This is a genomic window from Croceicoccus gelatinilyticus (assembly GCF_018398395.1).
Taxonomy (GTDB): domain Bacteria; phylum Pseudomonadota; class Alphaproteobacteria; order Sphingomonadales; family Sphingomonadaceae; genus Croceicoccus; species Croceicoccus gelatinilyticus.
Window position 1 is genome coordinate 282,296 of the sequence record NZ_JAHCBF010000003.1, and the last position, 55,481, is coordinate 337,776.

Genomic DNA, 55,481 nt, shown 5'->3' on the forward strand with positions numbered 1-55,481 from the left:
CATAGGCGGCGAGCTTTTCGCCAGCACCCTTGGGGAATCCGATCACCGGAACGTCGGGGCACTGCTGCTTGAATCGCGCCGTGATCGAAGCATTGGGCGCAATGACCCAACGTTCGAATTCGTCAGGCGCAAGGCTGCCCGACCAGGAATCGAACAACTGCACCGCCTCGGCCCCTGCCCTTGCCTGTCCAACGAGGTATTCGACCGTGACGTCGGCAATCGCGTCGATGATCGCCTTGAACGCCGCCGGATCGCCATAGGCCATTTCGCGTGCGGCATGCTGGTCACGGCTACCCTCGCCGTTCACCATGTAGGTCGCGACCGTCCACGGAGAGCCTGCAAAACCCAGCATCGTTTTCGTGTCGTCCAGCCGTTCGACGCAAAGCTCGACCGTCCGATAGATCGGGGACAACCGTTCCGGCACCATTTCCAGCGAGGCGAGCGCGGCATCTGCCAGCCGCGGCGACAAATGCGGACCTTCGCCGGCAAGGAACTGCAGGTCCTGTCCCATCGCATAAGGGACGATCAGGATATCTGAGAACAGGATCGCGCCGTCGAAACCGAACCTGTCGATCGGTTGCAGTGTGACTTCGGCCGCCGCCTCACAGTCATAGACGAGCGCAAGGAACCCGCCCTTTTCCGCACGAAGCGCGCGATATTCGGGTAGATAGCGACCCGCCTGGCGCATGAGCCATAGCGGGCGGCGGGAACCGTTCGTTCCCTTCAACGTGTCGAGCAAAAGACCGGGCATGCCCCTTAGAAACTCCAAATAATTTAATTTTAAAAGGTTTGATGGAATCTGTTGGCCCTGTGGAAATCGGGGATTGCGGGGCCCTGCCCGAATTATCCGGCAAAGGCCATGCCCATTTCGGCCACCCGAATCCCGCTTGGTCCGTGGTCAAACGAAACTTGTTCGCCTTACCCACAGGCTGTGGGTGATCGCTGTCCCTGTCCAGAAATACCCAGAACGGAATCGAGGACAGTGGGTGCAGTTTCGGCCCTTTCGCTTGTCCGCAGTTCTCTCCCGTGGTTTATCCGGGCACCTGTCCACAGGCATCCGGGGCCGCATGACCAAGCTTCACCTCCATCTCCTGTCCGATTCGACCGGAGAGACTCTCGAAATGATTGCCAAGGCGGCACTGTCGCAGTTCGACGCGGTCGAGGTCGAGCGGCATTTCTGGCCGATGGTGCGTTCGCAGCAGCATCTTGACCGGATCATGCAGGAAATCATCAATTTTCCCGGCCTTGTCGTCTTCACACTGGTGAATCCGGATATTCGTCGCAGTCTCGAGACGTCGTGCGCAGAAGCGAACATGCCGACCGTCTCGGCGCTTGATGCCGTGACGGAAAGCCTTTCGCGGGTGCTGGGACAGGAGCAGCTCCACCGTCCCGGTCGCCAGCACCAGATGGACGAGGCCTATTTCAAGCGCGTGGAAGCGATCCAGTTCACTATCGCTCATGACGATGGACTGATGTGGGAAGAGTGGGAAGAAGCCGACATCGTGCTTGCCGGCGTGTCCCGCACATCGAAAACGCCGACATCGATCTATCTCGCCAACCGCGGTTATCGCGTTGCCAATATCCCGATCGTGAAGGAATCCCCGCCTCCGCCGAACCTGTTCCGGTTGAAGCGCCCCATGGTCGTGGGATTGACCACATCGCCCGATCGCCTGGTCCAGGTTCGTCGCAACCGCTTGCTGTCGCTGAACCAAGCGCCGGAAACCGCCTATGTCGACAAGGAGCAGGTCGAGGACGAGGTCCGCTTCGCCCGCCGCATGGCGGCCGACAACAACTGGCCGGTGATCGACGTGACCCGCCGCTCGATCGAGGAAACTGCTGCGGCTGTCATCAATCTCTATAACGAGCGCCGCACCCAGATGTCGCCGCGCAATGCCGGGACTAATCCCGTATGATCGTGCTGGCCTCCAAAAGTGCATCGCGGCAGGCGATGTTGACGTCTGCCGGCGTGGAGTTCGAGGCGGTCCCCGCCGATCTCGACGAACGTGCACTGGAGGCGGAACTCGTTGGCGCGTCACCAGCACAAGTGGCTATTGCGCTTTCAGAGGCGAAGGCGCTGGCCGTCTCGGCAAAACAGCCGGGCCGGCTCGTGCTGGGAAGCGATTCATTGGTCGAAGTCGAAGGTCGCCGCTTCGACAAGCCCGCCAGCCGCGAAGATGCGGCGGAACATTTGCGCCACTTTTCGGGGCGGACGATGAAATTGCACAGCGCAGCGGCGCTGTCTCGCGATGGTGACGTGGTATTTCGCCACGGCGCGCTGGCCCGCTTGCAGGTCCGCCATTTATCAGAGACGTTCATCACACAATATCTCGACACCGAATGGCCCGAGGTCAGCTATTGTGTCGGCGTCTTTCGAATTGAAGCATTGGGTCCGCAGCTGTTCGAGCGTATTACCGGTGACCAGTTCACCGTTCTCGGAATGCCGCTGCTCGAAGTGCTCGGCGCGCTACGGTTCGAAGGCGAGTTGCCGACATGAGCCAGCCCTTTGCCGAAGTGATCGGCGACCCGATCGCACAGTCGAAATCGCCGACAATTCACCGGTTCTGGCTGGAAAAAGCCGGAATCGACGCCGATTACCGTCACTGCCACGTCACGGCGGAAGGTCTGGCCGACTACATCGCGCAGCGCCGCGCAGATCTCGACTGGCGCGGGTGTAATGTCACGATGCCGCACAAGCAGGCGATTATCCCGCTGCTTGACCGGATCGACCCTCTTGCAGTGCGGATCGGGGCTGTGAACACTGTCGTGCCCGAGGATGGCGAACTTGTCGGCTACAACACCGATGCCGCCGGTTTCCTCGAACCCTTGCAGCAAGATCTGGCAGGCCAGCACCTTTTCCGCATGGCGCGGATCATCGGAACGGGTGGTGCGGCGCGTGCGATCATCGCGGCGCTGGCTGACACGGGGCATGTCCTCGTCGTCGCGGGCCGCAATGTCGACAAGGCCCGTGCGCTTCTCGACGAACTCGACCCTGAGGGCGAACACCACGTCGCCCCCCTCGCCCATTTCGGGTCCGAGACCGATTTCACTTTCGACGATCGCGAGGGTTGCTTCGACGTTGTCGTGAACGCCAGCGCGCTGGGCATGGTTGGGCAGCCGCCATTATCCTTTGATTTCAGCCATGTTCCGCCGGGTAGCGTCTGTTACGACATCGTCACCGCGCCGTTGGAGACGCCTTTCCTGAAAGAGGCGAAAGTGCACGGGTTCCGCACGGTCGACGGGCTTTCGATGCTAATCGGACAGGCCGCCGCGGCGTTCGAGAAGTTCTTTGCCGCCCCTGCCCCGCGTGATGACGACGCGTCTTTGCGCGCCAAACTGACGGCATGAGCCGCGTCTATCCCGATCGCGATGGGCCCAGGCCTTTCATTCTCGGTCTCACCGGCTCGATCGGCATGGGCAAGTCGACCGTTGCGGGAATGCTCCGCGAACTGGGCGTGCCGGTCTTCGACGCAGACGCCGAAGTACACCGGTTGCAGGGCCCGGGCGGTGCGCTTTTGCCTGCGATCGAAGCCGAATTTCCCGGTTCGACTGGTTCTGAAGGCGTCAAACGCGCGGAACTGGGGGCAATCGTCTTTGGCGATAGCGAAGCCCTCGCCCGACTTGAGGCTATCGTCCATCCTGCCGTCGCGGCAGAGCGGTTCGACTTCATGGACGAGCACTGGCACGCGCCCGTCGTCTGTTTCGACATTCCGTTGCTTTACGAAAGGACGGGTTCTGCAGGACTCGACGCGGTCGCGGTCGTCTCCGCTCCGGCAGAGGAGCAGCGCCGCCGCGTTCTTGCGCGACCGGGCATGACCGAGAACAAGTTCGAGGACATTCTCGCTCGCCAGATGCCCGATGCGGAAAAGCGCCGCCGGGCCGACTTCGTGATTGATACCGGCACGACGCTGGATGAAACACGCGAACAAGTGCGCGTAATGGTCGAGACCTTGCGCCAGCGCCACGGGTCCTAGAGCAAAGGCCACATAGAGAAAGGGCGGCCCGATGGACCGCCCTTCCCGCTTATCGATCGAGTTAGGTCTTATTCAGCCTTGTCGTCGCCGCCCTGCGGTGCCTCGTCCGAGGAATTCGCCTTGCTGTCAGGCGTCTTGGGAGTTTCGACCTTTTTGGTCTTGCGCTTGCGACGCTTGACGACCTTCGGCGGTGCCGGGGTCAGTTCGAAGGCCAGGACCGGCTTGCCGTCCTCGTCGTCCTTGGTGGAGACGTGGACTTCGCCGCCTTGCGCCAGCTTGCCGAACAGCAGTTCTTCCGCCAGCGGCTGCTTGACCTTCTCCTGAATGAGGCGGCCCATCGGGCGCGCGCCATAGAGCTTGTCGTAACCGCGATCGGCCAGCCAGCTGCGGGCATCGCTGTCGAACTGGATGTGGACGTTCTGGTCGGCCAGCTGCAGTTCGAGCTGCAGGATGAACTTGTCGACCACGCGCGCCACGACCGTCTTGCCGAGGTAGGCGAAAGGCACGATCGCATCGAGACGGTTGCGGAATTCGGGAGTGAAGAGCTTCTTCACTGCCTCGTCACCCGCGTCAGCCTTCGACACGTCGCCGAACCCGATACCGCTGCGCTGCATGTCCGCCGCGCCCGCGTTCGTCGTCATGATGAGGACGACATTGCGGAAATCGACGGTCTTGCCGTGGTGGTCGGTCAGTCGGCCGTTATCCATCACCTGAAGCAGGATGTTGAACAGGTCGGGGTGCGCTTTCTCGATTTCGTCGAGCAGCAGGACGCAGTGCGGCTGCTGGTCGATGGCATCGGTAAGCAGACCACCCTGGTCGAACCCGACATAGCCCGGAGGGGCACCGATCAGGCGCGAGACCGAGTGGCGTTCCATGTATTCCGACATGTCGAAACGCTGCAGCGGGATGCCCATGATGTCGGACAGCTGGCGCGCAACCTCGGTCTTGCCGACGCCGGTGGGGCCGGAGAAGAGGAACGAGCCGATCGGCTTGTCCGCATCGCGAAGTCCGGCACGCGACAGCTTCATCGCGGTCGAAAGGACCTCGATGGCCTTGTCCTGCCCGTAGACGACCTGCTTCAGATCGCGTTCGAGGTGTTCCAGCGCCTTCTTGTCGTCCTTCGACACCGACTTGGGAGGGATGCGGGCCATCGTGGAGATGACCTTTTCGATCTCGCGCGCGGTGATGGTCTTGCGACGCTTGCTGGGCGGAACCAGCATCTGCATCGCGCCGACCTCGTCGATGACGTCGATCGCCTTGTCGGGCAGCTTGCGGTCGTTGATGTAACGGGCCGAAAGCTCCACCGCCGTCTTGATCGCGTCGGGCGTGTACTTGACCTGGTGGTGATCTTCGAACGCGGAACGCAGGCCCTTGAGGATCTTGATCGTATCCTCGACCGTGGGTTCGTTCACGTCGATCTTCTGGAACCGGCGCAGCAGGGCGCGGTCCTTTTCGAAGTGGTTGCGGAATTCCTTGTAGGTCGTCGACCCGACGCAGCGGATCGCACCGCTGGAAAGCGCGGGCTTCAACAGGTTCGAGGCATCCATCGCACCGCCGCTGGTCGCGCCGGCACCGATCACGGTGTGGATTTCATCGATGAACAGGATCGCCTCGGGCATCTTTTCGAGCTCGTTGACGACCTGCTTCAGGCGTTCCTCGAAATCGCCGCGATAGCGAGTGCCTGCAAGCAGCGCGCCCATGTCGAGCGAGTAGATGATCGCGTCCTGCAGGACTTCGGGCACGTCGCCTTCGACGATCTTGCGGGCAAGACCTTCGGCTATCGCCGTCTTGCCGACGCCGGGATCACCGACATAGAGCGGGTTGTTCTTCGAACGGCGGCACAGGATCTGGATCGTGCGGTCCACTTCGGGGCCGCGACCGATCAGCGGGTCGACCTTGCCGGCCAGCGCCTTCTCGTTGAGATTGACCGTGAACTGGTCGAGCGCGGAGTCCTTCTTGCCCTTCGCGTTCTCGGTCTTTTCTTCCTGCTTGGCTTCTTCCTCACTCGCACCCTTGGCCGGACGCTGTTCAACCGAACGGCCCGACTTGCCGATGCCGTGGCTGATGTAGCTGACAGCATCAAGGCGGCTCATGTCCTGCTGCTGCAGGAAGTAGACCGCGTAGCTGTCGCGCTCGGAGAAGAGGGCGACGAGCACGTTGGCACCGGTCACCGTGTCCTTGCCCGAGGACTGGACGTGGAGGATCGCCCGCTGGATCACGCGCTGGAACCCTGCCGTGGGCGACGGGTCCGCCTTTTCCGCGGTCTTCAGCGACTGGTATTCCTGGTCGAGATACTGTTTGACCACGTTCGTCAGTTCGGGGAGATCTACCCCGCACGCTTCCATGACTTGCGCCGCATCCGGATCATCCACGAGAGCGAGCAGGAGATGCTCCAGCGTCGCGTATTCGTGGCTGCGTTCCGCCGCATTGGCGAGCGCCGTGTGGAGAGTCTTTTCAAGGCTCTGGGCAAAAGATGGCATGTGTCAGGCCCTTTCTGTGCCTAGGAAGCGAGTCCGTTCCTTGTTGTAACCCATAAGGGCTGAACGAACGGCAAACGACTTGGTTGCTGCAGTGCAGCACAATTGCTGCACCTGCGTAAAGAAAAATGCGACGAATGCAGGCTGAATCGCCCAGACCGGAAGGGAAGGGCGCGCTACGGTCACTCCGGAGGCCTGTCAGGCTTTGGAGAGAACAGGGCGTCTGCGGCAAGTCTGTGTGCCGCTGCCTTTTCCATGTGAGTACGGGTGCGGAGGATCTCCGCTTCAAGCTGCGCGATGCGAATTTCCAGCTCGTCCTGCGAATAGCTGTCCAGGCTTTCGCTGGTGAGGCGGCTGGCAAGGTCGCCGCGTGTCCGGGGGCGATCGTCGTCGTCCATCTTGCTGTGACAATCTTGGGTGCGTCCGGCTTGCTGTCAATGGGTGGGGCGGCTACTCACGCGGCGAAACGATGCGAAATCCACAGGCGGGCAGGGGGTTTGACCGCTTGGAGCTTCGTTTTTGTCGCAACAGGGGGAAATTGATGCTGCCGGACACGATGACTGCCATCGTTTGTGAAGGACACGGAGGGCCCGAGGTTCTCGTGCCGAAAGAGATGCCGGTCCCATCACCCGCAGCCGGTCAGGTCCTGATCAAGGTCGCGCACGCGGGCGTAAACCGCCCCGACGTTATGCAGCGCATGGGCCTCTATCCGCCGCCGCCGGGCGCGCCCGAGATTCCGGGCCTGGAAATCGCTGGCGAAGTTGTCGCGGTGGGTGAGGGCGTCGATGCGGGCATGATTGGTTCTCGCCAGTGCGCGCTTGTCGTCGGTGGCGGCTATGCCGAATATTGCCTCGCGATGGCGAGCCACTGCCTGCCGGTGCCCGATGGCGTGCCGCTGGCCGAAGCGGCGGCCTTGCCCGAAACGGTCTTCACTGTCTGGCACAATGTCTTCGAGCGCGGTTTCGCCGATGAAGGCGACTGGCTGCTGGTCCACGGCGGAACCAGCGGGATCGGGACGACTGCGATTTCGCTAGCAAAGCTGTTCGGCATTCGCACGATCGTCACATGCGGCAGCGCGGACAAGTGCGAGGCTGCGCTACGCCACGGCGCGACTCATGCGATCGACTACAAAACGCAGGATTTCGTCGAGGAAGTGGCCCGTATCACCGGCGGGCGAGGGGTCGATGTCGTGCTCGACATGATCTCGGGCGATTACGTCGCGAAGAACATCGCCTGCATGGCCGACGATGGCCGTCACGTCACGATCGCGGTGATGGGCGGGGTCAAGGCGACGATCCCGATGCACAAGGTCATGACCAAGCGCCTGACGCTGACCGGATCGACACTTCGCCCACGTTCGAACGACTTCAAGACCGCCGTAGCCGACGAGATTCGTGCCAATGCCTGGCCTTTCGTTGCCAGCGGACAGCTGCGCCCGGTGATGGACCAGTCCTTCCCGCTGCGCGAGGCAAGCTCCGCACATGCGCGCATGGATGGCGGCGAGCATATCGGCAAGATCGTGCTCGATGTCTGACCGGCTCGTCCTCCATGAGGATCCGATCAGCGGCAATTGCTACAAGATCAGGCTGACCGCGGCGCTTGTCGGGATACCGATCGAACGGCGGGCCTACGACATCACTAAAGGTGAGACTCGCACACCGGAGTTTCTCGCCGAAGTGAATGCGAACGGGCGCATTCCCGTGCTTCAGGTGGGGGACCGATTCCTGCCCGAAAGCAATGCGGCCTGTTTCTACCTCGCCGAAGGATCCTCCTTCATCCCGAAGGACAGGTTCGCCCGGGCCGACATGCTGCGCTGGATGTTCTTCGAGCAGTACAATCACGAACCCAACGTAGCGACGCTGCGCTTCTGGCTGACGGTCGTGGGCGAGGGGGCTCTCGATCCCGTGCAGACAGCGGCGATTCCCGCCAAGCGGGCAGGGGGCGAGGCGGCGCTCGCGCTGATGGACGGCGAATTGGCGCAGCGGGACTGGCTGGTAAGCGACGGGCCGACGCTCGCCGATCTGATCCTCTATCCCTATACCCACGTCGCGGGCGAGGCGGGGTTCGACCTTTCGCGCTATCCGGCGGTTCAGCGGTGGCTTTCGCGGATAGAGGCGCTGCCCGGATATGTCCCGATGGCGGGCTGAAACCACGTGAATCCGTGGCAGGCCCCTATCCGGCCTTGCCGAAAGCGACGCCTTGGCCTAAATGCGACAGCGCAAGCGGCCGCTCCGGTAAGGGGCGGCCCTTATCGTATTTACCGCCCGGCTCCTTATCCAAACGATCGACCGGGCCCCTTTTTCGAGAGGTTTTTAGCGTGAGCCAGAATCAAGCCACTCCGCTGATGCCGCACGCCACGGCAAGCTGGCTGGTCGACAACACCGGCCTGACTTTCGAGCAGATTGCCGAATTCTGCGGCCTCCACATCCTCGAGGTCCAGGCCATGGCCGACGATCTTGCAGGTGCCAAGTACACTGGCCGCGATCCCGTCCGCTCGGGCGAACTGACGCATGACGAGATCGAGAAGGGCCAGGCCGACTCGACCTACAAGCTGAAGATCCAGAAGGTGCCGGTACAGATCCAGCGCACCAAGGGTCCGCGCTACACCCCGGTGTCGAAGCGCCAGGACAAGCCCGACGGCATCGCGTGGATCCTGCGGAACCACCCCGAGATGTCGGACGCGCAGATCGGCAAGCTGATCGGCACGACCCGCAACACCATCGGTGCGATTCGCGAACGTAGCCACTGGAACATCCAGAACATCAACCCGAAGGACCCGGTTACGCTGGGCCTGTGCTCGCAGCGCGAACTCGATGCTGCAGTTGCCAAGGCCGCGAAGAAGGCCGGTATCGAGGCTGACGCCGTGCCGGATTCGAAGCTGGTCGATGACAAGCAGGCCCTCATCGACGAACTGAAGAAGGAGCGCGAAGACGCCGCCCGCGCAGCCGTCGAAGCCGCTCAGGAAGCCGAAGCAGAGGCGTGGCTTGCCGCTCGCCGCGCCGAAGGCATCCCCGAGGAATAAAAATTTCCGAAGTTCGCCGCAGCGTCTGACGCTACGGCATCTGCGACAAGCCCGGCCCGCCAATTGTGCGGTGCCGGGCTTTTTGCTGCGCTTGCGAGGCTGCTACCTTGCGGAATTCTGCGGAAAAGCGCAAAATAGCTGACATGAATGTCAATAAAAAAGTGGAGAGGACCTTGAACGCAGAATGGCCCGGTATGGACCGCGAAGAGGCCCTTGCTCATTATCGTCACCCGATCGCATGGGACAGCGAGTTCGAACCGCTGACCGTTCCGCAATTGCTGGAACGCGGCGCGCATCTGGCCGGCACGCGCAAGATCGTCGATTTCTATGGTCGGCGCACCAGCTACATCGACATGCTGGCGCAAGCGAAGAAAGTCGCCGCCGCCCTGCAGCGCGCGGGCATAGGCAAGGGCGACCGTGTCGGTCTCTTCCTGCCCAACGTGCCGGTCTATGTCGCGGCCTATTACGGAATCGCGATGGCTGGGGCGACCGTGGTCAACTTCTCGCCGCTCTACACGGTCGAGGAACTGGCCCAACAGGTCGAGGATTCGGGCGCGAAGCTACTCTTCACTATCGATTCCGCCGCTCTCTTGCCCACGGCGCTCAAAGTGCTGGATTGCTCCTCGCTCGAAGGGCTGATCGTCGAGAGCCTTGCCGATATGCTCCCGCGCCTGAAATCGGCGCTGATCCGTATTGTCGGGCGCAAACAGCTTGCCGCAATCCCAACGAACGACAAGCGCGTGCGGACTTACGTGGACTTCATCGCGGGATGCACAGAGCCGAAGCCGGTCGAGATCGATCCGAACGACGTTGTCCTGCTGCAATATACCGGCGGTACGACCGGCACGCCGAAGGGCGCTATGCTGACGCACCAGAACATCACGGTGAACGCGCGCCAGACCTTGCGGGTCGACCGCCACCGGGGCGAGCGCGACATCATGATCGGCGTCCTGCCGATGTTCCATATCTTTGCGAACATTGTGGTCCTGAACCGCACCGTGCTCGATGGCGGCATGATTGTCATGTTGCCGCGCTTCGACGCGCGCCAGACTCTTAAAGCCCAAAACCGGGTGAGGGCGACCTCAATGCCAGGCGTGCCGACGATGTTTCAGGCTTTGCTGGACCATCCCGACGTGGCGAAGACCGACTTCGATTCGCTTCTGGTCTGCATTTCGGGCGGCGCACCGTTGCCCCTGCCGCTGAAGCGCAAGTTCGAGGCGCGGACCGGCGCGCATATCGTCGAAGGCTATGGCCTCACCGAATCTGGCATCGTTTCGACCAATCCCTTCGGCAATCTCGACTTTGAAAAACCGGGCACGATCGGTCAGCCGCTACCGGGTACCGAGATCCGCTTGCTCGACAAGGCTGACCCGACCCGCCTTGCACCTGATGGCGAGCCGGGCGAACTGGCGATCCGAGGTCCGCAGACGATGGTGGGATACTGGAGCCGGTCGAACGACGACGGCGTCTTTGCCGACGGATTCCTGCGCACCGGCGACGTTGCCACGATCGATGAGGACGGCTTCGTCACCATCGTTGACCGCATCAAGGACATGATCAGCGTCGGCGGCTTCAAGGTCTTCCCGAGCCGGATTGAGGAAGTCGTGATGGAGCGTAAGGGCATCCACGAAGCGCTCGTCATCGGTGTGCCCGACGACTACCTCGGCGAACGGCCCAAGCTCTACGTTACACTGGAAGAGGGTAGCGAGGACGATGCGGATTCGCTCTGCACGTGGGTGAACCGCCACGTCGGCAAGCACGAGCGTGTGGTCGCGGTAGAGATCCGCGACGAACTGCCCAAGACGATGATCGGCAAGCTGGACCGCAAGGCCCTGCGCGCCGAGGTCGCGGAACAGGCAAAGGAAAAGGTGGCGGAACCGGCGGCCTGAGCCCCGGTCCGCGCCACCTTTTCAAATAGTCAGATCAGTTTGCGAGGCTGAGGACGGGCTCGTCGCTTTTCGAAGCGGCGGCACCCTTGGCCGGACGCTGTGCGAACTTGCCTTCGACAGCCGCGCCCTGTTCGATCGTCAGCGTGTCGTAGAAAACATCGCCGGTGATCTTCGCGCTGCGCAGGATGACCAGCGTCTTGGCATTGATCGAACCCTCGACCGTCCCGGCCAGACGAGCCGAATCCGCCTCGATCGCGCCGTTGATCACGCTCTGCTCACCCTGGACGAGCGTGCCACACGTGATGTCGCCGTCGATGCTGCCATCGATGTGGAGGTCGTCAGTGGCGTTGATGTCGCCCTTGATCTTGATGTCCGGTCCGAAGACCGAGAAAGTCGAGCTGTTGCTGGCCACGTGATTAACCGTTCTTTGCGGGCGCTGCTCCGCCACCTTGTTTTGCTTCGAGAACACGTTTTGCTCCGGAAAGGCTGGCGCCCTTTTCGAGAATGGGACGCGGATTGACCGCGCGATTGTTGATGCGCACTTCGAAGTGGAGGTGCGGACCCGTCGAACGGCCGGTCGATCCAATACGGCCGATGACGTCGCCCGCCTTTACCGCTTCGCCGACCTTGGCGTCAAACTTGGACATGTGGGCATAGCGGGTCATCATGCCGTTGCCGTGGCGGATTTCCACGACTTTACCGTATCCGCCCTTCCAGCCGACATAGCTGACCTTGCCCTTGGCAGCGGCGTGGATCGGCGTGCCGACCGGACCGCGGAAATCAAGACCCTTATGCATCGCGGCGTGACCGTTGAACGGGTCGCGGCGATAGCCGAACGGCGAGGAGATCATGTCCTTGGCCGCCGGAAGCACGTTGCGAATGCCTTCGAGGCCGCGTTCCAGCGCGCTCATGCGTGCAAGCGACTGGCCCAGCTTTTCAAAGCGCGGGTCGAGGCTGTTGTTGCCGCTGGTGAAGGCTTCGAACGGACCACCAATCGCGGCCGGACGGGCCGTGCGCACGATCGATGCCGGGTCGAGGCCGAGGCGGCGGATTTCGCTGGCGGCCTGTTCTGCACGCTTGTCGGCAAGGCGGGTGAGGCCTTCGACAAAGGCGAGCTGGCGCGCTTCGAGGCGGGCGAGGGCCGAAGCTTCGGGAAGGGCGGCGCTGACCTTTTCGATCGTGGCCTGCGTTTCGTCGGTGCTGTCCTGAACGCCGGCAACGCCGCTGGTGGGAAGCTGGCCGAGGTGGCTTTCGACCATGTCGTCGATGAAGTCCTGACGGCGGACCAGATCGTCGGCAACGGCGTCGATGTCTTCGCGGTAGGCGGCGACGCGGCTTTCCGCGGTGGCAACCTTGGCTTCGCGGCTGGCAAGCTCGACAGCGTTCTGGTGGGTGAGCCACTCGTTCACGAGGGCGGTGGCCATCGTTCCGGTCCAGACGACCGTCAGGGCCGCGATGGCGGCGGCGCACCGTTTCTGGAATTTCCCGCTAATGCGGACGAACCGTACCTGACCTTGCGAACGCATGATGAATTCGCGATCCGGAAACCAGTTCTGCAGGCGGGTGGCAAGCCCGCTGGCAACCTGTGTCACAACAAAGACCCCGTAGTCCCTTGCAGTTCCGCTGGGGGTGCGAAACTTTCCCGTCGACGCAAGGGCTAACAGGGCCAAGGTTAACGTCGAGTTCCCGAATCTGACTTTCAGATGAACCGTTGGACGGACGGGATGAGTTGAGCCGGTATCGTGCATAAAGTCACAAGCACTCGGGAACGCTCTCAAATTTCAGGCGTTTGGTCGCATTGCGCCGGAGGCGCTGACAGGGGTGTCAGTAGAATCATGGCGCGTGCCGGAACGTCCGCAGGCCTTTGCCGTTGCGTTGATGAAGCCGGCAAACCCGCACTCTCCCGTGGGAAAATCCCTGACAGAACGCCCCCAAAGATGATAGGTGCGCCTATATGAACACACAGACCGAACTCGCCCCCGAAAAAACCCAAACCGACGTCGAGACGATGATTGCCGGCCTTGCAGCCGATGCCCGTTCGGCACAGCGCAAGCTTGCGCAGATGAGCGATGCCGAGAAGGCAAAGGCACTTCACCTTGCCGCGCAGGCCCTGCGCGATGCCGCCCCGACGATCCTTGCCGAAAACGCAAAGGATGTTGCCGCAGGTGAGGAGCGGGGGCTTTCGGGTGCGATGCTCGACCGCCTGCGCCTCGACGAAGCGCGCCTTTCGGGCATCGCCGATGCCGTCGACCAGGTGGCCGATCTTTCCGACCCTGTCGGCGAGGTCATCGATTCCAGCGAGCGGCCCAACGGCCTCAAACTTTCGCGCGTGCGCGTTCCGATCGGTGTCATCGGCATCATCTACGAAAGCCGCCCGAATGTGACTGCCGACGCCGCAGTTCTTTGCGTACGCGCCGGCAATGCCGCGATCCTGCGAGGCGGTAGCGAGGCCGTGCATTCCAACCACGCCATCCTGGCTGCCCTGTCGAAAGGCCTCGCTGAAGGCGGGATTCCCGAAAAGGCCGTCCAGCTGGTCCCGACGCAGGACCGTGCCGCTGTCGGCGCCCTGCTGCGCGCAACCGGCGCAGTCGACATGATCGTCCCGCGCGGCGGCAAGTCGCTGGTCGCCCGCGTGCAGGACGAAGCCCGCGTGCCGGTTCTCGCCCACCTCGACGGCATTTGCCACACCTACATCCACTCGGCCGCCGACAAGGACATGGCCGAGGAAGTCGCCGTAAACGCCAAGATGCGCCGCACCGGCATTTGCGGCGCGATGGAAACGCTGCTGGTCGATGCTTCGTATCCCGAGGCTTCGGCGCTTGTCGGCAAGCTGCTCGACGCGGGCTGCGAACTACGCGGCGATGGTCGGGCACAGTCGCTCGACAAGCGGGTTCTGCCCGCGACAGACGAGGACTGGGACACCGAATATCTCGAAGCCGTGGCCTCGGTCGCGGTCGTCGACGGCATCGATGCCGCGCTCTCGCACATTGCCGAGCATTCCTCGGGCCATACCGACGTGATCGTGACCTCTGACGCCGGAGCCGAGGAGACTTTCCTCAATTCGGTCGATTCCGCGATCGTCATGGCCAATGCCTCCAGCCAGTTCGCAGATGGCGGCGAATTCGGGCTCGGTGCGGAAATCGGCATTGCCACGGGCCGCATCCATGCTCGCGGCCCGGTCGCGCTGGAAGGGCTGACGACATACAAGTGGCAGGTGCGCGGAACGGGCCAGACCCGTCCGTAACCTGTCGGGACACCGGGTTTGAGCGCGCCAATCTACACCGGCCTTCTGGGCGGGAGCTTCAATCCAGCCCATGGCGGCCACCGGCGCATCACGCTTTTCGCGAAGGATGCGCTGGCGCTGGACGAGGTCTGGTGGCTGGTGTCGCCGGGCAATCCGCTCAAGCCCAAAAAGGGCATGGCGCCCTTGAACGCGCGGGTCGCATCGGCGCGTAAACAGGCCCGCCGCGCCCCGATCCGCGTCACCGCGATCGAGCGCGAACTGGGCACCGTATTCACTGCCGACACGTTGGAAGCGATCGTAAGGCGTTATCCGCAAAGGCGTTTTATCTGGCTGATGGGGTCCGACAACCTCGCCCAGTTCCACCGCTGGAAGGATTGGCGGAGGATAGCGCGAACCATGCCGATTGCGGTGATCGCGCGTCCGGGATATGATGCCCATGCCGTGACAAGCCCTGCCACGGCCTGGCTAAGGCGCTTCCGGGTGCCTTTGTCCAGATTACGCAACCGGGGAAGTTGGAGCGCACCGGCACTGGTGTTCCTGGCATTCGATCCCGATCCGCGCTCGGCCACGGCCCGGCGCAATGCTATGCCCGACTGGGCAGGGGCCTTTTCTGCTTCAAGACCGCGCGATGCGGTAACGCGGAAGGTTCTGTCGGGGCCGACGCATGGGGACCTGGCTTGATCGCCGCGCACCCTGTGTTCGTTTCATCACAGTCCGGTTGCAATACGCCTGCATGGTGCGGGCACCCGGCGGTTTGCGCCGCAGGGAATTGAAGGCAGAAGACGAGGAGCCTACATAACACCCATGAACCAGGCCCAAGCCATGCCGGAGCAGACCGGCTTCAACACCCCCGGATCGGGCATTGCAGACATCGATGCCGAGCCGGGTTCCCTGCACGAACTGGTCCTCCAGTCGCTTGACGACGATCAGGCGCAGGACATCGTCTCCATCGACCTTGCGGGTAAGAGCTCGATCGCGGACCAGATGGTCATCGCGAGCGGCCGCTCCAGCCGTCAGGTTGCCGCGATCGCGCAGAAACTTGCCGAACGCGTGAAGGCAGGCGGTTTCGGATCGGTACGCATCGAAGGCCTTCCGGCCGCCGACTGGGTGCTGATCGATGCGGGCGACGTGCTCGTCCACATCTTCCGCCCCGAAGTGCGCACGTTCTACAACCTGGAACGCATGTGGGGCTTTGGCGAGGGCGGCAACGCCTGAGCTGAACCGCGGATCCTCGTCCCCGCGATCGGGATAACCGGCCGGGGCGCTGGACGCGAATTGTGCGACCGGTGTAACAGGCCCTCATGCGCCTGCACGTCATCGCTCGCGGAAAGATCGGCCGCTCGGCAGAGGCTGAGCTGGTCCAGCGCTATGCCAAGCGCGTGACCTGGCCGATGAAGTGGACCGAGCTGCCCGATACCGGCGGCACGGTGCCCGCTCCGCTGACGCCTGCAAAACAGGTCCTGCTGGATGAGCGGGGCAAGCAGATGTCGTCCGAAGATTTTGCAAAATTGCTGGAACGCTGGCGCGACGATGGCGTGCGCGAGGCGCGGTTCCTGATCGGTGCTGCCGATGGGCACGGCGATGCCGCGCGCGAGGAAGCCGACGTCCTGCTGGGGTTCGGACCGATGACGTGGCCACACCTGATGGTCCGCGCGATGCTGGCCGAACAGCTATGGCGGGCGACCAGCATCCTTGCCGGTCACCCTTATCACCGGGCCGGATAGATGCGCCTGCGCCTTGCCATCCTTACGCTCGCCCTGTTGCCCGCTGCAGCTGGCGCGGTGACGAGCGCGGAAGACCGGCTGCGCGAAGTCGAGGCGGCAAGGGCGGAGGCGCAGCGCAAGGCGGCGGAGTTTTCGGATCAGGCCCGCCTGATCGAGGATCGCGGGCTGAAGGCCGAAGCGCGGGCGAGGGCGCTTTCCGCCGAAGTGGCAGAGGCGCAGAACCGGCTGGAGGCTGCGCAACTGCGCGCCGAGGCTTCGGAAAACCGGCTTGCCGTGCTGCGCGACGAACTCGCCATCAAGCGCGCGCCGCTTTCGCGCATGATGGCAGGGCTTCAGCGGCTGGCGCAGCGGCCCACGCTTCTGCTGGTGATGCGTCCGTCCTCGACCCGTGATTTTGTACGGATGCGATCGATGGTCGCAGGGATGCAGCCGCAGATTGCGGCGCACACAAAGGAATTGCGCGGCGATCTGGCCGAGGCGCGTGACCTTGCCGCAACCGCGCGGCGCGCTCGCGAAGAAGGCGAACAGGCGAGGGCGGACCTCAGCGAACGTCGCGCAGAGCTTCAGGCGATGGGTATCGAGGACCGGATGACGGCCGAAAAGCTGGCTGATGCCGCGAACGAGGCACGGCGCGAGGCGACCTTGCGCGGCGCGCAGGTCCGGTCGATCGGTGCGCTCGTCGCGCAGGAACAGCAGGGCGAGCGCACGCTTGCCGCGCTATCGGCGCTTCCTGCCCCGACATTGCTCGCCTCCACCACGGCCACCAAGACCGATCCAAACGCGCCGCGTCTACCGGTTCGCGGCGACATTCTTGCAGGTTTCGGCGAACGCGACGCCGCAGGCGGGCGCAGCAGCGGCATGACCATAGCCCCGCGCGGCGGTGCGCCGGTCGTGGCGCCGCTGGCGGGCGAAGTCGCCTTTGCCGGGCCATTTCGCGGCTATGGCACTGTCGTCATCCTGCGCCATGGCGACGGCAAGCTCAGCCTGCTGGCTGGGCTCGACCGCACCGTTGTCGCCATTGGCACCAAGGTCAGGCGCGGCGAGACGGTGGGAAGCGCCCCTGACGAAGAGCCGCGCATCCTTTACGAACTGCGGCAGGGAAGGCGGACGATCCATCCCTTGCTGGCACGCTGAAACGCGCTGAAAACCTGCCATCTGGCGTTAAGCCTTCATGCGCTATACATTTGTTCGCGACCCGTGGCGGCCACCCATGCCGCGCGACAAGAAGGATCAAGTTACCCATGGCCATTCGCCTCGCGCCGTTCCTGCGCTCTGCGGCTCTCGTGACCGCACTTGCCATGCTGCCCGCCACGACTGCCGGTCTTGCCGCCGTCGATGCCCGCAGCGCTCCGGAATTCGGCAAGTTGATGGTGATCTACCAGCGGGTGAAGGCGAATTACGTCGACCAGGTCGACGACGAAAAGCTGCTGCGCGGCGCGATCGACGGCATGCTGTCGAGCCTCGACCCGCATTCGGGCTATCTCGATGCCACCGCATTCGAAAGCCTGCGCACCCAGACCGACGGTAACTACGGCGGGCTCGGCCTTTCGGTCACCATGGAAGACGGCGTGGTCAAGGTCATCGCGCCGACCAAGGGCACTCCTGCCGAAAATGCGGGTATCAAGGCGGGCGATTATATCACGCACCTCGACGGCAAGCTGATCTACGGTGGTACTTTAGACGAAGCCGTCGACCAGATGCGTGGGCGCCCGGGTACCGACATCAAGCTCACCATCTATCGTGCGGGGCGTGACGAACCGTTCGATGTGGACGTGACGCGCGCGATCATCGAACTGACCCCGGTCGAATGGGAAGTCGATGGCGACATGGGCGTGATTACCGTGTCCTCGTTCAGCGCGAACGTCGGCCGCGACGTCGAGCGGGCGATGAACGGCATCCGCACGAAACTGGGCAAGATGCCCGAAGGCGTCGTGATCGACCTGCGCTCCAACCCCGGCGGCCTGCTGGACGAGGCGGTCGCCATGTCCGACCTGTTCCTCGACAAGGGCCAGATCGTGTCCCAGCGCGGCCGCTTCGCGCGCGACAACGAAAGCTATGTCGCCCGCACCGGCGATATCGCCCGCGGTATTCCGCTGGTCGTGCTGATCGATTCCGGCTCGGCCTCGGCCTCCGAAATCGTTGCCGGCGCGCTGCAGGATCATCACCGCGCGCTCGTCATGGGTCAGCGCAGCTTCGGCAAGGGCAGCGTCCAGACGCTGGTTCCGCTCACCAACGACAGCGCGCTGAAGCTGACGACGGCGCGGTATTATACGCCGTCGGGCAAGTCGGTGCAGGAAGGCGGGATCGAACCCGATATCGCCGTGCCGCAGCTTTCCGATCCCGATGCCCGCGCCCGCGCCGAACGCGCGATCCGCGAATCCGACCTTCGCGGCCACCTGATCAACGAGCTTCAGGTCGAGGACCAGGAACTGGAAAAGGACCTGATCGACGATCCGCGCTTTCAGATTTCGGCAGAGGAGCTGGAGCAGCAAGGGATCGAGGACTTCCAGCTGCATTATGCGCTCGATACGCTGCGTAATACGCGGCTGGCGCAGAAGCACATTGGTGCGGCAAAGCCCTGATCTGACCTGAATTCACCGGACTGACGATGACCGCCGACTTCAAGATCGCGCGCCTGCTCGCGCTGCTCATCCCCGCCGCTTTGCTCGGAGGGGCCTATATTTCGCAGTACGTATTCGGACTCTACCCATGCGAAATGTGCTGGTGGCAGCGTTGGCCGCACTTTGCCGCCGTCGCCATCGCGCTGCTGGCATTCGTCGTCCCGGGCGATGCCGCAAAGGTCTGGCTGGTGCGGCTGGCCGCGATAGCCGTCCTCATCTCGGGCCTCATCGGCGCGTTCCATGCGGGCGTTGAATATGGCTGGTGGGAAGGGTTTACCCAGTGCGCTTCGCTCGAAATCGCCGAGGGGCAGAGCGCGCTCGACGCGATCATGGGCGCCCCAACGGTGCGGTGCGACGAAGTGCAGTGGTCGCTTTTCGGTATCTCGCTTGCAGGCTGGAACTTCCTGATTTCGGGCATTGGCGCTATCGTCGTCCTCGTTCTCTCGGCACGGACAGGCCGGTCGGGCGTTGGTAGGGCATGACGATGACCGAAGCGGAAAAGCAGCAGCGGATCGAATCGATGATCCGCGTCGACCAGGCCGGCGAATATGGCGCAACGCGCATCTACGCGGGCCAGCTTGCCGTGATGGGCGACCGCGCACCGGGGGCCGGCGAAATTGCCGCGATGGCGCAGCAGGAAGCCGACCACCGCGCTCGTTTCGACGCCCTGATGGCTGAACGCGGCGTGCGGCCCACGTTGCTTCAGCCGATCTGGGACAAGGCCGGCTTCGCGCTTGGCGCCGTCACCGCGCTGATCGGTCCCGAAGCGGCGATGGCCTGCACGGCCGCGATCGAGACCGAGATCGAACGACACTACACACAGCAGCTCGACGAACTGGGCGAGGAAGACCCCGAGCTTTCCGCGATGGTCACCGAATTCCGCGATGACGAGCGTGAGCATCACGACGCCGCGATCGACGCCGGTGCCGAACGCGCACCGGTCTATGGCCTGATGTCAGGCGCGATCCGCCTCGGTTGCCGCGTTGCCATCGGACTTTCCAAACGCATCTGATTTCACCCGAATGCCCGCCCTTCACCTGTCATTCAGCGCGAAGGGCACTTATATTGAAGACCGGCAGACAGACCTCGCGCTTTAAGGAGGCGCATAGACCGATGACCCGCACGCTGATCGCTACCCTTGCCATCGCCACCGCCGGGATCGGCCTTGCCAGCCCCGCCGCTGCGCAGGACGCAGAGACCGCCGTGAACTCGGTTATCGTCTATGGCGATCAGGCCTGCCCCGAACCGACGGCTGACGAAATCGTCGTCTGCGTGCGTCAGGAAGATCCCTATCGCATTCCCAAGCCCCTTCGGCAGAGCGAGAGCAAGCAGAACGAAGCCTGGGCCGAGCGTGTTGCAGCCAACCGCGATGTCGGCTCCACCGGCGTCGGGTCGTGCACCGTAATCGGGCCCGAGGGTCAGACCGGCTGTACCGCAGCGATCATCGAACAGGCTTATGCCGAAAAGGCAAACGGCTCTGACGTGCGCATGGGCCAGCTTGTCGCAGAAGCGCGCGCTGCCCGCCTTGCCGAGATCGACGAGGATGCAGCCGCCGAACAGGCCCGTGTCGAAGCGATCGAGGCCGAGTACGAAGCCCGCCGCAAGGCGCAGGAAGCCGCCGCCGTCGAGGACGAGCCGCTTCCGGAAATCGTTGCCGAATAAGCGGTTGAGCGCCGCGGCCTAGATGCCGCGGTATTTCCTGAACCAGTCGACGAAGGCGGGAACGCCTGTGTCCACTGAAGTTGTCGGGGCATAACCAAGATCGCGGCTGATCGCCGTGATGTCGGCATAAGTGCGCGGTACGTCGCCGGGCTGCATCGGTTTCATCTCCAGCTCTGCCTTGCGACCGCAGGCATCTTCCAGCAGGCCGATGACGTGCATCAGCTGTTCGGGCTTGTTGTTGCCGATGTTGTAGATCGCGTGCGCCGCAGTGCTGCCACCGGGCTTTTTCTGGCCGTCATGCTGGGGGGCATGGTCAAGCGAGGCGACCACGCCGGCGATGATGTCATCGATGTAAGTGAAGTCGCGGTACATATCGCCGTTGTTGAATACGGGCACCGGCTTTCCGGCGAGGATGCGGTCGGTAAAGATCCACATCATCATGTCAGGCCGCCCCCACGGGCCATAGACGGTGAAGAACCGCAGCCCCGTCATCGGCAGCTTGTAGAGATGGGCGTAAGTCTCGCTCATCAACTCGTCCGCCTTTTTCGTCGCGGCGTAGAGCGAGACGGGATGGTCTACCCTGTCGTCCACGTCGAACGGCACTTTCTCGTTCCCGCCATAGACCGAGGACGAGCTGGCATAGACCATGTGCTCAACCCCGCGTTCCCGCGCGAGTTCGAGCATGTTCACATGGCCGACGAGGTTCGACTGGGCATAGGCGTGCGGGTTTTCGAGCGAATAGCGAACACCCGCCTGCGCACCCAGGTGCGCTATCCGGTCGATCTTCTCGCCCTCCAGCGCGCTGCGCAGCTTTGCCATATCGGCGAATTCCAGCTCGATGAAGCGGAAGCGGTCGCCCGTTCCTTGGCAGATGTCGGTCAGCCGGTCGCGTTTCAGCGCGACGTCGTAATAGTCGTTGAGGTTGTCGACCCCGACGACCCGCTCACCCCTTGCCAGCAAGGCCTTTGCCAGCGCTGCGCCGATGAACCCGGCGACTCCGGTGACGAGCGTGGTCGTCATCGTCCCTGCCCCGTCAGGACAGCGCGATGTCGGGGGCGTCTTCCTGCTTCATGCCGACGACGTGATAGCCGCAGTCGACGTGATGCGTCTCGCCCGTCACGCCCGAGGACAGGTCCGACAGGAGATAAAGCGCCGAGCCGCCGACATCGTCGATCGTGACGTTGCGGCGCATCGGGGCGTTCAGTTCGTTCCACTTCAGGATATAGCGGAAATCGCCGATGCCGCTTGCGGCCAGCGTCTTGATCGGGCCGGCCGAAATGCCGTTCACGCGGATGTTGGCGGGGCCAAGATCGTTGGCAAGGTACATGACGCTGGTTTCCAGCGCAGCCTTGGCAACGCCCATGACGTTGTAGTGCGGCACGACCTTTTCCGCGCCGTAATAGGTCAGCGTCACGATCGAACCACCGTCGGTCATCAGCGGGGCGGCACGCTTGGTCACCGCGACAAGGCTGTAGGCGGAAATGTTCATCGTCATCAGGAAGTTGTCGAGGCTGGTGTCGACGTACTTCCCGCGCAGTTCGTTCTTGTCGGAAAAGCCGATGGCGTGGACGATGAAGTCGATCTTCGGCCAGCGCGCGGCCAGCGTTTCGAACGCGGTGTCGAGCGCGTCCATGTCGGAAACGTCGCATTCCAGCAGGAAATCGCTGCCCAGGCTTTCCGCCAGCGGCTTCACGCGCTTGGCCAGCGCCTCGCCCTGATAGGAAAAGGCCAGTTCCGCGCCCTGTGCGCGAAGTGCCTTTGCGATGCCCCAAGCCAGCGACTTGTCGTTGGCGAGCCCCATGATCAGCCCGCGCTTGCCCTGCATCAGGGTTCCGGTGGGAAGAGCGTTTTCGTCCATGCCTGTTATCTTCATTCCTGCTGGGCGGGCGGTTCCTCGCCAGCCTCTGCTGTTTCCATGTCACGCACTGACGGCGTGTTGGCCAGCGCGGCATTAAGCTCCGCACCGACGACAAGCCCTAGCCCGACAAGCCAGAAAAAGAAAAGGGCGATCATCACCCCGGCAAGGCTTCCGTAAGTAAGGTCATAGGCGAATACCGTGCGCAGGACCGGGGGCAGGGCGACCGTCACCAGCATCCACCAGCCCGCAACGAACAGCGCCCCGGGCCACTTGGGATATTCGGGCCCGCGATAGTCCTTGGGCGTCAGGGACACGAACAGCAGCCAGATCGACAGCAGCAGGCCAAACGCCGGGATTATGCGCGACAGCGAAAGCGCCGAGCCCAGGTCCGCCGCATCGGGAAACCAAGCGGTGATCACTTCTTGCGCGGCCGAGATATAGAATTGCGCCGATAGCGACATCATCAGCAGGATGATCGACCCGATGATGACGGCGACCGAAAGCAGGCGGTGCTTCAGGAAGCTGGCCGAAGGCTTGGTATCATAGGCGCGGTGCAAGATGTCGCGGATCGTCTCGATCAGGCTGCCCACGGTCCAAAGGCCGAAGATCGCGCCGACCCAAAGCAGCCAGCCGGTCCGTGAAGAGACCACGTCCTTGGCGACAGGCTCAACCACTTCGGCGACGACTGCGGGGACGGCCAGCAGAAGCGCATTGATCGCAGCGGTCCGGTCCTCTGCGTCTCCCAGCAAGGCGAAGACGCCTGCCGCCACGATAAAGAACGGGAACAGCGACAGGATCGCCATGTAGGCAAGGTTGCCCGCGTGGATGAAGCCGTCTTCCCATGCGCCCAGCAGGGTACACTTGATAACCTGGTACGTACGCGTCCCCGGCCCGATCTCTCGGCGGACCTTGTGGAGGTGGCGGTTGATCCGCCGTCTCATCCCGCAAGACCCGGGTTGGGTGCGAAGGAGTACTTCGGGGTCACACGCCCAGCTTGGCCCGGACGGCGCGCGTGTCGCTCCATCCCTCGAGCCGCTGCTTCAGGTCTGCGTCGTCTTCGGGAATATCGATTTCAAGCGTGACGAGCTGGTCGCCGCGCGAACCGTCCTTCCGAGTAAAGCCCTTGCCCTTGAGGCGCAGGACCTTGCCCGATGAACTGCCCGGAGCAACGGTCAGCATGACCGCGCCGCTGCTGGTCGGTACTTTCACTTTCGCGCCGTTCACAGCCTCGTCCAGCGTGACGGGCAGGTCCAGCCGCACGTCGTCGCCGTCGCGGCGGAAAAAGGCATGCGCTTTCTCAACGATAGTGACCAGCGCATCGCCTGCGCCGCCCGGACCCTGCTCTCCCTTGCCGGACAGGCGCATCTGCGTCCCGTCCTCGGCTCCGTTGGGGAGCTTCAGATCAATCGTTTTGCCATCCGACAGCGTGATGCGCTGCGGGGCCAGATTGGCGATATCGGTCAGCGTCACGGCAAGCCGGTACTGCACATTCGCGCCCTTGGGCGGAGGACGACGCGGGCCCCCACCCATTCCGCCACCAAAACCGCCACCGGGGCCGCCGCGTGCCGAACGCGATCCGCCGCCCCCGAAAATGCCTTCGAATAGGTCGGAAAGGTCGACTTCCTCTGCGCCGAAACCGCCAGCACCGCCGCCGGGATGACCGCGCCTGCCGCCGCCGAAGCCCTGTCCGCCCATGCCGAAGGGCATTTGCGGATTGCCGTCGATGTCGATCTCGCCCCGGTCGAACTGGGCGCGCTTGTCCTTATCGGACAGCAGGTCATACGCCTTCGTGACGTCGGAAAAACGCTCCGACGCCTTGGGGTTGTCCTTGTTTCTGTCGGGGTGGAGCTCTTTCGCCAGCTTGCGATATGCGGACTTGATGTCCTTCTCGCTCGCGCCGCGCTGCACACCGAGGATCGAATAGGGATCGGCCATGACCGTTAGCTAGGAAGCATTTGCGCTTTACGCAACGGAGCAGTGACGTGCATCGGCCTTTGCGCAGGCGGCAGGGCATGCCTATGTTGCAAGTGCGGGGCGGCGATCCGAGTCCGTCCGGCGCTGAATTTGTCCCAGACAGCAGGCACGGCGAGAACAGTGGAACCCGAACTCCTGGCAGAAGACGCGATCCCGACCGGCGATCCCTTCAACCTCTTTGACGAGTGGTTTGCACTCGCACGAGAGCATGAGCCGAACGATTCGAACGCCATGGCGCTCGCCACCGCGAGCCCGAGCGGCGCTCCCTCGGTCCGCATGGTTCTTTTGAAAGGCCACGGCGCGGACCTGGGCGCGGGGGGCGGTTTCGTCTTCTACACCAACCAGCACAGCCGCAAGGGCAGCGAGATCGCCGCCAATCCTCAGGCCGCGCTGCTGTTCCACTGGAAGAGCCTGCGCCGTCAGATACGTATTGAGGGGCAGCTCGAACCGGTCAGCGAGGACATGGCCAACGAATACTTCTCCAGCCGAGCCCGCGATTCGCAGCTTGGCGCACAGGCGAGCGACCAGTCCGCCCCGATGGCCGACCGGCGCGAATTCCTGTCGCGGTTCGAGGATGTCCGTCGCCGTTACGAAGGCAAGGACGTGCCGCGCCCCAGCCACTGGGGCGGCTTCCGCCTTGTGCCGCAGGCGATCGAGTTCTGGCACGACCGGCCCTTCCGCCTGCACGAACGCCGCCGCTTCACGCGCAGCGCGAACGGCTGGGCCAGCACGCTTCTCTATCCGTGAGCATTATTCGCCGATGACGTCAGGCCCTGCGACCATTGCCGTCCATGCCGAAGAGGCACGGGCGCGCCGCGCGCTGCTGACCCGCAGCGCCGCCATCGCCAGCATGAGCGTGGCCGCGCTTCTGCTCGCGCTCAAGATTTATGCCACGGCCCGGACCGGTTCGACCGCGATGCTCGGCAGTCTTGCCGATACCGCGCTCGACATCGTGGCCAGCCTCGTCACGCTGATCGGCGTGTGGGTCGCCGCCCATCCACCCGATGCGGATCACCGGTTCGGCCACGGCAAAGCCGAGGCGCTGGCCGCTCTGGTGCAGGTTGTCCTGATTTCGATATCCGCCGTTGGCATTGCCGCCCGCGCGATAGAGGTGTGGCTGGCAGGAGGCCGGATCGAACAAGCCGAGGAAGGCGTCGTCGTCTCGCTGATCGCGGTGGCCGCGACTCTGCTGCTGCTCGTTTGGCAGCGCCATGTCATCCGCAAGACTGGTTCGATCGCGATCCAGACCGATCACGTTCACTACAAGTCGGATATCTTCCTGAACTTCGCGGTCATCGCGGCGCTGCTGCTCGACCAATATGCAGGTGTCACCGGTGCCGACCCGATCTTCGCGCTGGGCATCGCGGCATGGCTGGGCTGGAACGCCTGGGAAGCGAGCCAGCATGCCATCGACAACCTGATGGACCGCGAATGGCCGGTCGAGAAACGGCAGCAGCTTCTCGACACGATCCGCGACAATCCCGACCTGCAGGGCGTGCACGATCTTCGCACGCGCACGGCGGGCAACCGCGATTTTGCGCAGTTCCACATCACAGTCGATCCCAACATGACCGTGGCCGAGGCGCACGAAGTCATGGATGCGATCGAAGCGAGCCTTCTGACGAAGTTTCCCGAGACCGAGTTCCTGATCCACACCGATCCGGAAGGGCATGTCGAGATGGATTCCGATCGCCCGGTCGACCTTCTGACCGAAGGCGTGGACGCAGACTTTCCCGAACAGACAAAGCCGGCCTGACGATGCCCGAAATTCCGTTCTGGCACATCGACGCTTTCGCGCCCGAGCCCTTCGCGGGGAATCAGGCGGCGGTCATGCTTTACGCCGACGGCTTTCCCGACGATGCGACGATGGCGCGGATCGGGAACGAGAACAATTTCGCCGAGACCGCTTTTCTTGTCCCTTACGCGGGGCCGGAAGCGGATTACGAACTGCGCTGGTTCACACCTGAATGCGAAATCCGGCTTTGCGGCCATGCCACGCTGGCTTCGGGCCACGCGATGCTGGGGCGCGACGGAACAGACGAGGTTCGCTTCCTGACGCGGCGGGCAGGGGTGCTGACGGTGAAGCGGCATGGCGATGCTTATGAAGTCGCGCTACCCGCGATCCCGACGCAGCCGGGCGAGTTTCCTGCCGCCGTTGCCGCACTTGGCGCTGCGCCCGAGGCGATTTCGCGGTCGGGTGACGGCTACAACGTTTTTCTGTTCGACAGCGAGGACACGGTCCGCAGCTTGCGACCCGATTTCTCCGCGCTTGGCGCGATGGGCGACGACCAGTTCATCTGCACCGCTCCGGGGCGCGAGACTGACGTTGTCAGCCGCGTCTTCGTGCCCGGCGCAGGTGTGAACGAGGATAGCGTGACAGGTTCTGCCCATGCGGTTCTGACCCCGTTCTGGGCGCAGCGGCTGGGCAGGGCGCAGTTCACCGCGTTTCAGGCGTCTCAGCGCGGCGGGCTGCTGACCTGCCGGCTGGACGGCGAGACCGCGTGGCTTGGCGGGCCCTGCGTCACGCTGCTCGAAGGAACGTTTCGCTACTGAATTTTTGGCCGCTACTGACCGGACGGAAAGCGCGAGACGAGGTTCGCCATCGCCTCGCGCAGCAGGTCCTGTTCCTCGCTATTCGAATTGCCCAGCCGCACGATCGTCAGTTTCTGCGACGGCGAGACCAGCGTGTACTGTCCGCCAAAGCCGAGCATGGCGAACGTGCTTTCGGGCGCGCTGCCCGGGAAAAGCACACGCTCGCGCCCCTCGGGCCTCGGCTTGTTCAGCCACAAATGCGCGCCATAGGCGGGGTCGGCGGGGCTGGACGTGCGCATGAAGCGGACCCAGCCTTGCGGCACGATGCGAACGCCGCTGGGCGATGCGCCGCCGTTTCGCAGCATCTCGCCGAACTTCGCCCAGTCGCGCGCGGTCGCGTGGATCATGCTGCCGCCGACAAGCGTGCCATGCGCGTCGAATTCGGCAACCGCGCTTTCCATCGCAAGCGGCTCGAACAGGCGTTCGTGCAAGTATCCGTCCATCGCGGCGCGGCGCGTGGTGGGCCGGTCCGAATCGGTCAGCGCGCGCGTGGCGATATCGGCAAGGATGACGCTGCTGGCCGTGGAATAGACGAATTCCTCGCCTGGCGCGGCGCTCAGCGGCTGCGTCTCGGCAAAGTGCGCCATGTCGTCGCGCCCTTCGAGCAGGAGCATCTGCGGCGTATCGGCGTCATAGGCAGGCTCGCCCGTTTCGACGTGCCGCAATCCGCTGCGCATCTGGAGCAGTTGCCGCACCGTGATCTCGCCGCGCGGATCGCCTACCCGCTGCCAGCGCGGAACTGGCGCAGGCTTGTCGAGGGCCAGCGAACCGTCCGCGATCAGCATTCCGATCACGACGCCGGTGACGGTCTTGGTCATCGACCAGCCAACATGGCGCGTCTCGGGCGTATAGCCGTCGGCATAGCGTTCGGCGACGATCTTGCCATCATGAAGGACCAGCAGCGCACGAGTTTCGCCGACGTGGTCTGCAAACACCCCGTCGATGGCGCGGGCCAGCCCTTCGCGCGATGCGCCGGTCTCGCCATCGGCCAGCGAGGCCATCGATTCCGCGCTTGGCGGAGGCAGCGGCTGGGCACCGTCCGTCGCATCGCAGGCGCAAAGCACTGGCAGGCACGCGGCGGCAAGGATAGGAAGCAGGTAACGCGTCTTCATTGCGCGCGTGATCGACCAAGTCCCCCGTTCAAAGCAAGTCGCCAGTCCGGATGCCCCCAAGCAAATCACCTCAATCCGCAAAAACGCCGGCCCGCAAACACGCCACGCGCCAACCCGCTCGCAAGGGGGGGAGAGCGGCGCTGCTGATCGCGGCAGTCGTCGCCGTGGTTCTGGCCTGGGGCTGGACGCCGTTGACCGCGCAGGCCGAAGCGGGGACGGCGTACGGCGCGCGGGTTGCCTGTTCGTGCCGCTATGTCGGCGGTCGCGAGCTGGGGGACTGCGAAAAGGACTTCCTCGACGGGATGGGCATGGTCTCGCTGTCAGAGGATGACGTCGACCGCTCGGTCACCGCCAGCGTGCCGCTGATCGCCAGCACGACCGCGACGTATCGCGAAGGCTGGGGCTGTGTGCTGGAAGCTTACGAGGACTGATCCGGCTTCCACGCTCCGGACGGCAGGTCTTCCTGCGGGATGCAACGCTCTCCGGGACCAAGTCCCTGATAGACAGGCCCGTCGGGCGCGCCATAGGGCAGGGGCGGAGGCGGCATCGGCGGGATCGACCGTTCGCAGGCGAGGCGGGTGCGGCCTTGCTTCGTGCAGGCGGCAACCTGCTCTTCCAATGCTTCGGCCATGCGGTCGCGGACCAGCCGCTGCTGCTCGGTCAGCGCCGCGCGGTTGGCGGCGGCCTGTTCTGCAGTCAGGTCGCAGACCGGCGTCCGGCCAACCCCGCTGACCTGAACGACATCGCTATTCCCGCCGCACTGGAGGCGCAGGGCCTTGAGCGCGGCTTCGTCCTCGACCGGCGGATCGATCCAGATCTCCCCCACTTCGCCGACGCGTAGCTGCTGCAGTCCAAAACGCCCGACGACCAGCCAGCCCACGCTATCGACGTAGATCCCGTTTGCCCGCGGTCCCAGCAGGACAACCGGCCCCTTCACGCTGCCTAGGCGCAGGCATCCGCGGGACAGGACTAGCTTCGTCTGCTCCGGTCCCCTCCGCCCCAGCTCCGAACTTGCGATGTCGACCGTGACCAGGTGTTCTTCCGGTCTGCCGGGGTCTGCGAAGGCGATAACGCGCACGGCATCGCCGACCTTGCCGATCAGCTTCTCGCCTCGAGCCTCGCGGGACCATGCTTCGGTCAGGCTCCACGGTCCGTCCCAGCGACCCGTACCCGCACTCTCCAACTGGGCTGTCGTGCCGTAGAGCGTGGGCGCATCCTCGATCGTGCCGAATGCGAAGAGATCGCCGAAACCGTCCGGCTCCAGCGTCACGTCATTGGGAAGTGATCCGCTGCGCTCGGGTGCCTGGAGGTGGATATTCGCCGGCAATGTGGGCTGTTCATACCGCCGGTGCCCGATCTGGAACGGGTCCAGCCATGCCAGCAGGGCGATCACCACCCACGATGCGATCAGCAGGCCGAGCCAGGTGCTCCTGCTTTTCCGGTCGGCCTCTAGCCTGAGACCTTTTCGGTATCCTCGATCCATCCGCCGCCGACGACCCTTTCCCCCGCGTAGAAAACCGCGGCCTGTCCGGGGGCGACACCGTATTCGGGATTATCGAAAACCACGCGGACAGTGGCGTTACCGCCAAGGTCGCCTTCTATCCGGCAAGGCACCGGCTTCGCAAGAGACCGAACTTTTACAGCGAGTTGCGTGTCCGGCATCGGCCCGATGCGGTTGGTCTCGACCACTTCCATTGCGGTCACGGCCAAAAGTCGCTTGGGCCCGACTATCACGGCCTGACGCTCCGCATCGATGTCGGTGACGTAGAGCGGTTCGGCCTGTCCGCCGATCTCCAGCCCGCGGCGCTGGCCGACGGTGTATTGGATGATGCCCTTGTGCGTGCCCAGTTCCTCACCCGTCTGGGCATGGACGATGGGGCCGCTAGTGCCCGCCTCGGGACGCAGCTTCTTGACCAGCGAGGCATAGTCGCCCTCGGGCACGAAGCAGATGTCCTGGCTGTCGGGCTTTGCCGCGACACCAAGGCCAAGCTCGGCTGCGATTTCGCGCACTTGCGGCTTGGGCAGGCCGCCCAGCGGAAAGCGCAGGAAATCGAGCTGCTCGTTGGTCGTGCCATAGAGGAAGTACGACTGGTCGCGCGCCGGATCGGCGGCGCGGTGCAGTTCGGGGCCGTTTTCGCCCATGACGCGCTGAACGTAGTGGCCGGTGGCAAGGCAATCTGCGCCCAGTTCGCGCGCCATGCGGAACAGGTCGGTGAACTTAACGCCCATGTTGCAGCGGATGCACGGGATCGGGGTGCGCCCGGCCATGTATTCGTCGGCAAAGCGGTCGATCACGTCTTCGCGGAACTGGCTTTCATGGTCGAAGACATAATGCGCGATGCCCAGCCGGTCGGCCACTTCACGCGCATCGCGGATGTCGTCACCGGCACAGCAGGCACCCTTGCGCTTCACTGCCTCGCCGTGATCGTAAAGCTGGAGCGTGACGCCGATGACTTCGGCCCCGCTTTTCGCCGCGAGTGCCGCGACGACTGAACTGTCCACCCCGCCCGACATGGCGACCACGATCCGGCGCGCGGAAAGCGGCTGCTCGAGCTGGAAAAGCCCGGCAAGGTCGGTCGCCGAAGGGGCGGCGGGGGGATTGGTCACGGTCTGTCCGGTCATGTCGCGGCTGCCCCTACACGTTTCCGGCACGGGGCAAAAGGCGTGGTCGAGGGTGGGGGAGCTGGCTGGAAAGATTAAGCATTATCCCTAATGACTTATGAAGCCCGCGTTTAGGCTTTCTTGACCAAGCCGGGTGCATGGTCACCGACATGTTCGAGAATCTTCCCAATCTGCCAATGGACGGGGCAACGGAAGATAACCGCGGGACGACCCGGCGGATCGACTGGCATGCCCTGCTCTCCAGACTGCAAGCGGAACGCGATTTGCGCGCCTCTCTGGAGGACGGCCTCGACCGCCGCGGGCTTGCGACACTCATCACCGAAGGCAGCTTCGATCCCCATGCGGCAGAGATGCTGTTCGCGCTTGCCGCGGGGGCAGGCGTGCCCGGCGACACGCCGGAGCGGCGGTTCCTGCCCGAGGATCTGGCCGCGCTTTCACAACAGGTAGCGGGCGCGCCATCGCGTTTACGCAATCCTAAGTCTTCCGATTGTAAGAATCCGTCACAAACGGCGGAACACGTGGCCAGCGATGGCTTCGACTTCGAGGTCTCCCCCAAGGCCTCGCCGTCGTCTGAAGGGAACGTTTGAGGACGTAGATGATCGAGAACCAGGACATCAAACCTGCGATGGTAATCGGCCCGCTTGGCGAGCCTCTGACGCTGGACGACTTGCCGCCCGCGTCGACCAAGCGCTGGGTCGTTCGCCGCAAGGCGGAAGTGGTCGCGGCCGTGAATGGCGGACTGCTGACCATCGATGACGCGTGCAAGCGTTACGACCTGACTCTCGAGGAATTCGCGTCCTGGCAGCGTGCTGTCGAACGGTCCGGCATGAAGGGCCTGCGCGTCACGCGGATCCAGCACTATCGCGACCTCTACGAACGGCAGATGAAGTACTGACGCAACGGTACTTGGGTCGCGAAACGCGTTAACCAATCCACCGCAGGAACCGGTTCTGATCGAAGGCGTTTTCCTCTCATTCGGAGAAGAGGAGGACGCTTTGGATTGGATTCTCGCAATTATCGTGGGCGGTATCGCCGGCTGGCTCGCCAGCATGGTCATGAACCGCGATGCCTCGATGGGCATTTTCTGGAACATCGTCGTCGGCGTGATCGGTGCCGTGATCGGCAAGTTCGTGCTGGGCCTGCTCGGCATTGCCGGCGGTGCGACCTGGCTGCTGTGGTTCATCAGCGCGCTTGTCGGTGCAGTGATCCTGCTCGGCATCGTGAACATGGTGCAGCGCGGACGCGTTCGCTGACTGATACTATCGTCCGGGCGAGTTGTGCGCCCGGGCCTTAGACTGTAACATATGAAAATAAATCCGGCCTGCCGTTTCGGCGGGCCGGTTCTCGTGTATCAGCCTCCTGTATGGCCGCGTGGCGACCATGACTCTTGCTCAAGGTGAGTTATACGAGTAATACAGCGTCGTTCACAGCGAACCGACGATGATGGAGAGCGCCGTCCGGCCAGGCCTATGAAGTACGATTCCATGTCCAATAGCGGCCCGGTTGAGCCTGCTGTGATCGATCCCTACGCAGAATCGATCGATGACGCGCCTGCACGTGAACGGCGTCGCAAGCAGATCGTGATCGCGGCGATTATCGTCGGGGCCTTGATCGCCATCATCGCCCTGTTTTACGCGATGAGCGGCGCGGACGAGGCGGCGCTGACATCCGATGATGGTGAGCAGATCCCCGCCGTCACGGTGATCGTGCCGGGCAGCAACACCGTACTCAGCGAAATCAACGCCAGCGGCACACTGGCCGCGCGCCGCCCGATGCCTGTCGGCGTCGTTGGCGAAGGCGGCCAGATAACCGACATTCGCGTCGACGAGGGCGACTGGGTTCGTGCAGGCCAGGTCCTCGCCGTGATCGAGCGGTCCGTCCAGAGCCAGCAGGTGCAGGCACAGGCCGCGCAAGTCGAAGTGGCGCGTGCCGACGCACAACTGGCGCAAAGCAATCTCGACCGCGCGCTCCAGCTCGTAGACCGCGGCTTTATCTCCAAGGCCGATGTCGACCGGCTGACCGCGACCCGCGATGCCGCAAGGGCACGTGTGCGCGTTGCCGAAGCCCAGCTTGGCGAACTGCGCGCGCGCAATGCCCGGCTCAACATCGTGGCTCCGGCTGGCGGCTTCGTACTGGAACGCAACGTCGAACAGGCTCAGGTCGTCGGTGGCGGTTCAGGTCCGCTGTTCCTGATTGCGCGAGGCGGTGAGATGGAACTGGCCGCGCTTGTCGGCGAAAGCGACCTTTCCCGCCTTTCCGTCGGTTCGACGGCGGAAGTGAAGCCCGTCGGTTCGGACAAGACTTTCACTGGCCAGATCTGGCAGCTTTCGCCCACGATCGACGAAGGGTCCCGGCAGGGCGAGGCGCGCATCGCTCTTGATTATGACCGCGCTCTGCGTCCGGGTGGCTTTGCCACGGCGTCGATCGGCACGGGCGGCGTCGATGCACCGCTGTTGCCGGAATCGGCGATCCAGAACGACGACCAGGGCTCGTTCGTCTTTGTCGTCGACAAGGACGACAAGGTTCAGCGTCGTAACATCAAGACGGGACTGGTTACCGATTCCGGTATCACCATCGTCGAAGGGCTGACCGGGGACGAGAAGGTGGTCCTTCGCGCAGGCGGCTTCCTGTTCGAAGGCGACAAGGTGAAGCCTAGCCTTTCCAAGCCCGGGTCGTAAGGGGCCGGACCCATGAACTTCCGCAACCTGTCCGCGTGGTCGATCCGCAACCCGATCGTCCCGATCGTCATGTTCACGGCGCTTTTGTTCGCCGGCATGTTCTCGTTCGCGCGCATGGACGTGAACAACAACCCGGATATCGATTTTCCGGGCGTGAACGTGCGCATCTCGCAGCCCGGCGCCGCGCCGAGCGAGATCAACACCCAGATCACCCAAAAGGTCGAGGCGGCGGTTCGTTCGATCAACGGTGTCGATGAAATCCAGTCGACCGCGAGCGAGGGGTCGAGCAGTACGTTCGTTCAGTTCGAACTGGGCATCGACCCGAACGAGGCGACGAACGAGGTTCGCAACACGATCGATCAGATCCGAAGCGATTTGCCCGACGGCATTCTTGAACCGCAGGTTTCGAAAGTCGACATCGCGGGCGGCCCGATCGCTTATTTCGCGATCTATGCCGACGACATGACGATGGAGCAGCTGAGCTGGTTCGTCGACGATACGGTTGCGAAACGCCTGCTCGCGATCGAAGGCATGGCCTCGGTCAGCCGTAATGGCGGCGTCGACCGCGAAATCCGCGTCGTGCTGGATCCTGCCAAGATGATGTCGCTTGGCGTTACCGCGTCGCAGGTCAACGCCGTGCTGCGGCAGGTCAATCTCGATGCTGCTGGTGGCCGCGCCGAAATCGCAGGTGCGCGCCAGTCAGTCCGCGTGCTTGGCAATGCCGACGATGCCTATCGGCTTGGTGAAACCCGCATCAACCTGTCGGGCGGGCGTATCATCCGCCTGAAGGATGTTGCGACCGTTTCTGACGGCTATTCGGAACAGACCCGCGTCGCGAAGCTGCGCGGCCGCCAGATCGTGACGTTCAGCCTCGAACGCGCAAAGGGCGCGTCGGAAGTTTCCGTCTATGACGCCGCAGTCGCCGAGCTTGAGAAGATCAAGCAAGAGAACCCGGGAATTCACCTCAACCGGCTCTTCACCTCGGTCACTTACACGAAGGACCAGTACAAGAGCTCGATCGAGGCCCTTGTCGAAGGTGCGCTGCTGGCGATCATCGTCGTCTTCTTCTTCCTTCGCGACTGGCGCGCGACGATCATCAGCGCGATCGCGATCCCGCTATCGGCGATCCCGACGTTCTTCTTCATGGACCTGATGGGGTTTTCGCTGAACATGCTGTCGCTCCTGGCGCTCAGCCTTGTTGCGGGCGTTTTGGTCGATGACGCGATCGTGGAGATCGAAAATATCGTGCGCCATATGCGCATGGGCAAATCGGCCTATCAGGCGTCGATCGACGCTGCCGACGAAATCGGCCTAGCTGTCGTTGCGACCACGATGTGCATCGTGGCCGTATTCCTTCCGGTCGGCCTTATGCCGGGTATCACGGGGCAGTTCTTCAAGAACTTCGGCCTGACGGTCGTTGCCGCCGTGCTGACCAGTCTTGCCGTGGCGCGCATGATCACTCCGATGATCGCCGCCTATTTCCTGCGTGCGAAGGGTCATGCGGAACATGGTGGGGGCAAGATGATGGACACTTACATGCGTGTCCTTCCCTTCATGTTGGACGAAAGCAAGGCAGAGGCGCGCAAGGCTCAGCCGTCGCGGGCTGTCGAAATGTTCGTCCCGGCCTTCCTACTGGCGGCGTTCGTCTTTGCGATCGGTGCATCTTTCGGAATCGCCACGGGTGATTTTGGCGACACGTGGGGTGCATGGCTGGCAGGTGTCGGCGGCGTGCTTCTCACGACCGCGGCTGTTGCGGGCATTGCCGGCGCTGCTCTTTTCGGCATCAGTTTCCTGATCGCGATGCTCGTTCGCATGACACGCGGCGGCGCAGGCCCGATGGCGCGTCTGCGCGGGTTCGGTCACCGTGCCTATGCACGCCTGTTCGATCACCGCTTCTGGGCTTTTGTCGGCGGCATCGGCGCGCTGGTGCTGACCGCGATCCTGCTCGTCACCCTGCCGCAGCAGTTCCAGCCCGAAACGGACCAGGACACCAGCCGCATCCGCATCGAAATGACGCCCGGCACCACGCTTGAACAGACGGTGGCGGTTGCCGACATCATCTCGGACAAGCTTTACGAACAGCCCGAGGTCGAGCGTGCGCTGATGTCGATCTACGAGGGTAGCGGCAATCTTTACATCGCGCTCAAGGACGACCGCGACACGACGAGCATCGAGTTCGAAGATCGCCTGACGCCCTGGCTGCAGGAAATCCCCGACGCGCGTGTCAGCTTTGCGTCGCAATCGGGTGGTTTCGGTTCGGGCCGCGATATCACGGTCATGCTGTCTGGTTCGGATTCGGATCAGCTGGAGGCGGTGGCCAACCAGATCGTCGACGAAATGCGCGGTCTGAGCTCGATCGTCGCACCGCGGATCGAGGCTGACCTGCAGCGGCCGGAACTGATCATCACGCCGCGGCCTGACCTTGCCGCGCAGCTTGGTGTGACGACCGCCTCGCTCAGCCAGGCGATCCGCATCGCCACGATTGGTGAGATCGATCAAAACGCGGCCAAGTTCTCGCTTTCCGATCGCCAGATTCCGATCCGCGTCATTCTCGCCAAGGAATCGCGTCAGGACATCTCTACGATCGAGAACCTGCCGATCCCGACCGCCAATGGTGGTTCGGTGCCGCTGGGCCGTGTTGCCGATGTCAGTTTCGGCGCCGGACCGACCCAGATCCAGCGCTTCAACTTGTCGCGCCGCGTCCTGATCGGTGCGGACATGGCTGATGGCCAGGTCAAGGGCAACGTGATGGCGGAAATCGACAAGCTGCCCACGATGCAGAACCTGCCGACGGGGGTCTCGACTCCGCCGGTCGGCGATGACGAGTGGCAGCAGGAAATGATCCAGAGCTTCATCGCTGCGGTCATCACCGGCATCTTCCTGGTCTTCGCGGTGCTGGTCCTGCTTTACAAGCGCATCATCTCGCCGCTCGTGAACATGACTTCTATCCTGCTTGCCCCCTTGGGCGGCCTCTTGCTGCTCTGGTTCATGGGCCTATTCGACAAGAACCTCGGTATCATCTCGATGCCGGTCTACATCGGCTTGTTGATGTTGCTGGGCATCGTCGCCAAGAACTCGATCCTGCTTATCGACTTTGCGATCGAGGAAATGGAAGCCGGCGTCGACAAGAAGGAAGCGATTGTCGATGCAGGCCACAAGCGTGCGCAGCCGATCGTGATGACGACGGTCGCCATGGCCGCAGGTATGGTTCCGACGGCCCTTTCGCTTAGCGGTGACAGCGCTTTCCGTGCACCGATGGGTACGGTCGTGATCGGCGGCCTGATCCTGTCGACGATCCTGACGCTCGTCATCGTGCCGGCTGGCTTCTCGCTGGCGGACGGCTTCGAAAAGCGCGTTGGTCCCAAGCTTCGCCAGTGGTTCCTCACTTACCGTCCGGGTGACGAGCACGGACTGCGCGACGATGCGGTTGGCGGGGATCGGCCCGCGCCTGCCGAATGATGCGGAAGATGCGCCCGGTTTGAGCGGTAGCGAAGACCTCGCGCTCGCGTCGGGCGCCATGCCCGATCGGGCCCGCACGATGCGCCGGGTCGCGACCGGGCTGCTCGTTCTCATGGCGGCGGTGTTCCTGGTATCGCGACATTATCTCGGCATGCATCCGGCGGTCGGCTACGTCATGGCCTTTTCGGAGGCGGCGATGGTCGGCGCGCTGGCGGACTGGTTCGCGGTCACCGCGCTGTTCCGCCACCCGCTCGGCATCCCGATCCCGCACACCGCGATCATCCCGACCAACAAGGACCGTATCGCCGACACCATGGCGGGCTTCCTGCGCGCCAATTTCCTGACGCCGCAAGTCGTTGCGCGCCGGATGGCCGGCATGAACATCGCGCGCGGCATCGGCGATTATCTGGCGGCACCCGATCATGGCGGAACGGGGGTCCGCGCAGGGGCGGCGGAGCTGTTTGCCGAAGTGCTCGAATCGCTCGACCCCGAAAGGCTTGGCGAACAGGTGCGCTCGGGCCTCAAGAACCAGCTCGACAGGCTGGAGGTCGCGCCGCTGCTCGGCAACGTGCTGTCGACTGCGATCGCTGACGGAAAGCACTTGCCGCTGGTCGATTCGACGATCCGCTGGGCGGGCCTGACGCTTGAGGCGAACGAGCCGATGGTGCGGACCATGATCCACGAGCGGGCCAATGCCCTGCTGCGCTGGACGGGTCTGGACGAACGCCTCGCCAATTCGGTGCTCGACGGGCTCTACCGGATGCTGGCCGAGATGCTGGTGAACCCGGACCACCCTGTGCGCGAAAAGATCGAGGAAGGACTCGAAAAGCTCGCCCATGATCTGGTCCACGATCCTGAAATGCGCGCCCGGGTCGAAGGGATGAAGCACGAAGTGTTGTCCAGCCCTGCCGTCGGCGTCTGGTGGCAGAGCGTTTGGGAACGAATGCGCCGCGGCCTCATCGACATGGCCCGCAATCCCGACGCGGCGCTGGGCGGCCAGCTCGGCGGCGCGATATCCGAACTGGGGCAGGCGCTGCGCGACGATCCGCGCCTGCAGGTCCAGATCAACCGTTTCGCCCGCCGCAGCGCGGTCGGCATCGCCAACCGCTATGGCGACCAGCTCGTCCGGCTGGTCTCCGAAACCGTCAAGCGCTGGGACGCGACGACGATCACCCAGCGGGTCGAAGGCGCGGTCGGGCGCGACCTGCAGTTCATCCGAATCAACGGCACGCTTGTCGGCGGGTTCGTCGGTGTGGCCATTCACACGCTCGACGCGCTGCTGTCTTGATCCATCCGTCCTAAGGGCTAGTGCCTAGCCGCGCTTGCGGGCGGCGTTGATGACCGGCCCGTTAACCCTCTTCCCTTCGGAAGGGCTCGTGCCTTTCGCTGTCGGAGGGAACGGGACATGTCGCGCACGACGCAGGCTCTGGAACACGAAGTCGGGGCGGTCATCGCCTTGCGCTCTGGACCGCAGGGGCCGCGCGTGCTGCGCGAGATCGACACGCATTTTGGCCGCATCATGCGCCTGATCGCGCCGCGCATCCGGCATTTCACGCGGGTCTATGGGCTCGTCGACATGGCCGACGATGCCGAACAGGCCTGCGCCATCGGTGTCCATCGCGCGATCTGCGATTACGATCCGGCCCGCGCGCTCTTCACCACGTTCGTGAACTGGCAACTTCGCTGCGAGCTTCAGGCGCTGCGCCACCGCGTCCGCCTCGATTCGCGCGACAGCGCCAAGCGGGTCGGCGCGCGCACCGTCTCGCTCGACGCGATGATGGACGAGGGCGAGGGCGGACCCGGATTCGAGATAGAGGACGAAGAGGCCAGCGCGCGGGTAGAGGCCGAAACCTCGGCCCGCATCGCGCAGCGTTCGCTGGACGAGATGCTCGACGGTTACGAGGCGATGATGCGCGACAGGGCCGAACAGGACCGCGCCCGCGCCGTGTTGCGCAGCCGCCAGACGATGCCCGGCACCGTCCATCCTGGCGATATCGACGCGCTCGACCGCGACCTTGCGATGGAACGCGACATCGTCACCCGCTACGTCTTTGCCGATAGCGACAAGGCCCGTTTCGACCCCGATCACCCGCTCGACCGCGAGAAACAGCGCCAGATCTCGCGCCGCGTCCTGCGCAACATCCGCGCACACATCGACGGTGCCGCCGCCTGAGCAGCCCGGTCATCAGCGATGTCTGGAAAGTGGATGCCCCGCGAGGATTCGAACCTCGATAGACGGAATCAGAATCCGTAGTCTTACCATTAGACGACGGGGCAACGGGCAGCCAATCGGCCGCCGAGGGGGGCCCAATATTCGCATCTCCCGCCTGCGTCAAGGCGAGTCTTGCATCGTTTTAGGCCGCGAACTTGTCACATTAACTACCCGCCGTTAGCATGGGTTCCAGGTTCGCTGCGCACGGCCACTGGCCAAGGGCGCAGTTCATTGATTTTGGATTTGGAAATACAGCATGGCGGATCTGGACCCGCCGGCATCGCAGGACGAGGATCGGCAGACCGCGGACAGGTCGCACGATCCGGGATCGGAAGGGGCACGCAGACCCCCATCTGCCAAGGGCGCGCCGGACAGGCAGTCGAACAACCGGAACAGGCGCGGCAGACCTGCGCGCGGAAACGCTCCGCACCAGAACGTGAAACCTTCTCACGGTAACGCGCCGCAGGGCCGCCCATCGCGGCAGGCCTATGCCGCGATCGACCTTGGCACCAACAACTGCCGCCTTCTCATCGCACGGCCTTCGGGCGAGAATTTCGTCGTGATCGACGCCTTCAGCCGCGTCGTGCGGCTGGGCGAAGGGCTGGCGCAGACGGGCCGTCTGTCGGACGAGGCGATGGACCGTGCGCTTTCCGCGCTCCACGTCTGTTCGGACAAGCTGAAGCGCCGCAACGTCCACCTCGCCCGCTCGGTCGCGACCGAGGCGTGTCGCCGCGCATCGAACGGCGACGATTTCATCGAACGCGTCCGCCGCGAAACCGGCATCGTGCTCGACGTGATCAGCGCGCAGGAAGAAGCGCGGCTTGCCGTTCTGGGCTGCCATGTCCTGCTCGAACGCGGCGAAGGCCCGGCGATGATCTTCGACATTGGCGGCGGGTCGACCGAACTGGTGCTGATCGAGACCGGCAAGGCTGTGCCGCGCATCGTCGACTGGCAATCGGTGCCCTGGGGCGTCGTCTCGCTGACCGAGAGTTTCCCCGCCAGCAATGCCGAAGAAACCGACAACCAGCGGCTCGAACGCTATCGCGAGATGCGCCGCGCGGTGCACAAATCGTTTGCCGATTTCTCGATGCGCCTCAAACCCTTTCGCTCGCAAGGCGGGGAGGACGGTCTGCGCCTTCTGGGCACCAGCGGCACTGTCACCACGCTGGCCAGTCTGCACCTCGGCCTGCCGCAATACGATCGCCGCGCGGTCGACGGGCTGATCGTCGAGGCCCTGGCCATGCGCGACATTGCCAAGCAGCTTTCGCACATCTCGCCCGAAGAGCGCCAGGCACTGCCCTGCATCGGGCGAGACCGGGCCGAGCTGGTTGTCGCGGGCTGCGCGATCCTTGAAACGATCCTCGACCTCTGGCCCGCCGCCCGCCTTGGCGTGGCAGATCGCGGGATTCGCGAGGGTATCCTGCGCTCGTTGATGGGCGGGGCAAGGCTCGATCAGCCGCGCGCACTCGCCCAGCGCGAAAAACCGCTGTAAGAGGCGCGCCATGAGCAGATCGGGTCAGGACCGCCAGAAGCTGAAAAGCAACAAGAAGCGCACCGCGTCGTCGGCGCGCTGGCTGGCGCGTCAGCTGAACGATCCTTACGTCGCGCAGGCCAAGGCCGACGGCTATCGCAGCCGCGCCGCCTACAAGCTGAAGGAGCTGGATGAGAAGTTCGCGCTCCTGAAGAAAGCGAACGCTGTCGTCGATCTGGGCATCGCGCCGGGCGGGTGGAGCCAGGTCGTTGCCGAACGCCGCCCGCAGGCGAAGATCGTCGGCATCGACCTGCTCGACGTCGATCCGCTGCCGGGCGTGACGATCTTCAAGATGGACTTCATGGACGACGCCGCGCCCGATGCACTGATGGAGGCATTGGGCCAGGCGCCCGATCTGGTCCTGTCGGACATGGCGGCGAACACCGTGGGTCACAAGCAGACCGACCACTTGCGCACGATGGGTCTTGTCGAAACGGCGGTCGACTTCGCGGTCCAGACGCTGGCCCCGGGCGGCGATTTCGTGGCGAAGGTCTTTGCGGGCGGTACCGACAAGGCGCTGCTCGACATCCTCAAAAAGAACTTCCGCACGGTGAAGCACGCCAAGCCCCCTGCCAGCCGGAAGGGCAGTTCGGAGTGGTACGTGATCGCGCAGGACTTCAAGGGCCGCGAACCAGCTGTTACGGAAATAGCGTGAGTAATTCTGAAATCGAGAAGCCCGCCAGCGAGGTTGTGCAGCAACTGCTTGATCGCGGGGCAAAGGTTATTATCAACTCCCGCCTTAATTTTTTAAAGGCAGAAACCCCGCTCAACGTGCGACATCTTTCGCTGCACGGCAATATTGAGCTTGGCGCCTACAGCTACGCCACCGGCCCTGGCAAAATCCGAAACACTTCAATTGGACGTTTCTGCTCGATTGCCGGTAATCTCGTCAGTGGCTTGCCTGAACACCCCGTAGACTTATTCACGACGCATCCTTTCAGTCATGGGAACCGCGGTGGCTTCAATGACGACGAGTACATGGATGCCGTCGTCCAGAAGGCAGGCAAAGGCAAAAACGGTCCGATCGTGATTGGCAATGATGTCTGGATTGGTGAAGGTGCATTCATCTCGCTTGGCGTGAAGATCGGTGACGGGGCGGTCATCGCCGCACGGGCTGTCGTCACCCGCGACGTACCTCCCTTCGCGATCGTAGGTGGCACACCCGCCAAGGTTTTGCGCTACAGATTCCCACCAGAGACAATTGCGCTTTTGCTCAAGAGCGAATGGTGGCGCTATGACCTGCGTTCATTGAAGCTCGATTATTCCAAGCCGGCAGAGTGCGCGAAAAAGGTGATCGAAGCGGATTTGCCGCCTTTGAACGTGGAGACCCATTCTGTGCAGAAAGGATCCAGAGGGAGATTCACGCTTTCGGGCGCCGAATGAATGCGGAACCGCATGGCTTGCCGGTCGGTTGATCGGGCATGGCAGACGAAAACGGCATCAAGATTACCGAAGACGGCCCCTACGAGGTCAGCGCTTCGATCCCCTTAATCGAACAGAAGATCGATACCGGTCCGGACGGTGCCTCGCTCGACTGGGCGAAGACCGGCGAACATGGTGCCGAGCCGACTTATTACCTGTGCCGCTGCGGGCACAGCGCGAACAAGCCGTTCTGCGACGGCAGCCACAACGATACCGATTTCGACGGCACCGAAACCGCAGACCGCAGCGGCTTTGCTGAGAAGGCGAAGAAGCTCGAAGGTCCGCGCTATCACTTGCTCGACAAGGAAGACCTCTGCGCCGTGGCGCGGTTCTGCGACACGTATCAGACCGTGTGGAAAGAAGTGGAGCGGACCGATGAGGACGAGGTCGCGGAGGTGTTTCTCAAACAGATCGCCTGCTGCCCGTCGGGTCGACTGGTGGCAGTCGACGCCGAAAGCGGCGACATGGTCGAAGAGCCCCGCGACAAGCGCATCTCGACCACGCAGGACCCGGCAGAGGAGTGTTCGGGTCCGCTCTATGTCGAAGGCGGCGTGTCGCTGACCGGCGCGGACGGAGAGCCTTACGAGGCGCGGGGTCGCATGGCGCTATGCCGCTGCGGCGCGAGCGGAAACAAGCCGTTCTGCGACGGTTCGCACATCAAGATCGGGTTTTCCGACCGCGCCTAGCGGACCTGCAGTTCGTGCTGCTCGTACAAGGTGCCCTTGCGCATCACGTGGCTGATCAGGCGGAAGGCGGTGACATCCTTGCGCGGATCATCGGGCATGATGAGCAGGTCGGCAGACTTGCCTGCGGTTAGTGAGCCGGTTTCGCCGTCGACGCCCATGGCCTTTGCGCCTGCAATCGTTGCGGCCTCGATCACTTCGACCGGTGTCATGCCAGCAGCCTGCATCGCTTCCATTTCCCAGTAGATCGACGCGCCGTGGAGCGCCAGCGGGTTGCCCGCATCGGTGCCGGTCACGATGCGCCCGCCTGCATCGCGGATGGCGCGCAGGTTGTGTGCCATGATCGCCTGCTCGCGCCCGATGGCCAGCGCCCTGTCGACGACGTAGTCGGGCGTGAGACGCTCGGCCTGTCCCTTGAGTCGTTCCGGCGTCACGATCCGTTCGATGATTGCATCGTCGACGCACTTACCCGGATCGTCGATGTTGTAGGCAGCGCCCGTCGCGACGGCGGCCATCGCGCGCAGCCAGCCTTCGCCGACGACGATAGTGGGCGTGTAAACCGTGTCGTTCGCTTTCAGCAGATCGAGAAACTCGGCATCGACCGGCTTGTCGTCGACGCTGTGAACGAGGATCGATGCTCCGGCGCGAAGGGCGGCCTTGGCCTCGTCCAGTCCGGTTGCGTGGACGATCAGCGGCAGGCCAGCCTGTTTCGCGAGCTGGCCGGTCAGGAGCAGGCGGTTCTCCAGTTCCTCGCGCCGTTCGGGCTTTGGCTTCAGAAACCAGACCTTCACCGCATTCGAGCCGATCGCCTGAAGGTGGGCAATCCCTGCGCGAACCTCGTCATCGGTATCGAACGGCAGAAATGGTGCGAATTCGGGGTGGCCATCCGCGACGTAGTTCGCATTGTACTCGCTGGCATGGGTGATCAGCGGGCCCGCTGCGCGAACGCGGGCGCGGTCGGGACGGTCGGTATCGGTCGCATGCTCGCCCGTAACGCTCCAGTCCGCTCCGCCGACATCGAAGACCGAGGTAATGCCCGAGCACAGATAGGCCCGATGCCAGCGGCCCGGATCGGCCTGAAGCGCAGCCATTGTTTCGGGATAGGGATAGATATCGGGTGCATTGAGCCCGTCGGGCCGCCCGTCGAGCCAGCCGGTCTGGGCGAAATGGACATGTGCGTCGATGAGGCCCGGCGTTACGTAACGCCCTGCGAGCTGCACGATGTCCGCTTTTTTCGGGACCTTGCAGTCATCGGCGGTGCCAATGCAGGAGATCTTGCCTTCGTCGACAAGGATCACGCTATCCTCGATCGCGGTGCCGGTCCCGTCGATGGCAGTCGCGCCGACGAGGGCTGTGGTACCGGCATGCGCAGGTGTCGCCATTCCCAGTGATAAAGTGGCGAGCGTGACTATTTTCTTCATGCGACCTCCCATTCTTTGCGCAACATGCATGATGCGGCGGAAATGGGAAGCGCGGATACGAAAAAGGCGGCCCCGCCGGGACCGCCCTCTTCTTTTCGATTTCTCGAAAGTTTCGTCGAAACTTAGCGCTTCGAGAACTGGAAGCTGCGACGTGCCTTTGCACGGCCGTACTTCTTACGCTCAACCACGCGGCTGTCGCGGGTGAGGAAGCCGGCTGCCTTGACGGTGCCGCGCAGGGCGGGTTCGTACTTCGACAGGGCCTGCGAGATACCGTGCTTCACGGCGCCAGCCTGACCTGAGAGGCCACCACCCTTGACGGTGGCGACGACGTCGTACTGACCCTGGCGATCGGTGATCGCGAAGGGCTGGTCGATGACGAGGCGCAGCGTGGGACGCGCGAAGTAGACTTCCTGGTCGCGGCCGTTGACGGTGATCTTGCCCGAACCGGGCTTGATCCAGACGCGTGCGACGGCGTCCTTACGGCGACCGGTCGCATAGGCGCGGCCGAAATTGTCAAGCTCCTGCTCGCGCAGCGGCGTGGTGGGAACCTGGGCTTCGGTGTTCTCGATCTCGGTGCCTTCGGTCAGCTCGGCGAGATCGGACAGATCCTTAACTTCGTTGTCGGCCATTATGCACCAACCTTGTTCTTGCGATTGCGGGCAGCGACATCGATCACGGCGGGCTTCTGACCGTCGTGCGGGTGTTCGGTGCCGGCGTAGAGGTGGAGAGCCTTCATCTGCTGACGGCCGAGCGGGCCGCGCGGAACCATACGCTCAACGGCCTTTTCAAGGACACGCTCGGGGAAGCGACCTTCGAGGATCTTCGCCGGAGTGGTTTCCTTGATGCCGCCGGCATAGCCGGTGTGCTTGTAGTACTTCTTGTCCTGCGTCTTGTTGCCGGTGAACTTCACCTTGTCCGCATTGATGACGACGACGTGGTCGCCGCAATCGACGTGCGGGGTGTAGGTCGGCTTGTGCTTGCCGCGCAGGATGTTGGCGATGATCACCGCCAGACGACCGACGACGAGACCATCGGCGTCGATGATGTGCCAGTTCTTTTCGACCTCGGCCGGCTTGATCGACCGGGTCTGGGTGCTGAGCGCCTTCATGGCTTTCAGTTCCTTACGTTGAAAAAAGAGAATCGCCACGGGGCTGCCGCGGCGAGTTGGCGCGCTTTTGTGCGCATCGGGCCTGCAAGTCAAGCAAATCGGGGGCTTTCAGACGCGGTAAAATAATACCGCACGTTTCAGGCCCCGTCAGCGATAGGCTCTATTCCGGCCAACCAAGCCAGGGTTTCGCCGCCTGCGGCCCCGCAGGTCCATCCGGTGATCGCGGGGGTATCGTAAGGGTGAAGTTCTTCCAGCCTGACTACCGCGCGATGAAGCATGTCGGCCCTCGTCTTGAACAGGGCGCCCACTTCCTCGCCTGCGCCGCGTTCGCCGTGCCAGACATAGCGGGACTTTATCGGGATCATGTTGCAGCAGGCGATAAGGCCTTCGTCGAGCAGGGCATCGGCAACCTTTGCGGCACTGTCTTCGTCCTCGAAAGGAGCCCAGATCAGCGCCGCCCCGCTCATTTCAGGACGCTCCCCGGCATCCTGTCGCGAAAGCCAAGTGCATGCGCACCCCACACCGTGGTGACGAGCACAAGCGCGCCGACGACCTGGTGCGCCACGGCGACCCAGATTTCCATCCCGGTCCAGATCGTCGCGATGCCAAGCAGGATCTGCGTGCCGAACGCGGCATGAAGGAAGATCGAGATATGCCGGTGCTTGGCCCGAAGTCGGCGGCCCATGACGACGAGAGCAGCCACCGCGACCCATGCCCACCAGCGATGGATGAAGTGCACGAGGTAGGGGTCTGCCGTAAACGCGAACAAAGCGCCGCGAGACCAGTCGATGCCTTCGGGGAACAGGCTTCCCTGCATCAGCGGCCACGAATTGAGCAGCCCGCCACCGGCGACATAGCCTGCGTTAAGACCGGCCATCCACGCGCCGTAGAGCAACTGCACTGCGAGAATCGCGAGGACCCAGATGCTGAAGCCCGACAGCCCTGCGTGCGGATCGCTACGCGCCCAGTTGCGCAAGTCGAGCGCGGTCCAGACAAGACCTCCCAACGTGAACAGCGCAGTCATCAGATGGATCGAGAGCCAGTAGTGCGAAACGTCGGTCCGCATATCGAGCATGGCCTCGGTCCCGACGCCGGAACGCACCATCATCCACCCGAACACGCCCTGCATTCCGCCAAGGGCCAGAAGAGCCAGCAGGCGCGGCTTGTATCCGGCAGGGATTGCTCCGCGGGACCAGTACCAGGCTAGCGGCAGGGCAAAGGCCAGCCCGATCAGCCGGCCCAGCAGGCGGTGAAACCATTCCCAGAAGTAGATGAACTTGTATTCGGCCAGCGTCATACCCGCCGGGCCATTCACCTCGATATATTCGGGGATCTGCTTGTACGCGTCGAATTCGGCCTGCCACGCGGATTCGCTCAGCGGTGGTATCGCGCCGGTCACGGGCTTCCATTCGGTGATGGAAAGGCCTGATTCAGTAAGGCGGGTAATGCCGCCCACTGCGATCATCAGGATTACGAGAGCCGCGACAACCGCCAGCCAGCGCGAAAGGGCCAGCGGCCTTTCACTGCCATAGCGGACGGAATCGGGGGGATAGATGAGGGCCGTCTTCATGTCTTCGGACCCGCATCTGCTTCGCTTTGCCGCAAAGCGCAAGGGCGTCTCGCGGATTCCGCTTGTTAAATGATATATTGTTACATACATGGCCCCTCATGGAACGACCAAGCTATGCGACGCGCCTGAAGCTGGACCGGATGGGAATCGCCCTATCCGGCCTGTGTGCCGTGCATTGCGTGGCGAGCATTGTGCTCGTCGGTCTGCTGGGCCTTGGCGGCCAGTGGCTGCTGGCGCCCGAGATACATGAATTCGGCCTTGGTCTTGCGATCCTTGTCGGGGCGGCGACCATCGGAGTGGGCGTTTTGCGCCATGGCCGGATGCTGCCTTTGGCCGTGGGCGGGTTCGGTCTGGCGCTGATGGGCGTGGCTCTCATCGTTCCGCACGGCGCGCCCGAGGCATTCCTGACTATCGCGGGCGTTGTCTGCGTCGCGATCGCGCATGTCATGAACTTGCGCGCCCATTCGTTCTGACCGCCGGATAAAAGCACCGACCGCCCCCGCGCTCTTGCATCGCGGAGGTTGAAGCGGCGGGCAAAGCGGCTATGTCGCCTTCCATGTCCGAACAGATCTCCATCATCGTCAACGGCGAGACCCGCCGTATTCCCCGCGGCAGTTCGATCGCGGACCTTGCCCGCCTGCTCGAACTGGACCCGGCGAAAGTCGCGGTGGAGCGCAATGGCGACATCGTGCCGCGCTCGACGCTGGAAGGCGTGGGTCTGGCGCAGGGTGACAAGCTGGAAATCGTGCATTTCGTGGGAGGTGGTGACGTGAGTTCGGTAAACGACGATAGCTGGACGGTGGCCGGCAAGACCTTCCGTTCGCGCCTGATCGTGGGCACGGGCAAGTACAAGGATTTCGAACAGAACGCCGCCGCGGTCGAGGCGAGCGGAGCCGAGATCGTCACGGTCGCGGTACGCCGCGTAAACGTATCGGACCCCAAGGCACCGATGCTGACCGACTTCATCGACCCGAAGAAGATCACGTACCTGCCCAACACGGCGGGCTGCTTCACCGCAGAAGACGCGATCCGCACCCTGCGCCTTGCGCGCGAGGCAGGCGGCTGGGACCTGGTGAAGCTGGAAGTGCTGGGCGAGGCAAAGACGCTATATCCCAACATGATCGAAACGATCCGCGCGACCGAAGTCCTCGCCAAGGAAGGCTTCAAGCCGATGGTTTACTGCGCCGACGATCCGATCGCGGCCAAGCAGCTGGAAGATGCAGGCGCGGTTGCGATCATGCCGCTGGGCGCGCCGATCGGGTCGGGTCTCGGCATCCAGAACCGCGTGACAATCCGCCTGATCGTCGAAGGCGCTAGCGTGCCGGTGCTGGTCGATGCCGGTGTTGGCACGGCATCCGACGCCGCCGTCGCGATGGAACTGGGCTGCGAAGGCGTGCTGATGAACACCGCCATTGCCGAGGCGAAGGACCCGATCCTCATGGCCCACGCCATGAAACTGTCGGTCGAAGCAGGCCGCGCCGCCTATCGCGCAGGCCGCATGGCCACGCGTAAGTACGCCGACCCGTCGAGCCCGCTTGCCGGTCTGATCTGACCTGAAAAGAGCAATCGGGCGCAAAAATCAGCGCGCCTCTTAACCCGATCCTAACCCCGTTTCGCGCAATCTTGCAGAACACTCCCGCCACAGATGCGGGAACTGTGCAGGACGAGAAGGAAGGATCATGGCGCAGCTCGACACGGCATCTCTGGCAATCGCGGAACTTCGCGAATTTGCCGAGTTCGACCCGGCGGAGCAGCGTTATATCCGACGAGGTCTCGACATTGGCCTCGCCCGCGCCGACGCACTGGCCCGCTGGGCGCGCAATCCCGACGAGGCTTCTTCGATCCGCCGCCAGACGCTGGCCTACCAGCAGCTTCGCACGCTTCGCGCCGCGCTTCCCGCGATGCAGAGCGGTGACAAGATGGAGCGCTTCATGGGCCGTCTCATCGCGCTGACTGCAGCCGATCTTGGCGAAGGGTGCATCAACGGATTCGCGGCCTACCGCTTCCTTTATGAGCGTCTGCTCGGCCCGGAAGTGCGTCCCTGGCTGCCCGCAGCCTTTTGTGCTGCCTCTGCGCTGCCGCAGATTGTGCCAGAACGGCGCAAGGTGCTGCTCCACTCGATCAGCGAGGCCGCCGCGTGCGCTCCGGGCTGGTCAAAGCGCCGTCCGGGATTCTATCCTGACTGGATCGAAGACCAGTCGGCGGAGATCCATTGAGCGCTATCACGGGACAGCCGGTGCCCGAAACCGGCGGAAACGGACCCCATTGGGACGAAATCTGTAGCTGGCGAGGCCGCTGCATGAACCTCTACGCGCGCAGTGATGAGATCATCTGCGAAACGCTGATGGTGGCCGAGGCTGCTGGACACGAGGTCGACCTGACGCTCCCCTCGCACGAACAGCTTGGCATCTTGCGGGATCTTGCAGAGGCCGAGACTGGCGGCGAAGGCAAGCGTTCCAACGTCGTCCGCGCCATCGATGCCTGGTCGAAACTGGGCGTACGCCGGCCTTTCGTGGTCAGCGGGGTGATCACGGCACTCATGCAGAACAAGGAACGCTGGCACGCGCGCTTCGATTCGATGACTGGCAGCGGCGACAGCGTGAAGATCGAACAGTGGGTCGCCGACAAGGTCGAGGCCGAAGCGTTCGAGGAAGTGCTCGACGCGGCCTATACCCTGCTCAGCATCGAGCTGGAGCAGTTCCAGACCAACTTCGGCTTCTGACTTAACTTTTGTACATTGATCCGATCCGATCGGCATAGCGGTCGCGGATCTTGTGGCGTCGGATCTTCAAGGACGGCGTCATCTCATGATTCTCGATCGTGAACGGCTCGTCCGCGAATTCGAAGCGGCGCACTTTCTCGATCACCGACAGGTCGACGTTCACGCGGTCCACCGCCTTGCGGACCGCCGCCTTGAAGTCGGGATTGTCCTTCAGCTTCGTCCAGTCGTTCTCGACCTTGTTCTCACGCGCCCAGTCGCGTGACCATTCGGCATCGGGCACGATCAGGCCGACGATGTACGGCTTGCGATCGCCCGAGACCATGGCCTGCGCGATCTCCGGCTCCAGCGTCAGCATGCCTTCGACGCGCTGGGGCGCGACGTTGTCGCCCTTGTCGTTGACGATCATGTCCTTCTTGCGGTCGGTGATCTTGATCCGCCCGCGTTCGTCGAAGTGGCCGATGTCGCCTGTGTGGAGCCAGCCGTCAACCAGCGTCTTCGCGGTTTCCTCTGCGTTCTGCCAGTACCCATGCATGACCATTTCGCCGCGCGCGAGGATTTCGCCATCTTCGGCGATGCGTACCTCGGCACCGTGGATCGGCGGGCCGACGGTATCCATCTTCAGCCCCGAATCCGGACGGCTGACCGAGATGACGGGGCCGCTTTCGGTCTGGCCATAGCCTTGCAGCAGCGGCAGGCCGAGGCCGGTGAAGAAGTACCCGATCTCGGGATTGAGCGGCGCGCCGCCCGAAACCATCGCCTTGATCCGCCCGCCGAACTTGGCACGAACCTTGGGGCGCAAGACTTTGTTCAGGACGCGGTTCTCGAGAGCATCGAGCAGCGGACGGCTCCGGCCCTCGGCTTGGCGCTCGACCAGCGCCATCGCCCGGTCCGCCAGCGTCTGCGCGGCCTTGCCCTGCTTTTGCAACTGCTTGAGAATGCGTGAGCGCAGTACTTCGAACAGGCGCGGGACGACGACCATGATCGTCGGCCCGACATCCTCGATATTTCCGGCAAGCTTATCGAGCCCTTCGGAATAATAGATCTTCGCGCCAAGGCAGATCGGGAAGAACTGCCCGCCGGTATGCTCGTAGGCGTGGCTTAGCGGGAGGAAGGAGAGGAAGCTCTCTTCTTCCCATTTGAAATCTTCTGCGATCACGCGCCCGGCGCCCGCGCAGTTCATCAGGATTGCGCCGTGATGCTGGCGCACGCCGCGCGGCGCCCCGCCGGTGCCGCTGGTGTAGATGATGCAGGCAAGGTCCTCGCGCTGCACGCCGTCCATGCGGGTCGTCACCGCCTTGTGCGCGGCATCGGCATCGCCGGTCAGCATGTCGGCCAGAGTATGGAAGCGGGCCGTGCCGACCTGTTCCTGCTTCAGCGGCTCGAACGAGATCACATGCTCGACCGAAGGGCTGTTCAGCACGGCGGGAAGCAGCGTCTTGCCCAGTTTCGCCGACGACACGAATGCCGCCCGCGCGCCCGAGTTCTCGAGCACGTGCAAGTGATCGGGCGTGGTGTTCGTGGTGTATGCGGGCACGCTGACAAGGCCCGCGGCCATGATTGCAAGGTCCGCAATGCACCATTCGGGGCGATTCTCGCTGACGATGACGACGCGGTCGCCCTTGTTGAGGCCGATGGCCAGCATCGCTTCGGCCAGCAGAGTTACCTGGCGGGCAACTTCGGACCAGCTCAGCGGCTGCCAGCTACCGTCGATCTTGGCATAGAGGAAAGGTGCATCGCCCAACCGTTCGGCGCGATGCAGGAACAGCGAGACGAGGTTCTGCGCCTCATCAATCTCGGCAATAGTGAACCCGTTCGGGCCCGAATGCGGTCCACCCGCAGTGGTTTTCGCCATGCGGCGTGTCCTTCCTTTCCTCTCCGTAATGCGCTTCTAGGGCGCGCGTTCCCTAGCGGCAACCTATTGAGCTACCGCCATCCCCTCGCTTCTGCGGTCTGCGGCGCCGACGTATTCGCCGTCCACCAGCTCCACCGCGTTGCCCTTGTAGGTGCCGGGCCGGGTCGTGACTTTCGCATGGCCGAGCGCCTGGAGGGCGGGGATCATCGCCTCGTGCGCAGTGCCTTCCTCGACGAAGACGGTATCGCCCGGCGCATAGATCACCGGCAGGTCGATCGCGTCCTGCGCGCTCATGTCCCAGTCGATCACTGCGATCAGCGCCTTGGCGACCTGCGTGATGATCGTCGAACCACCGGCAGCACCCACGGCAAGGCGGAAGGTGCCGTCGGGGTCATAGACGATCGATGGCGACATCGAGGAACGCGGACGCTTGCCGCCCTCGACGCTGTTTGCCGTGCCGGGGGCGAAGTTGAAGTCGGTCAGTTCGTTGTTGAGGTAATAGCCGTTCACCATCAGCCCCGATCCGAACGCGCTTTCGACCGTCGAGGTATAGCTGGCGACCCCGCCATCGCCGTCAATCGCGACGAAATGCGAAGTGCCGTTCTCCGGCTGCGGATCGGCCATGCTCATGATCGCCATCGCGCCGGGCGGCAGACCGGCCTGCGGATCGGCAATCGTGCTGTCGGCGCTGATCTGCTGTCCGCGCTTTACGAGATACCCCTCATCCATCAGGCCCGGCAGCGGAACGTCGACGAAGTCGCTGTCGCCCAGCCAGCGCCCGCGGTCGGCAAAGGCGAGACGGGTCGATTCGGCAACCAGGTGCCAGGCGACCGGACTTTCGGGGCCATAAGCGCCCATGTCGAACCGCTCGATCTGCTTGAGGATCGCAAAAACGGTGGTCGCGCCAGACGATGGCGGGCCCATGCCGCAGATGACGTAGAGGCGGTAGGTGCCGCAGGCCGAAGAACGTTCTTTCGCTTCGTAGCTAGCGACATCTGCCAGCGTCATCGCGCCCTTGCCCGCAGGCGTCGCCGCGGAGACCGTGCTCGCGACAGCAGCGGCGTTGCTGCCGGTGTAGAACGCGTCAGGTCCTTCGCTGGCGACCCTTTCAAGGAAGGCAGCGATCCCGGGATTGCGGACCGTCGTACCGACCGGAAGCGGCTCGCCATCAGTACCGTAGAACAAGGCGCGCCCTTCCGCGCTCATCGCGCCGACCGAGCGCCAGCGGTCGAGGCTTTCGCGTAGACGCGGCGAGATCGCGAACCCGTCACGGGCCAGCGCGATGGCAGGCCCGAACAGGTCTTTCCACGGAAGCGCGCCATGCTCGCCATGCGCCTTGGCGACGAGGGCGATGTTGCTCGGCACGCCGACGCTGAGCCCGCTTTCGACAGCGGCGCGGAACGGCAGCGGCTGGCCCGATGCGTCGAGGAAGCGCGCAGGCGTGGCTGCGGCAGGCGCCGTTTCGCGGCCATCGTATGTCGTCGGGTCGCCGTCCCCCTCGGGGTCGAGCACCAGGAACCCGCCGCCGCCGATCCCGCTCGATTGCGGTTCGACCACGGTTAGCGCCAGCATCGTCGCCACAGCTGCATCGGTCGCGTTGCCGCCCGCCTTGAGCATGGCGACACCCGCCTCCGCCGCGCGTGGATCGGCGGCACTCACCATTCCGGTAGCGGGGCGGGCAGGGGTGGTTTCGGCAGGGAGCGTCGCGCAGGCGCCAAGCGCAAGCGGCGCGGCGAGGACGGCAATCAGGCGTTGGATCATGGGGCGCAGGCTATTCGCTGCCAACCGCTTCCGCAATCGAGGAAAATCCGTCGCTTTCCATCAGGGCGGGCAGGCGGCGCACGATCTTGGCTGCGATGCCCGGACCTTCATAGACCATGGCCGAGTAAAGCTGCACGAGGCTCGCGCCAGCACGGATGCGTTCCCACGCGTCTTCTGCCGTAGCGATACCGCCGATGCCGATCAGCGGGATGGCGCCCCCTGTGGCCTTGCGGAAATCGCGCAGCCGTTGCAGCGCCAGCGCCTTGATTGGCGCGCCCGAAAGCCCGCCACCTTCATCGCGGTTCTTGGAGGCGAGCGGAGGCCGCGTGATCGAGGTGTTCGACACCATTAGAGCGCCCAGCTTCTTTTCGATCGCGATGCGCGAAATCGCATCAACGTCGGCGGGTTCCAGATCGGGCGCGACTTTCAGGAACACCGGCGGCCCTTCATCTCCCCGCGCGTCCAGCACCGCGTCGAGGAGTCCGGTCAGCGCGCCCTCGTCCTGCAGAGCGCGCAGGCCGGGCGTGTTGGGGCTGGAGATGTTGACTGCGAGATAGCTGGCATAGGGCGCCATGATCCGCGTCATCGTCGCATAGTCGGCAACGCGGTCCTCGCTGTCCTTGTTTGCGCCGATATTGATGCCGACAACGCCCGGGCGGCCTTCGCGGCGCTTCATGCGGGTCTCGACCGCTGCGGCGCCTTCGTTGTTGAAGCCCATGCGGTTAATGACGGCGCGGTCTTCGGCAAGGCGGAACAGGCGCGGCTTGGGATTACCCTCCTGCGGACGCGGAGTGACGCTGCCCAGCTCCGCAAACCCGAAGCCGCAGCGCAGCAGCGCATCAGGCACTTCACCGTTCTTGTCGAAACCGGCGGCCATGCCGACGGGGTTGGGGAAGGTGATCCCCGCAACTTCCATCGCCAGCGCCGGATCGGGGCGCGGCGGGCTGGCCAGCAGCGAACTGGGTGTCGTCTTCAGCGCGTCGAGCGCGACACCGTGCGCCTGTTCGGCATCGAGACGGAAGATGAGCGGGCGCAGCAGCGAATAGACCATGCGCGCGCCTATAAGAGAGGCTTTGTGCAATGTCGAACGGCGGCTCGATGCAATTTACGCAAAGTCGCCTCGGGACAATTACGCATTTTTCTGCGCAGGCGTGACCGCCGTCACGCGTAGCCGCCAAGACCCCGGCGTAAACCCGTTTTCGACAGCAGATACAGGGCAGGGACTTGGGGGAGTTTCCGTTCTGTACGTTGTGAGCTGAGCCGTCCGTCATGGTCCGATGACCAGGGCTCGCTTGCAAGGCCTACCGGCGTTTGTCCGCGCCGGTGTCCGTGGGGGGTGCCCGGATCTTTTACAGGTCCGGGCATTCGCCGTTTTGGGCTAAGTAAATTGTCAGCCACTGACATAGGCCTAAAAAAATTAATTCGTCTAGGACTCAGAGAGTTGCTTATGTAATAAAATTACTCGTGATGATGGTCACGCGCAACGAATCGGAATGATGAGTACTTCTTGGATGGTCGCAACAATTACATGCAAGACTGTGGGGAGCTCTTATCATGTACTTCAAGAAAGCATTCATCGCGATTATCGCCACCGGGGTCGCTGCCGCCGGTATTTCTTCCGCTGCTCATGCCGAAGACGACAAGCGTTCCATCGAAATCGATACTCTTGGTTTCGATCTGACGAGCGAGGATGGGGTCAGTGACCTTCGCCGCGCAGTCCGCCGGGCCGCCAAGAAGGTTTGCACCATCCCGGGGACGCGTGGTGCAGCTATCATGGCAATGGAGCGCGAGTGCAGGGAAGAAACGCTGGAGCGCACCGAAGTTCAGGTCGCAGCCGTCATCGACTCGCGGAACAACCGCCCTGTCATGGTTGCTGCAGAACCGTTCAAGGCGCCGCGTCCACCCGCACGCTGAACCGTGCGGAAAATCGTAACGAGACGGTCCGGACCCGAAAGGGTTCGGACTTTCTCCATTTGTGCTAAGCACTTGCTTGCAACGACCGTCGCAGGGGGGACGGAAATTGACCGAGGATCGTAAATGCCGATGAAGCCGACGCTTCCCGCGATCATCACGGCGGCGCGCGCGGGCGCGCTCGACCATGCCGAACACCTCTTTGCAGCCGGTGGCTTCGAAGGGCGGGAAGAAGCCTCGACGCTCGCGGTGAAGGGCCGCTTGCGAAAGGATCGCGCTCTTCGCCTGTCGGGCGAGGAACGGCGGGCGATAATGGCAGAGGCAGCCTCGCTTTATGAACGCGCCGATGCCCTGCTGCCTCAGCCCTACACCCGCATCAACGT

The 55,481-nt window shown here is 63.5% G+C and carries 57 protein-coding genes, 1 tRNA gene and 1 pseudogene (2 of these 59 running past the window's edge); 38 read left to right on the top strand and 21 right to left on the bottom strand.

The annotated features are described in order from the left end of the window. Positions 1 to 751, bottom strand: partial view of a uroporphyrinogen decarboxylase gene (gene hemE, locus KIH45_RS08795; protein ID WP_213175628.1) — the 5' portion only. 275 nt of this gene lie to the left of the window's left edge; only the first 751 of its 1,026 coding nucleotides appear in the window; it begins with the start codon at positions 749 to 751; its stop codon lies beyond the left edge, outside the window. 316 nt (positions 752 to 1,067) lie between these two features. On the opposite strand from hemE, the gene KIH45_RS08800 reads away from it, so the two are divergent. The 4 genes from KIH45_RS08800 to coaE are packed head-to-tail and all read left to right on the top strand — an operon-like array spanning position 1,068 to position 3,971. Then, a complete protein-coding gene (locus KIH45_RS08800; protein ID WP_213175629.1) occupies positions 1,068 to 1,913 on the top strand; it encodes a pyruvate, water dikinase regulatory protein in 846 nt (281 codons plus the stop codon). Further along, complete coding sequence (locus KIH45_RS08805; RefSeq protein WP_213175630.1) at positions 1,910 to 2,494, top strand: Maf family protein; 585 nt, start codon at positions 1,910 to 1,912, stop codon at positions 2,492 to 2,494. The genes KIH45_RS08800 and KIH45_RS08805 overlap by 4 nt, the downstream gene beginning before the upstream one ends. Continuing rightward, positions 2,491 to 3,345, top strand: a complete 855-nt coding sequence (gene aroE, locus KIH45_RS08810) for a shikimate dehydrogenase (protein ID WP_213175631.1) — start codon at positions 2,491 to 2,493, stop codon at positions 3,343 to 3,345. Before KIH45_RS08805 ends, aroE begins: the two co-directional genes overlap by 4 nt. Further along, positions 3,342 to 3,971 (top strand): dephospho-CoA kinase, encoded by a 630-nt coding sequence (gene coaE, locus KIH45_RS08815; RefSeq protein ID WP_213175632.1) that lies wholly within the window; start codon positions 3,342 to 3,344, stop codon positions 3,969 to 3,971. Before aroE ends, coaE begins: the two co-directional genes overlap by 4 nt. 68 nt (positions 3,972 to 4,039) lie before the next feature. On the opposite strand, the gene clpA is transcribed toward coaE, so the two are convergent. Continuing rightward, a complete protein-coding gene (clpA, locus tag KIH45_RS08820; RefSeq protein ID WP_213175633.1) occupies positions 4,040 to 6,451 on the bottom strand; it encodes an ATP-dependent Clp protease ATP-binding subunit ClpA in 2,412 nt (803 codons plus the stop codon). 179 nt (positions 6,452 to 6,630) lie between these two features. Then, the gene (locus KIH45_RS08825) at positions 6,631 to 6,846 is read right to left on the bottom strand and encodes a DUF1192 domain-containing protein (RefSeq protein WP_213175634.1); all 216 of its coding nucleotides are present in this window, start codon (positions 6,844 to 6,846) and stop codon (positions 6,631 to 6,633) included. A gap of 158 nt (positions 6,847 to 7,004) precedes the next feature. Here KIH45_RS08825 and KIH45_RS08830 point away from each other — a divergent pair, with 158 nt between their 5' ends. The 4 genes from KIH45_RS08830 to KIH45_RS08845 all read left to right on the top strand — a co-directional run bounded on the left by KIH45_RS08830 (position 7,005) and on the right by KIH45_RS08845 (position 11,359). Next, complete coding sequence (locus KIH45_RS08830; RefSeq protein WP_337925437.1) at positions 7,005 to 7,982, top strand: NAD(P)H-quinone oxidoreductase; 978 nt, start codon at positions 7,005 to 7,007, stop codon at positions 7,980 to 7,982. Then, complete coding sequence (locus KIH45_RS08835) at positions 7,975 to 8,595, top strand: glutathione S-transferase family protein (RefSeq protein ID WP_213175636.1); 621 nt, start codon at positions 7,975 to 7,977, stop codon at positions 8,593 to 8,595. Before KIH45_RS08830 ends, KIH45_RS08835 begins: the two co-directional genes overlap by 8 nt. 197 nt (positions 8,596 to 8,792) lie before the next feature. Continuing rightward, positions 8,793 to 9,470, top strand: coding sequence for a DUF1013 domain-containing protein (locus KIH45_RS08840; RefSeq protein WP_213175743.1), 678 nt, complete (start codon positions 8,793 to 8,795; stop codon positions 9,468 to 9,470). A 194-nt stretch (positions 9,471 to 9,664) separates the two neighbouring features. Further along, positions 9,665 to 11,359 (top strand): AMP-binding protein, encoded by a 1,695-nt coding sequence (locus tag KIH45_RS08845; protein WP_213175744.1) that lies wholly within the window; start codon positions 9,665 to 9,667, stop codon positions 11,357 to 11,359. Between the two features lie 34 nt (positions 11,360 to 11,393). Here the strand turns inward: KIH45_RS08845 and KIH45_RS08850 are convergent, their stop codons facing one another. After that, on the bottom strand, positions 11,394 to 11,771 hold the full coding sequence (locus tag KIH45_RS08850) for a bactofilin family protein (protein WP_213175637.1): 378 nt from the start codon (positions 11,769 to 11,771) through the stop codon (positions 11,394 to 11,396). A 4-nt stretch (positions 11,772 to 11,775) separates the two neighbouring features. Then, the gene (locus tag KIH45_RS08855; protein ID WP_337925438.1) at positions 11,776 to 12,951 is read right to left on the bottom strand and encodes a M23 family metallopeptidase; all 1,176 of its coding nucleotides are present in this window, start codon (positions 12,949 to 12,951) and stop codon (positions 11,776 to 11,778) included. A 362-nt stretch (positions 12,952 to 13,313) separates the two neighbouring features. Between KIH45_RS08855 and KIH45_RS08860 the strand changes: the two genes are divergently transcribed. From KIH45_RS08860 to KIH45_RS08900, 9 genes are all read left to right on the top strand, one after another. Continuing rightward, a complete protein-coding gene (locus KIH45_RS08860) occupies positions 13,314 to 14,603 on the top strand; it encodes a glutamate-5-semialdehyde dehydrogenase (RefSeq protein ID WP_213175638.1) in 1,290 nt (429 codons plus the stop codon). A gap of 18 nt (positions 14,604 to 14,621) precedes the next feature. Then, positions 14,622 to 15,284, top strand: a complete 663-nt coding sequence (locus KIH45_RS08865) for a nicotinate-nucleotide adenylyltransferase (RefSeq protein WP_213175639.1) — start codon at positions 14,622 to 14,624, stop codon at positions 15,282 to 15,284. Between the two features lie 123 nt (positions 15,285 to 15,407). Beyond that, positions 15,408 to 15,818: a ribosome silencing factor gene (rsfS, locus tag KIH45_RS08870; protein WP_213175640.1), complete on the top strand. Its 411-nt coding sequence runs from the start codon at positions 15,408 to 15,410 to the stop codon at positions 15,816 to 15,818. Positions 15,819 to 15,904: 86 nt separating this feature from the next. Continuing rightward, on the top strand, positions 15,905 to 16,327 hold the full coding sequence (locus KIH45_RS08875) for a 23S rRNA (pseudouridine(1915)-N(3))-methyltransferase RlmH (protein ID WP_213175641.1): 423 nt from the start codon (positions 15,905 to 15,907) through the stop codon (positions 16,325 to 16,327). Next, positions 16,328 to 17,461 (top strand): murein hydrolase activator EnvC family protein, encoded by a 1,134-nt coding sequence (locus KIH45_RS08880; RefSeq protein ID WP_213175642.1) that lies wholly within the window; start codon positions 16,328 to 16,330, stop codon positions 17,459 to 17,461. Positions 17,462 to 17,568: 107 nt separating this feature from the next. Beyond that, a complete protein-coding gene (locus KIH45_RS08885) occupies positions 17,569 to 18,909 on the top strand; it encodes a S41 family peptidase (RefSeq protein ID WP_213175643.1) in 1,341 nt (446 codons plus the stop codon). A gap of 26 nt (positions 18,910 to 18,935) precedes the next feature. Next, entirely contained in the window at positions 18,936 to 19,430 is a 495-nt protein-coding gene (locus tag KIH45_RS08890) for a disulfide bond formation protein B (protein WP_213175644.1), read from the top strand. Positions 19,431 to 19,432: 2 nt separating this feature from the next. Further along, positions 19,433 to 19,960, top strand: coding sequence for a demethoxyubiquinone hydroxylase family protein (locus KIH45_RS08895; protein ID WP_213175746.1), 528 nt, complete (start codon positions 19,433 to 19,435; stop codon positions 19,958 to 19,960). A gap of 101 nt (positions 19,961 to 20,061) precedes the next feature. Beyond that, positions 20,062 to 20,610: a hypothetical protein gene (locus KIH45_RS08900; RefSeq protein ID WP_213175645.1), complete on the top strand. Its 549-nt coding sequence runs from the start codon at positions 20,062 to 20,064 to the stop codon at positions 20,608 to 20,610. 18 nt (positions 20,611 to 20,628) lie between these two features. Here KIH45_RS08900 and KIH45_RS08905 read toward each other — a convergent pair whose 3' ends face one another. The 4 genes from KIH45_RS08905 to KIH45_RS08920 are packed head-to-tail and all read right to left on the bottom strand — an operon-like array spanning position 20,629 to position 24,403. Then, positions 20,629 to 21,630, bottom strand: coding sequence for a GDP-mannose 4,6-dehydratase (locus tag KIH45_RS08905; protein WP_213175646.1), 1,002 nt, complete (start codon positions 21,628 to 21,630; stop codon positions 20,629 to 20,631). Between the two features lie 13 nt (positions 21,631 to 21,643). Continuing rightward, positions 21,644 to 22,468 carry an enoyl-ACP reductase FabI gene (gene fabI / locus KIH45_RS08910; protein WP_225899776.1) on the bottom strand — a complete coding sequence of 275 codons (825 nt, stop codon included), beginning with the start codon at positions 22,466 to 22,468 and terminating at the stop codon, positions 21,644 to 21,646. An 11-nt stretch (positions 22,469 to 22,479) separates the two neighbouring features. Next, positions 22,480 to 23,409, bottom strand: coding sequence for a YihY/virulence factor BrkB family protein (locus tag KIH45_RS08915; RefSeq protein WP_213175647.1), 930 nt, complete (start codon positions 23,407 to 23,409; stop codon positions 22,480 to 22,482). 40 nt (positions 23,410 to 23,449) lie between these two features. Continuing rightward, positions 23,450 to 24,403, bottom strand: coding sequence for a DnaJ C-terminal domain-containing protein (locus KIH45_RS08920; RefSeq protein ID WP_213175648.1), 954 nt, complete (start codon positions 24,401 to 24,403; stop codon positions 23,450 to 23,452). Positions 24,404 to 24,562: 159 nt separating this feature from the next. On the opposite strand from KIH45_RS08920, the gene pdxH reads away from it, so the two are divergent. The 3 genes from pdxH to KIH45_RS08935 are packed head-to-tail and all read left to right on the top strand — an operon-like array spanning position 24,563 to position 26,995. Continuing rightward, positions 24,563 to 25,189 carry a pyridoxamine 5'-phosphate oxidase gene (gene pdxH, locus KIH45_RS08925; RefSeq protein ID WP_213175649.1) on the top strand — a complete coding sequence of 209 codons (627 nt, stop codon included), beginning with the start codon at positions 24,563 to 24,565 and terminating at the stop codon, positions 25,187 to 25,189. 13 nt (positions 25,190 to 25,202) lie between these two features. Beyond that, positions 25,203 to 26,198, top strand: coding sequence for a cation diffusion facilitator family transporter (locus KIH45_RS08930; RefSeq protein ID WP_213175650.1), 996 nt, complete (start codon positions 25,203 to 25,205; stop codon positions 26,196 to 26,198). Between the two features lie 2 nt (positions 26,199 to 26,200). Continuing rightward, on the top strand, positions 26,201 to 26,995 hold the full coding sequence (locus KIH45_RS08935) for a PhzF family phenazine biosynthesis protein (protein WP_213175651.1): 795 nt from the start codon (positions 26,201 to 26,203) through the stop codon (positions 26,993 to 26,995). Positions 26,996 to 27,006: 11 nt separating this feature from the next. Here the strand turns inward: KIH45_RS08935 and KIH45_RS08940 are convergent, their stop codons facing one another. Then, positions 27,007 to 28,146: a serine hydrolase domain-containing protein gene (locus tag KIH45_RS08940; RefSeq protein WP_213175652.1), complete on the bottom strand. Its 1,140-nt coding sequence runs from the start codon at positions 28,144 to 28,146 to the stop codon at positions 27,007 to 27,009. 164 nt (positions 28,147 to 28,310) lie between these two features. Here KIH45_RS08940 and KIH45_RS08945 point away from each other — a divergent pair, with 164 nt between their 5' ends. After that, entirely contained in the window at positions 28,311 to 28,577 is a 267-nt protein-coding gene (locus tag KIH45_RS08945) for a hypothetical protein (RefSeq protein ID WP_337925439.1), read from the top strand. Here the strand turns inward: KIH45_RS08945 and KIH45_RS08950 are convergent. Next, the gene (locus KIH45_RS08950; RefSeq protein WP_213175653.1) at positions 28,565 to 29,629 is read right to left on the bottom strand and encodes a hypothetical protein; all 1,065 of its coding nucleotides are present in this window, start codon (positions 29,627 to 29,629) and stop codon (positions 28,565 to 28,567) included. The genes KIH45_RS08945 and KIH45_RS08950 overlap by 13 nt on opposite strands. Continuing rightward, positions 29,596 to 30,768 carry a tRNA 2-thiouridine(34) synthase MnmA gene (gene mnmA / locus KIH45_RS08955; RefSeq protein ID WP_213175654.1) on the bottom strand — a complete coding sequence of 391 codons (1,173 nt, stop codon included), beginning with the start codon at positions 30,766 to 30,768 and terminating at the stop codon, positions 29,596 to 29,598. The genes KIH45_RS08950 and mnmA overlap by 34 nt, the downstream gene beginning before the upstream one ends. A 137-nt stretch (positions 30,769 to 30,905) precedes the next feature. Here mnmA and KIH45_RS08960 point away from each other — a divergent pair, with 137 nt between their 5' ends. The 7 genes from KIH45_RS08960 (at position 30,906) to KIH45_RS08990 (ending at position 39,078) form a co-directional block, all read left to right on the top strand. Then, positions 30,906 to 31,355, top strand: coding sequence for a hypothetical protein (locus KIH45_RS08960; protein WP_213175655.1), 450 nt, complete (start codon positions 30,906 to 30,908; stop codon positions 31,353 to 31,355). An 8-nt stretch (positions 31,356 to 31,363) separates the two neighbouring features. Then, the gene (sciP, locus tag KIH45_RS08965; RefSeq protein ID WP_066764440.1) at positions 31,364 to 31,663 is read left to right on the top strand and encodes a CtrA inhibitor SciP; all 300 of its coding nucleotides are present in this window, start codon (positions 31,364 to 31,366) and stop codon (positions 31,661 to 31,663) included. Between the two features lie 100 nt (positions 31,664 to 31,763). After that, a complete protein-coding gene (locus KIH45_RS08970) occupies positions 31,764 to 32,021 on the top strand; it encodes a GlsB/YeaQ/YmgE family stress response membrane protein (RefSeq protein ID WP_213175656.1) in 258 nt (85 codons plus the stop codon). A gap of 216 nt (positions 32,022 to 32,237) precedes the next feature. Further along, on the top strand, positions 32,238 to 33,446 hold the full coding sequence (locus KIH45_RS08975; protein WP_420481929.1) for an efflux RND transporter periplasmic adaptor subunit: 1,209 nt from the start codon (positions 32,238 to 32,240) through the stop codon (positions 33,444 to 33,446). Between the two features lie 12 nt (positions 33,447 to 33,458). Continuing rightward, on the top strand, positions 33,459 to 36,905 hold the full coding sequence (locus KIH45_RS08980; protein ID WP_213175658.1) for an efflux RND transporter permease subunit: 3,447 nt from the start codon (positions 33,459 to 33,461) through the stop codon (positions 36,903 to 36,905). 79 nt (positions 36,906 to 36,984) lie between these two features. Further along, complete coding sequence (locus KIH45_RS08985) at positions 36,985 to 38,193, top strand: DUF445 domain-containing protein (protein ID WP_213175749.1); 1,209 nt, start codon at positions 36,985 to 36,987, stop codon at positions 38,191 to 38,193. A 117-nt stretch (positions 38,194 to 38,310) separates the two neighbouring features. Next, complete coding sequence (locus KIH45_RS08990; protein ID WP_213175659.1) at positions 38,311 to 39,078, top strand: sigma-70 family RNA polymerase sigma factor; 768 nt, start codon at positions 38,311 to 38,313, stop codon at positions 39,076 to 39,078. Between the two features lie 30 nt (positions 39,079 to 39,108). Here KIH45_RS08990 and KIH45_RS08995 read toward each other — a convergent pair. Beyond that, positions 39,109 to 39,182: transfer RNA gene (locus KIH45_RS08995), tRNA-Gln, on the bottom strand. Positions 39,183 to 39,373: 191 nt separating this feature from the next. Here KIH45_RS08995 and KIH45_RS09000 point away from each other — a divergent pair. From KIH45_RS09000 to KIH45_RS09015, 4 genes and pseudogenes are all read left to right on the top strand, one after another. After that, on the top strand, positions 39,374 to 40,609 hold the full coding sequence (locus tag KIH45_RS09000; RefSeq protein WP_213175660.1) for a Ppx/GppA phosphatase family protein: 1,236 nt from the start codon (positions 39,374 to 39,376) through the stop codon (positions 40,607 to 40,609). Between the two features lie 10 nt (positions 40,610 to 40,619). Further along, the gene (locus KIH45_RS09005; protein ID WP_213175661.1) at positions 40,620 to 41,303 is read left to right on the top strand and encodes an RlmE family RNA methyltransferase; all 684 of its coding nucleotides are present in this window, start codon (positions 40,620 to 40,622) and stop codon (positions 41,301 to 41,303) included. 362 nt (positions 41,304 to 41,665) lie between these two features. Further along, a pseudogene (locus KIH45_RS19515) lies at positions 41,666 to 41,878 on the top strand (CatB-related O-acetyltransferase); the annotation flags it as partial. A 191-nt stretch (positions 41,879 to 42,069) separates the two neighbouring features. After that, the gene (locus KIH45_RS09015) at positions 42,070 to 42,756 is read left to right on the top strand and encodes a CDGSH iron-sulfur domain-containing protein (protein ID WP_213175662.1); all 687 of its coding nucleotides are present in this window, start codon (positions 42,070 to 42,072) and stop codon (positions 42,754 to 42,756) included. On the opposite strand, the gene KIH45_RS09020 is transcribed toward KIH45_RS09015, so the two are convergent. The 5 genes from KIH45_RS09020 to KIH45_RS09040 all read right to left on the bottom strand — a co-directional run bounded on the left by KIH45_RS09020 (position 42,753) and on the right by KIH45_RS09040 (position 46,852). Further along, complete coding sequence (locus KIH45_RS09020; RefSeq protein WP_213175663.1) at positions 42,753 to 44,174, bottom strand: amidohydrolase family protein; 1,422 nt, start codon at positions 44,172 to 44,174, stop codon at positions 42,753 to 42,755. The two genes, KIH45_RS09015 and KIH45_RS09020, sit on opposite strands and share 4 nt — an antisense overlap. 122 nt (positions 44,175 to 44,296) lie before the next feature. After that, positions 44,297 to 44,803, bottom strand: coding sequence for a 30S ribosomal protein S9 (gene rpsI / locus KIH45_RS09025; protein ID WP_213175664.1), 507 nt, complete (start codon positions 44,801 to 44,803; stop codon positions 44,297 to 44,299). Then, entirely contained in the window at positions 44,803 to 45,282 is a 480-nt protein-coding gene (gene rplM / locus KIH45_RS09030; RefSeq protein ID WP_213175665.1) for a 50S ribosomal protein L13, read from the bottom strand. The genes rpsI and rplM overlap by 1 nt, the downstream gene beginning before the upstream one ends. A gap of 137 nt (positions 45,283 to 45,419) precedes the next feature. Then, the gene (gene cutA, locus KIH45_RS09035; RefSeq protein WP_213175666.1) at positions 45,420 to 45,749 is read right to left on the bottom strand and encodes a divalent-cation tolerance protein CutA; all 330 of its coding nucleotides are present in this window, start codon (positions 45,747 to 45,749) and stop codon (positions 45,420 to 45,422) included. Further along, the gene (locus KIH45_RS09040) at positions 45,746 to 46,852 is read right to left on the bottom strand and encodes a COX15/CtaA family protein (RefSeq protein WP_213175667.1); all 1,107 of its coding nucleotides are present in this window, start codon (positions 46,850 to 46,852) and stop codon (positions 45,746 to 45,748) included. Before KIH45_RS09040 ends, cutA begins: the two co-directional genes overlap by 4 nt. Positions 46,853 to 46,950: 98 nt before the next feature. Here KIH45_RS09040 and KIH45_RS09045 point away from each other — a divergent pair, with 98 nt between their 5' ends. From KIH45_RS09045 to KIH45_RS09060, 4 genes are all read left to right on the top strand, one after another. Continuing rightward, positions 46,951 to 47,325: a MerC domain-containing protein gene (locus KIH45_RS09045; protein WP_213175668.1), complete on the top strand. Its 375-nt coding sequence runs from the start codon at positions 46,951 to 46,953 to the stop codon at positions 47,323 to 47,325. 83 nt (positions 47,326 to 47,408) lie between these two features. Beyond that, on the top strand, positions 47,409 to 48,404 hold the full coding sequence (gene thiS, locus KIH45_RS09050) for a sulfur carrier protein ThiS (protein ID WP_213175669.1): 996 nt from the start codon (positions 47,409 to 47,411) through the stop codon (positions 48,402 to 48,404). A gap of 127 nt (positions 48,405 to 48,531) precedes the next feature. Continuing rightward, positions 48,532 to 49,068 (top strand): hypothetical protein, encoded by a 537-nt coding sequence (locus KIH45_RS09055; protein WP_213175670.1) that lies wholly within the window; start codon positions 48,532 to 48,534, stop codon positions 49,066 to 49,068. Further along, positions 49,065 to 49,574 carry a hypothetical protein gene (locus KIH45_RS09060; protein WP_213175671.1) on the top strand — a complete coding sequence of 170 codons (510 nt, stop codon included), beginning with the start codon at positions 49,065 to 49,067 and terminating at the stop codon, positions 49,572 to 49,574. Before KIH45_RS09055 ends, KIH45_RS09060 begins: the two co-directional genes overlap by 4 nt. A 1-nt stretch (position 49,575) precedes the next feature. Here the strand turns inward: KIH45_RS09060 and KIH45_RS09065 are convergent, their stop codons facing one another. From KIH45_RS09065 to KIH45_RS09075, 3 genes are all read right to left on the bottom strand, one after another. After that, positions 49,576 to 51,426, bottom strand: coding sequence for an AMP-dependent synthetase/ligase (locus KIH45_RS09065; RefSeq protein WP_213175672.1), 1,851 nt, complete (start codon positions 51,424 to 51,426; stop codon positions 49,576 to 49,578). 63 nt (positions 51,427 to 51,489) lie between these two features. After that, a complete protein-coding gene (gene ggt / locus KIH45_RS09070; RefSeq protein ID WP_213175673.1) occupies positions 51,490 to 53,187 on the bottom strand; it encodes a gamma-glutamyltransferase in 1,698 nt (565 codons plus the stop codon). Between the two features lie 10 nt (positions 53,188 to 53,197). Further along, complete coding sequence (locus tag KIH45_RS09075) at positions 53,198 to 54,238, bottom strand: quinone-dependent dihydroorotate dehydrogenase (RefSeq protein WP_213175674.1); 1,041 nt, start codon at positions 54,236 to 54,238, stop codon at positions 53,198 to 53,200. Positions 54,239 to 54,741: 503 nt separating this feature from the next. Between KIH45_RS09075 and KIH45_RS09080 the strand changes: the two genes are divergently transcribed. Beyond that, on the top strand, positions 54,742 to 55,101 hold the full coding sequence (locus KIH45_RS09080) for a UrcA family protein (protein ID WP_213175675.1): 360 nt from the start codon (positions 54,742 to 54,744) through the stop codon (positions 55,099 to 55,101). Between the two features lie 123 nt (positions 55,102 to 55,224). Continuing rightward, positions 55,225 to 55,481, top strand: partial view of a tetratricopeptide repeat-containing protein gene (locus tag KIH45_RS09085; protein ID WP_213175676.1) — the 5' end (the start) only. 1,333 nt of this gene lie beyond the right edge of the window; the window shows 257 of its 1,590 coding nt (coding positions 1-257); it begins with the start codon at positions 55,225 to 55,227; its stop codon lies beyond the right edge, outside the window.

Coding starts and splice junctions, on each gene's coding strand:
- KIH45_RS08800 (WP_213175629.1), top strand. CDS start 1,068: ATGACCAAGCTTCACCTCCATCTCCTGTCCGATTCGACCGGAGAGACT.
- KIH45_RS08805 (WP_213175630.1), top strand. CDS start 1,910: ATGATCGTGCTGGCCTCCAAAAGTGCATCGCGGCAGGCGATGTTGACG.
- aroE (WP_213175631.1), top strand. CDS start 2,491: ATGAGCCAGCCCTTTGCCGAAGTGATCGGCGACCCGATCGCACAGTCG.
- coaE (WP_213175632.1), top strand. CDS start 3,342: ATGAGCCGCGTCTATCCCGATCGCGATGGGCCCAGGCCTTTCATTCTC.
- clpA (WP_213175633.1), bottom strand. CDS start 6,451: ATGCCATCTTTTGCCCAGAGCCTTGAAAAGACTCTCCACACGGCGCTC.
- KIH45_RS08825 (WP_213175634.1), bottom strand. CDS start 6,846: ATGGACGACGACGATCGCCCCCGGACACGCGGCGACCTTGCCAGCCGC.
- KIH45_RS08830 (WP_337925437.1), top strand. CDS start 7,005: ATGACTGCCATCGTTTGTGAAGGACACGGAGGGCCCGAGGTTCTCGTG.
- KIH45_RS08835 (WP_213175636.1), top strand. CDS start 7,975: ATGTCTGACCGGCTCGTCCTCCATGAGGATCCGATCAGCGGCAATTGC.
- KIH45_RS08840 (WP_213175743.1), top strand. CDS start 8,793: ATGCCGCACGCCACGGCAAGCTGGCTGGTCGACAACACCGGCCTGACT.
- KIH45_RS08845 (WP_213175744.1), top strand. CDS start 9,665: ATGGACCGCGAAGAGGCCCTTGCTCATTATCGTCACCCGATCGCATGG.
- KIH45_RS08860 (WP_213175638.1), top strand. CDS start 13,314: ATGAACACACAGACCGAACTCGCCCCCGAAAAAACCCAAACCGACGTC.
- rsfS (WP_213175640.1), top strand. CDS start 15,408: ATGAACCAGGCCCAAGCCATGCCGGAGCAGACCGGCTTCAACACCCCC.
- KIH45_RS08875 (WP_213175641.1), top strand. CDS start 15,905: ATGCGCCTGCACGTCATCGCTCGCGGAAAGATCGGCCGCTCGGCAGAG.
- KIH45_RS08880 (WP_213175642.1), top strand. CDS start 16,328: ATGCGCCTGCGCCTTGCCATCCTTACGCTCGCCCTGTTGCCCGCTGCA.
- KIH45_RS08885 (WP_213175643.1), top strand. CDS start 17,569: ATGGCCATTCGCCTCGCGCCGTTCCTGCGCTCTGCGGCTCTCGTGACC.
- KIH45_RS08890 (WP_213175644.1), top strand. CDS start 18,936: ATGACCGCCGACTTCAAGATCGCGCGCCTGCTCGCGCTGCTCATCCCC.
- KIH45_RS08895 (WP_213175746.1), top strand. CDS start 19,433: ATGACCGAAGCGGAAAAGCAGCAGCGGATCGAATCGATGATCCGCGTC.
- KIH45_RS08900 (WP_213175645.1), top strand. CDS start 20,062: ATGACCCGCACGCTGATCGCTACCCTTGCCATCGCCACCGCCGGGATC.
- KIH45_RS08905 (WP_213175646.1), bottom strand. CDS start 21,630: ATGACGACCACGCTCGTCACCGGAGTCGCCGGGTTCATCGGCGCAGCG.
- fabI (WP_225899776.1), bottom strand. CDS start 22,468: ATGGACGAAAACGCTCTTCCCACCGGAACCCTGATGCAGGGCAAGCGC.
- KIH45_RS08915 (WP_213175647.1), bottom strand. CDS start 23,409: ATGAGACGGCGGATCAACCGCCACCTCCACAAGGTCCGCCGAGAGATC.
- KIH45_RS08920 (WP_213175648.1), bottom strand. CDS start 24,403: ATGGCCGATCCCTATTCGATCCTCGGTGTGCAGCGCGGCGCGAGCGAG.
- KIH45_RS08930 (WP_213175650.1), top strand. CDS start 25,203: ATGACGTCAGGCCCTGCGACCATTGCCGTCCATGCCGAAGAGGCACGG.
- KIH45_RS08935 (WP_213175651.1), top strand. CDS start 26,201: ATGCCCGAAATTCCGTTCTGGCACATCGACGCTTTCGCGCCCGAGCCC.
- KIH45_RS08940 (WP_213175652.1), bottom strand. CDS start 28,146: ATGAAGACGCGTTACCTGCTTCCTATCCTTGCCGCCGCGTGCCTGCCA.
- KIH45_RS08950 (WP_213175653.1), bottom strand. CDS start 29,629: ATGGATCGAGGATACCGAAAAGGTCTCAGGCTAGAGGCCGACCGGAAA.
- mnmA (WP_213175654.1), bottom strand. CDS start 30,768: ATGACCGGACAGACCGTGACCAATCCCCCCGCCGCCCCTTCGGCGACC.
- KIH45_RS08960 (WP_213175655.1), top strand. CDS start 30,906: ATGGTCACCGACATGTTCGAGAATCTTCCCAATCTGCCAATGGACGGG.
- sciP (WP_066764440.1), top strand. CDS start 31,364: ATGATCGAGAACCAGGACATCAAACCTGCGATGGTAATCGGCCCGCTT.
- KIH45_RS08975 (WP_420481929.1), top strand. CDS start 32,238: ATGAAGTACGATTCCATGTCCAATAGCGGCCCGGTTGAGCCTGCTGTG.
- KIH45_RS08980 (WP_213175658.1), top strand. CDS start 33,459: ATGAACTTCCGCAACCTGTCCGCGTGGTCGATCCGCAACCCGATCGTC.
- KIH45_RS08985 (WP_213175749.1), top strand. CDS start 36,985: ATGCGCCGGGTCGCGACCGGGCTGCTCGTTCTCATGGCGGCGGTGTTC.
- KIH45_RS08990 (WP_213175659.1), top strand. CDS start 38,311: ATGTCGCGCACGACGCAGGCTCTGGAACACGAAGTCGGGGCGGTCATC.
- KIH45_RS09000 (WP_213175660.1), top strand. CDS start 39,374: ATGGCGGATCTGGACCCGCCGGCATCGCAGGACGAGGATCGGCAGACC.
- KIH45_RS09005 (WP_213175661.1), top strand. CDS start 40,620: ATGAGCAGATCGGGTCAGGACCGCCAGAAGCTGAAAAGCAACAAGAAG.
- KIH45_RS09015 (WP_213175662.1), top strand. CDS start 42,070: ATGGCAGACGAAAACGGCATCAAGATTACCGAAGACGGCCCCTACGAG.
- KIH45_RS09020 (WP_213175663.1), bottom strand. CDS start 44,174: ATGAAGAAAATAGTCACGCTCGCCACTTTATCACTGGGAATGGCGACA.
- rpsI (WP_213175664.1), bottom strand. CDS start 44,803: ATGGCCGACAACGAAGTTAAGGATCTGTCCGATCTCGCCGAGCTGACC.
- rplM (WP_213175665.1), bottom strand. CDS start 45,282: ATGAAGGCGCTCAGCACCCAGACCCGGTCGATCAAGCCGGCCGAGGTC.
- cutA (WP_213175666.1), bottom strand. CDS start 45,749: ATGAGCGGGGCGGCGCTGATCTGGGCTCCTTTCGAGGACGAAGACAGT.
- KIH45_RS09040 (WP_213175667.1), bottom strand. CDS start 46,852: ATGAAGACGGCCCTCATCTATCCCCCCGATTCCGTCCGCTATGGCAGT.
- KIH45_RS09045 (WP_213175668.1), top strand. CDS start 46,951: ATGGAACGACCAAGCTATGCGACGCGCCTGAAGCTGGACCGGATGGGA.
- thiS (WP_213175669.1), top strand. CDS start 47,409: ATGTCCGAACAGATCTCCATCATCGTCAACGGCGAGACCCGCCGTATT.
- KIH45_RS09055 (WP_213175670.1), top strand. CDS start 48,532: ATGGCGCAGCTCGACACGGCATCTCTGGCAATCGCGGAACTTCGCGAA.
- KIH45_RS09065 (WP_213175672.1), bottom strand. CDS start 51,426: ATGGCGAAAACCACTGCGGGTGGACCGCATTCGGGCCCGAACGGGTTC.
- ggt (WP_213175673.1), bottom strand. CDS start 53,187: ATGATCCAACGCCTGATTGCCGTCCTCGCCGCGCCGCTTGCGCTTGGC.
- KIH45_RS09075 (WP_213175674.1), bottom strand. CDS start 54,238: ATGGTCTATTCGCTGCTGCGCCCGCTCATCTTCCGTCTCGATGCCGAA.
- KIH45_RS09080 (WP_213175675.1), top strand. CDS start 54,742: ATGTACTTCAAGAAAGCATTCATCGCGATTATCGCCACCGGGGTCGCT.